The sequence below is a fragment of the Streptomyces sp. NBRC 110611 genome, assembly GCF_001590865.1.
GTDB lineage: Bacteria > Actinomycetota > Actinomycetes > Streptomycetales > Streptomycetaceae > Streptomyces.
This window is the reverse complement of the sequence record NZ_BBUY01000013.1, coordinates 77,256-134,926: the sequence shown is the minus strand read 5'-3', so window position 1 is coordinate 134,926 and position 57,671 is coordinate 77,256. Positions and strand designations below refer to the sequence as shown.

The window sequence follows — 57,671 nt, the reverse complement described above, 5'->3', positions numbered from 1 at the left end:
CGTCTGGCTACTGCTTCGCCGCCCACTTCTTGCTCATGGCGTCGAACATGGTCTTGGCCTCGGCACCCAGGTGCGGGCCGGCCGACCAGCGGGCCGGACGCGGACCCATCGACATGTTGGAGACCAGTACCGGCTTGCCGTCGGAGCCCTTGATGAACCAGGGGCCACCGGAGGAGCCACCGGTCATGGTGCAGCCGATCCGGTACATGGTCGGCTGGTTGGCCTCCCGCGTCAGCCGGGTCGGCTTGTCGGTGCACTGCTGCTGGGTCGCACCGTCGAACGGCGGCTCGGCCGGGTAGCCCTGCGCGGTCAGGCTCGGGATCTTGGCCATCGCCGGGGCGTTGAAGTCGACCTCGTACGCGCCGCCGGCCATCTCCTCCAGCGACTTGCCGCTGGTGCCCTCCTCCGGCTTCACATGCATCAGCGCGTAGTCGTACGCGGCCATCGGCACGCCCGGCACGGCGCCGCCGTCCTTGATCCACTCCTTGGTGGTCGCCATGTCGTCCGCCCACCACTTGCCCGCCGGGACGCGGTCCTCGAAGGGCGTGGTCTTCATCTGGGAGGCGGGCGCGCCGTTCTTGTTGAAGTTCGGCACGAACATCATGTTGCGGTACCAGCCGCCGTCCTTGCCCGCGTGCACACAGTGCGCGGCGGTCCACACGAGGTTGGACTTACCGGGGTGCGCCGGGTCCTTGATGACGGTGGCGGAGCAGCGGGAGTCGCCCTTCGGGGTGCTGAACAGCAGCAGACCGACACCGGGGGCGGTGGAGGTGTAGGGGGTCTTGACGGCCTGGGCCGGAACGGCGGCCGGCTCAGGATCGGTCTTGCCCTGGTCCTGCGAGATGTCCTCTTGCTTACTCGGGTCCTTGGGCGGCTTGACCTTGTCGATCTTGTCCGGGTTCCAGAAGTCCTTGATGATCGGGTTGATGAACTCTCCGGCTTCCCGGAGCCACCGGTCCTTGTCCCAGTTCTTCCAGTCCCCGTTCTTCCACTTGTCCAGGTCGATGTTGTGCTCCTTGAGCTTGTCCTGGATCTCCTTGGGGATCTTGATTTCACCCCCACCCGAGGTGTCGGCCGCGGACTGACTGGGCTTGGCGTCCGCGCCGCCCTCCGGGCCGCAGGCGGTGGCGGTGAGCGCCACGACGGCGGAGAGCGCGGCGGCGGTCAGAACTGACCGTCGTATCGATCGCATCGGGTGGGTCCCCCTGTGAATCGGACTGAGCCGGTACGGCTTGAGCAGATCGCACCGCTGCGGAACTTGTCATGAACGGCAAGATCCCGGTGCGACCCCCCACTATGCCGGTGACGATGGGGACGGCGGTACTCGGGTCCCCGGTTCCCGGCCGTCAAGGATCTTGCGCGCAGCCGTGATCCCGCGTCGGCATCGTCGTTGGTACATACGGGGGACGGCCGGGCCGCCCCGCGTGGTATTCCGCAGCTCACCAAGCAGGAGGTCACAACTGCCGTGGCGTTGACCGACACCGTGCCGGCGGCCGCCCCGCCGGCCCACGAGGGGATTCTGCGCCGCCAGTCCCTCCGTGAGTCCGCTGCCCGTACGTACGCGCGCTCGCTGCCCATCGTCCCGGTGCGCGCCCGCGGGCTGACCATCGAGGGAGCCGACGGCCGGCGCTACCTCGACTGCCTCTCCGGGGCCGGGACGCTGGCGCTCGGCCACAACCACCCGGTGGTGCTGGAAGCGATCCGCGCGGTGCTCGACTCCGGCGCACCGCTGCACATCCTCGACCTGGCCACACCCGTCAAGGACGCCTTCACCACCGAGCTCTTCACCACCCTGCCACCGGAATTGGCAGAAAACGCGCGCATCCAGTTCTGCGGCCCGGCCGGTACGGACGCCGTCGAGGCCGCCTTCACCCTCGTCCGCACCGCGACCGGCAGGGACGGGCTGATGGCCTTCTCCGGCGCCTACCACGGCATGACCGCGGAGGCGCTCGCCGCGTCCGGGGGAGCGCGGCACACCAGCGTGGCCCGGCTGCCCTATCCGTACGACTACCGCTGCCCCTTCGGCACCGGCGGGGAGCGCGGCGCCGAACTCGCCGCGCGCTGGACGCGGAACGTGCTCGACGACGAGAAGAGCGGGGTGCCCCGGCCGGCCGGGATGATCCTGGAACCCGTCCAGGGGGAGGGCGGGGTGATCCCCGCACCGGACAGCTGGCTGCGGCGGATGCGGGAGCTCACCGCCGAGCGGCAGATCCCGCTGATCGCCGACGAGGTACAGACCGGGGTCGGCCGCACCGGCGCCTTCTGGGCGATCGAACACAGCGGGATCGTGCCCGATGTGCTCGTCCTGTCGAAGGCGATCGGCGGCAGCCTGCCGCTCGCGGTCATCGTCTACCGCGCGGAACTCGACGCCTGGCAGCCCGGCGCGCACGCCGGCACCTTCCGCGGCAACCAGCTCGCCATGGCCGCCGGAGCCGCCACCCTCGCCTACGTCCGCGCCAACGGCCTCGACCGGCGCGCCGGTGAGCTGGGCGCCCGGATGCTCGCCCGGCTCCGCACCCTCGCCGCCGCCCACGACTGCATCGGCGACGTCCGCGGCCGGGGCCTGATGCTCGGCGTGGAGATCGTCGACCGGGAGGCCGAAGCCGACGCCACCGGCGCCCGCCCCGCCGACCCGCAGCTCGCCGCCGCGGTCCAGCAGGCCTGCCTGGACCGCGGCCTGATCGTCGAACTGGGCGGCCGGCACTCCGCCGTCGTCCGGCTGCTGCCACCCCTGACCATCACCGACGAACAGGCGGACGCGGTCCTCGACCGCCTCGCCGACGCCCTCTCGGCGGCGGTCCGCACCACCCCCGGATCGACGGGACCGTCCCCCACCACACTGCGAGGCACCTCCGCATGAACGAACGTCCCCGCCCCGACGAGGCCCGGTCCGGCGAGGCCGCCGACCGGCACCAGAGCGCCGGCACCCTGGAGTCCGTACCGCGCCAGCAGCGGCGCACCCCCGACGACGGCGGCCACCGGCAGACCCGGGAGGCTCCCGCGCGGACCGCCCTGTACGGCACCGCCGCCCAGGACCGCGCCCGGCCCGGCGCCGACGACCCGCTCGACCACCCCGACCCGGCCGTCGCCGCCGACGCCGCCGGTATCGAGCATCTGCTGCGCTGCTGGCTGCGGGAGAACGGCACACCGCGCCCGCCCGGCAACCGGCTGCGCATTCCGCTGAGGGCCACCGCGAGCGCCCTGCACATCCCCGTGCGCTACTGGTCGCCCACCGGCTGGCACCGCCTGGACGCCCCCACCCTCGAAGGCGCCCCGGCCGGCGCCGCGCCGCTCGACGCCGTCACCCTCGCCGCGCTGCTGCACCGGGAGGCCGGGCACGGCGGGCCCCGGCGGGCCCCGGACGGCGGTGAACACCGGGGGGCGGAGGCCGGTGAACGGCCGGACCCGGACGGCGGGCCGCCGCGGACGCCGGACGGCGACGGCGCCGAACTCGTCGGCCGGGTCGCCGACTCCGTACGGAAGGTGGCCACCTTCCTCGCCGACCGGCGCACCCGGCCCGCCGACGACCGCGGCGCCCGCTTCCTCGAGGCCGAACAGTCCCTGCTCTTCGGCCATCCGCTGCACCCCACACCCAAGAGCCGCGAAGGCCTCTCCGACGCCGAGACCCGCGCCTACTCGCCCGAACTGCGCGGCGCCTTCCCGCTGCACTGGATGGCCGTGGACCGCTCCGCGCTCGTCACCGACTCGGCCTGGACCGAACGCGGCAAGGCCGTACCGGCGGAGCGGCTCGTCGCCCGCCTCGCCGGGGACGGCCTCGAACACCCCGACGGAACCGTGCCGTTGCCCCTGCACCCCTGGCAGGCCCGGGAGCTCGCCCACCGCCCGGACATCGCCGCCCTCCGCGACGCCGGTCTGCTGCACGACCTGGGGGTACACGGCCCCGACTGGCACCCCACGTCCTCCGTCCGCACCGTCTACCGGCCCGGCGCGGACGTCATGCTCAAGCTCTCCCTCGGGCTGCGGATCACCAACTCCCGCCGGGAGAACCTCCGCAAGGAGCTGGTGCGCGGTGTCGAGGTGCACCGGCTGCTGCGCACCGGCCTCCACGAGGAGTGGCAGGCCGCCCACCCGGGCTTCGACATCGTCCGCGACCCGGCCTACCTGGCCGTCGACGGCCCCGGCGGCGAACCCGTCACGGGCCTGGACACCGTGCTCCGCCACAACCCCTTCACCACCGCCGACGACGCGGTCTGCATCGCCGGCCTCACCTCTCCCCGTCCCTGGCCGGGCCGGGCGGGCGTACGCTCCCGCCTCGAAGACCTCGTCGCCGCGCTCGGCACCCGCACCGGCCGTCCCCCGGGCGCGGTGGCCACCGAGTGGTTCCTGCGCTACCTCGAAGCCGTCGTACGGCCCCTGCTCTGGCTCGACGGCACCGTCGGCGTCGCCCTCGAAGCCCACCAGCAGAACACCCTGGTGCTGCTCGACCCCGACGGCTGGCCGGCCGGCGGCCGCTACCGGGACAACCAGGGCTACTACTTCCGCACCTCCCGGCGCGGCGAGCTGGCGCAGCGCCTGCCCGGCATCGGCACCGTCAGCGACACCTTCGTCGCCGACGACGTCGTCGACGAGCGCTTCGCGTACTACCTCGGCATCAACAACGTCCTGGGCCTCATCGGGGCCTTCGGCGCCCAGCGCCTGGTCCGCGAGGAGATCCTGCTCGCCGCCTTCCGGCGGTTCCTCACCGATGCCGCCGAGGCGCCCGCAGCGCACCGCTCGCCGCTCCCCGAACAGCTGCTCTCCGCCCGCACCCTGCGCTGCAAGGCCAACCTCGCGACCCGGCTGCACGGCCTGGACGAACTCGTCGGCCCGGTCGACACCCAGTCCGTCTACGTCACCCTCCCCAACCCACTCGCCCTCTGACCCCCCGTTCCTCCCGTATGCGCTGCGTTCCCCGACAGCAGATACCCCGCAACCCCTCCCCGGCTGCTGCCGGGAGGCACCCCCATCGGCGCCGACGCCCCGCGACCCACCAGGCCCCGCGGCACCCGGCCATGAGAGGAGAGCGTCGCCGTGCCCCACACCGACCCCGGCCTCAGCTCCGGCTCCCACGACACGCGCGAGACCCGCGACGTTCCGCTCCCGCCGGAACTCCGCGCGCTGCTCACCGACTGCCACCGGCAGCCGGTGCTCCCCGAGGCGCCGGGCACCGGCCCGCTGCTGGACAACCTGGCGGGCTGGGGGCCGGCCGGCACTCCGGCCGGGCCGTTCGCACTCGTCCCCGTCCGGCCGGACCGTGACCTCGACCGGATCACGGCCTGGATGAACGATCCGGCCGTCGCCGCCTTCTGGGAGCTGGCCGGGCCGCCGGAGACCACCGCCGAGCATCTGCGGGGCCAGCTCGACGGCGACGGCCGCAGCGTGCCCTGCCTCGGCGTGCTGGCCGGAGTCCCGATGAGCTACTGGGAGATCTACCGCGCCGACCTGGACCCCCTCGCCCGGCACTATCCGGCGCGGCCGCACGACACCGGGATCCATCTGCTCATCGGCGCCGGCGGCGACCGCAGCCGCGGTCTGGGCAGCGCGCTGCTGCGCGCCACCGCCGATCTCGTCCTCGACCACCGCCCGCACTGCACACGCGTCGTGGCCGAACCCGACCTGCGCAACACCGCCTCCGTCGCGGCATTCCTGACCGGGGGCTTCCGCTACTGCGACGAGATCGAACTCCCCGGAAAACGCGCGGCGTTGATGGTCCGCGACCGCGCCCATCGCCATCTGTTCTGACCTCGGGGCCGTCCGTCGACGGCCCCGGTCCGGTCCGCCGTCCACCCCGCCGCCCCGGTTGTCCCCCACCCGTGCCGGGGCGGTCACGTTTCGAGGAGTCCCACCTTGTCTCCTGAACCTCAGCCTTCGCACAGCGCCTGGCAGCACGCGGCGCGCCGGCTCTTCGCCAAGATCCTGGCCGAGTTCGCGTACGAGGAAATCCTCACCCCCGAGCCCGACGGCACTGCCCCCGACGGCACGTCGCGCTACCGCCTGCCGGTGACCGACGCACTGGTCTACCGCTTCCGCGCCCGCCGCGGCGCCTACGGACACTGGCGCGTCGACCCCGACTCGATCACCCCCGACTCCGATCCCTTCCACTTCCTCACCCACGCCCACGACACCCTCCTGGACCTGTCCGGCGACACCACCGGCCACCTCATCCGCGAGCTGACCGCCACCCTCGCCGCCGACACCCGCCTGGCCGCCACCGCCCTCAGCGCCGCCGACCTCGCGGACCTGGACTACGCCGCCCTCGAAGGCCACCAGTCCGGCCACCCCTGGCTCGTCGCGAACAAGGGCCGGCTCGGCTTCTCCGCCGCCGACGCGGCGACCTGGGCCCCCGAGGCCCGCACCCCGCGCCGCCTGCCCTGGCTCGCCGCGCACCACAGCATCGCCCGTTACCGCGGTATCCCCACGCTCGCCACCCCCGATCGTCTCTACGGCGAGGAGCTCGCCCCCGCCACCCGGCACGCCTTCGCCCGCGTCATCGCCGACGCGGGCCGGGACCCCGCCGACTACCTCTATCTCCCCGTCCACCCCTGGCAATGGGACGAGACCATCGCCCCGCTCTTCGCCCCGCAACTCGCGGACGGAACCATCATCGCGCTGCCCACTGACAACGACCTCCGCCTGCCGCAGCAGTCGATCCGTACCTTCCTCAACATCAGCCGGCCCGAGGCCCGTACCGTCAAACTGCCGCTGTCCATCCTCAACACCCTGGTCTGGCGCGGTCTTCCCACCGAGCGCACCCTCGCCGCGCCCGCCGTCACCCGCTGGGTCCACGGGCTGCGCGACACCGACCCGTATCTCCGCGACGAGACCCGGGTGATCCTGCTCGGCGAGACCGCCTCCGTCACCGTCGAGCACCCGCTCTACGACCGGCTGCCCGGCGTCCCCTACCAGTTCAAGGAGCTGCTCGGCTGCATCTGGCGCGAGCCGGTCGGCGGCCACCTCGGCCCCGGCGAACGCGCCCGCACACTGGCCGCGTTGCTGCAGACCGACCCTGAGGGCCGCGCCCTGACAGCCGAGCTGGTGCACCGCTCGGGGCTGGCCCCGCGCGACTGGCTGAGCCGGCTCTTCGCTGCCCTGCTGCCGCCTCTGCTGCACTTCCTCTACCAGTACGGCACGGTGTTCTCCCCGCACGGGGAGAACGCCATCGTGGTCTTCGACGAGCACGACGTCCCCACCCGCCTCGCGATGAAGGACTTCGTCGACGACGTCAACACCTCCGCCCAGCCGCTTCCCGAGCACGACTCCATGCCGGACGACGTCCGCGCGGTGCTGCTGACCGAACCGCCCGCCTTCCTCACCCAGTTCATCCACTCCGGGCTGTTCGTCGGCGTCTTCCGGTACCTCGCACCGCTGTGCGCGGACCAACTGGACGTCTCCGAGGCCGAGTTCTGGTCACTCGTACGGGCGGAGATCCTGCGCCACCACGAACGGTTCCCCGGCCTCAAGGAGCGGCACGAGACCTTCGACCTGCTCACCCCGCGGATCGAGCGCCTGTGCCTGAACCGCAACCGTCTGCATGTGGACGGCTACCGCGACCGCCGGGAGCGCCCACACGCCGCCGTGCACGGCACCGTCCCCAACCCGCTGTGCGCCGCGTGACCGGGCCCGGACGGCGGACGGTCCGGCACCAGCCCTCGCTGTCAGTGGTCCCGCGTAGGCTTGCAGCGTTATGACGAAGCCCTCCCTTCCCGATCTGCTGCACGCCGCCGTCGCGGCCGTCGGCGGCACCGAGCGCCCCGGCCAGGTGGCGATGGCCGAGGCCGTCGCCGAGGCCGTGGACGAGAACGCCCATCTGCTCGTCCAGGCCGGCACCGGCACCGGAAAGTCCCTCGGCTATCTGGTGCCGGCGCTCGCCCATGGCGAGAGGGTCGTGATCGCCACAGCCACCCTCGCCCTGCAGCGCCAGCTGGTGGAGCGCGATCTTCCGCGGACGGTCGAGGCGCTGCGCCCGCTGCTGCGCCGCCGCCCGGAGTTCGCCATGCTCAAGGGCCGGTCGAACTACCTGTGCCTGCACCGCCTGCACGAGGGCGCCCCGCAGGAAGAGGAGGACGGCCTCTTCGACGTGTTCGAGCAGGCCGCACCGACCAGCAGGCTCGGCAAGGACCTGCTGCGGCTGCGCGACTGGGCGGACGAGACCGAGACCGGCGACCGCGATGATCTGACGCCTGGTGTCTCGGACCGGGCCTGGGGGCAGGTCTCGGTCTCCTCCCGGGAGTGTCTGGGCGCCTCGAAGTGCGCATACGGGGCGGAGTGCTTCGCCGAGGCCGCCCGGGAGCGCGCCAAACTCGCCGACGTCGTGATCACCAACCACGCGCTGCTCGCCATCGACGCGATCGAGGGTGCACCGGTCCTCCCGCAGCACGAGGTCCTGATCATCGACGAGGCCCATGAGCTGGTCTCCCGGGTCACCGGCGTGGCCACCGGCGAGCTCACCCCCGGCCAGGTCAACCGTGCCGTGCGCCGGGCCGCCAAGCTCGTCGACGAGAAGGCCGCGGACCAGCTTCAGACCGCCGCCGAGACCTTCGAGCGCCTGATGGAGCTGGCCCTGCCCGGACGCCTCGAAGAGATCCCGGAGGACCTCCGGTACTGCCTGATGGCGCTGCGGGACGCCGCCCGTACGGTGATCACGGCGCTGGGCTCGACCCGCGACAAGTCGGTGCAGGACGAGGACGCCGTCCGCAAGCAGGCGCTGGCGTCGGTGGAGAACGTCCACGCGGTGGCCGAGCGCATCGCCAACGGCTCCGAGTACGACGTGGTCTGGTACGAGCGCCACGATGCCCGCGGCGGAGCCGCATACCGACCCGGCGGGGCCTCCCTCCGGGTGGCGCCGCTGTCGGTCTCCGGCCTCCTGAGGGAGAAGCTCTTCGAGGACCGCTCCGTCACCCTCACCTCCGCCACCCTCAAGCTCGGCGGCGACTTCAACGGCGTCGCGGCCTCCCTGGGCCTGGCCCCCGAGGGCACCGAAGGCGAGGACTGCCCGCCCTGGAAGGGCCTGGACGTCGGCTCCCCCTTCGACTACGCGAAGCAGGGCATCCTCTACGTCGCCAAGCACCTCGCCCAGCCGGGCCGCGAGGGCAGCCGCACCGACATGCTCGACGAACTCGCCGAGCTGATCGAGGCCGCGGGCGGCCGCACTCTCGGCCTGTTCTCCTCCATGCGGGCCGCCCAGGCCGCCGCCGAAGAGCTGCGCGGCCGCCTGGACACGCCGATCCTGCTCCAGGGCGAGGAGACCCTCGGCGAGCTGATCCGGAACTTCGCCGCCGACGCCCGGACCTGCCTGTTCGGGACGCTCTCCCTCTGGCAGGGCGTCGACGTACCGGGCCCGAACTGCCAGCTGGTGGTGATGGACCGGGTGCCGTTCCCGCGCCCCGACGACCCGCTGATGAGCGCCCGCCAGAAGGCCGTGGAGGAGGCGGGCGGCAACGGCTTCATGGCCGTCGCGGCCACCCACGCCGCCCTGCTGATGGCCCAGGGCGCGGGCCGCCTCGTACGTGCCACGGGCGACCGCGGTGTGGTCGCCGTCCTGGACCCCCGCGTCGAACGCGCCCGCTACGGATCCTTCCTCCGCCGCTCCATGCCGGACTTCTGGTACACCACGGACCGCAACCAGGTCCGCCGCTCCCTGGCCGCCATCGACGAGGCGGCGAAGAAGGCCGCCACCGACTCCTGACCCCGGGCACCGCGCACGGCGCGCGAGGCCGGGCGCGCAGAACCAAACCCCGGAACCGGCGCAGTGGTTCCGGGGCTCGGTCGTGAGGGGTGGGTCAGACGCGGCGCAGCACCGCGACCACCTTGCCGAGGATGGTCGCCTCGTCACCGGGGATCGGCTGGTACGAGGAGTTGTGGGGCAGCAGCCATACATGGCCGTCCTCGCGCTTGAAGCGCTTGACGGTGGCCTCTCCGTCGAGCATCGCGGCGACGATGTCGCCGTTCTCGGCGACCGGCTGGCGGCGGACCGTGACCCAGTCGCCGTCGCAGATCGCGGCCTCGATCATGGAGTCGCCGACGACCTTCAGTACGAACAGTTCGCCGTCGCCGACGAGCTGGCGGGGGAGCGGGAAGACGTCCTCGACCGACTCCTCCGCGAGGATCGGGCCACCGGCGGCGATCCGGCCGACGAGCGGAACGTAGGAAGCGGCGGGTTTGCCGGCGGTCTCGGTCGCGGCGCTGGTCGGCTGGTCGGAGCCGCGGACCTCGTACGCGCGGGGGCGGTGCGGGTCGCGCCGCAGGAAGCCCTTGCGCTCCAGAGCCATGAGCTGGTGGGCGACGGACGACGTGCTGGACAGCCCGACGGCCTGGCCGATCTCCCGCATGGACGGCGGGTACCCACGCCGCTGCACGGAGTCCCGGATCACCTCGATCACCCTGCGCTGGCGGTCCGTGAGCCCCGAACTGTCAGCGCGGATTCCGGGCGGCCGGCCGGGCAGCGAACGGGCGGGCTTCTGCTCTTCGGAGTCCAGCGTGGCGTCGTCCATCGGCGGCCGCTGTGCCGTCTGCGGATGATCGAATCGGCTCGGGGAGTGGCTTGGTGTGGTGATGGTCGCGCTGTCTGCGGTGGTGGTCACGGCGGCCCCTCTCGAAATGTTCTCCCTAGTTAGCCAACGGTAGTTGCTTTCGAAAGGTTGCGCCAAACACACGTTCGAGTGAAATATTCGCTGATTGGCTGACCCGATCAAGTGGCTGGGTGTATGGCGCGTGGCGCGTCGGGAGGGGCTCCCGGGAGGGTTCCTCGTCCGCCTCCGCCGGCCGCTCGCGGCCCGGCCGATTCTGTCACCCCCGGCCCTCCGCGCGGCCGCCCGGGTGGCTTCCCGTACCCTCGTGGGCGACCGCCCGGCCCGCCTCCACCGCGACACGCGGTAGGCGGATGTAAGCGGGCCGACACCACATCTAGTGGTTGCACGCGTCAGGTCGCCCATAAGTTGTGGTGCCTGGTCCTTCGGGGTCCGGGAATCGCCTATGCTTGTGGCTGCTCCGAGGGGCCCGCACGGACCCGAGGGTTTATTCGTCGTACGCCGGGATCGATGGCGTATGCACGTCCGCAAATCGAGGGTGAGGAGGGTGGAGCCATGCACTGCCCCTTCTGCAGGCACCCCGACAGCCGGGTCGTCGACAGCCGGACCACCGACGACGGTACGGCGATCCGCCGGCGCCGCCAGTGCCCCGACTGTTCCCGCCGTTTCACGACCATCGAAACGGCGTCACTGATGGTGATCAAGCGGAGCGGGGTCACCGAGCCCTTCAGCCGCAACAAGGTCATCGCGGGGGTGCGCAAGGCCTGCCAGGGCCGTCCGGTCACCGAGGACGCCCTCGCGAAGCTCGGCCAGCGGGTCGAGGAGGCGGTGCGCGCCACCGGCAGTGCCGAGCTGACCACCCACGACGTCGGGCTCGCCATACTGGGCCCGCTGCAGGAACTCGACCTCGTCGCGTACCTGCGCTTCGCGTCCGTCTACCGGGCATTCGATTCGCTCGAGGACTTCGAGGCGGCCATCGCCGAGCTGCGGGAGCAGCGCGAGCAGGGGCCGCCCGGGCAGGAAGACGGGGCCGGCGGCGCGACCGGCGGTCCGGTCGTTCCCGTGCCCGCCACCGCCGCCGACTGAGTTCGGCGCGCATTCAGGACATGCATCGGGGCGAGAGCAGGGCGCCCCGGTATCAGAAAGACAAACACCGTGCCACGGAATGTGTGCGCACATATGGGCGTTTGCCCGTATACAGGGAGGCGGAATGACAGAGACGACGAGCGGCCCGGCACGAGGCTCCCGCGCCAAGGGCAGCAAGGCGAGCAAGGGGCTGCGCATCGAGCGCATCCACACCACCCCCGGCGTGCATCCGTACGACGAGGTGGAGTGGGCGCGCCGTGACGTCGTCATGACCAACTGGCGCGACGGCTCGGTCAACTTCGAGCAGCGCGGCGTGGAGTTCCCCGACTTCTGGTCGGTGAACGCGGTCAACATCGTCACGAGCAAGTACTTCCGTGGTGCGGTGGGCTCGGAGTCCCGCGAGTCGAGCCTGAAGCAGCTGATCGACCGTGTGGTCAAGACGTACCGCCTGAGCGGCGAGAAGAACGGCTACTTCGCCTCCCCGGCGGACGCCGAGATCTTCGAGCACGAGCTGGCGTACGCCCTGCTGCACCAGATCTTCAGCTTCAACTCGCCTGTCTGGTTCAACGTCGGCACCCAGCAGCCGCAGCAGGTCAGCGCCTGCTTCATCCTCTCCGTGGACGACTCCATGGAGTCGATCCTGGACTGGTACAAGGAAGAGGGGATGATCTTCAAGGGCGGCTCCGGTGCCGGCCTGAACCTCTCCCGTATCCGCTCCTCCAAGGAGCTGCTCTCCTCCGGTGGCAACGCCTCCGGCCCGGTCTCCTTCATGCGCGGTGCCGACGCCTCCGCGGGCACCATCAAGTCGGGCGGTGCCACCCGCCGTGCGGCCAAGATGGTCGTCCTGGACGTCGACCACCCGGACGTCGAGGCCTTCATCGAGACCAAGGTGAAGGAGGAGGAGAAGATCCGCGCGCTGCGCGACGCGGGCTTCGACATGGACCTGGGCGGCGACGACATCACGTCCGTCCAGTACCAGAACGCCAACAACTCGGTCCGCGTGAACGACGAGTTCATGAAGGCCGTCGAGACCGGCTCGAACTTCGGCCTGCGCGGCCGCCTGACCGGTGAGGTCATCGAAGAGGTCGACGCCAAGGGCCTCTTCCGCAAGATGGCCGAGGCGGCCTGGGCGTGCGCCGACCCCGGCATCCAGTACGACGACACCATCAACCACTGGCACACCTCGCCGGAGACCGGCCGCATCACCGCGTCCAACCCCTGCAGCGAGTACATGCACCTGGACAACTCCTCGTGCAACCTCGCCTCGCTCAACCTCCTGAAGTTCCTGCGCGACGACGACCAGGGCAACCAGGCCTTCGACGCCGAGCGCTTCGCCAAGGTCGTCGAGCTGGTCATCACCGCGATGGACATCTCCATCTGCTTCGCCGACTTCCCCACCCAGAAGATCGGCGAGACCACCCGCGCCTACCGCCAGCTGGGCATCGGCTACGCCAACCTCGGCGCGCTGCTGATGGCCACCGGCCACGCCTACGACTCCGACGGCGGCCGCGCGCTGGCCGGTGCCATCACCTCCCTGATGACCGGCACCTCCTACCGGCGCTCCGCCGAGCTCGCCGCGGTGGTCGGCGCGTACGACGGCTACGCCCGTAACGCCGACGCCCACAAGCGCGTCATGAAGCAGCACGCCGACGCCAACGGCGCCGCCAAGCGCATGGACGACCTGGACACCCCGGTCTGGGCCGCGGCGACCGAGGCCTGGCAGGACGTCCTCCGCCTCGGCGAGAAGAACGGGTTCCGCAACGCCCAGGCCTCGGTGCTCGCCCCGACGGGCACCATCGGCCTGATGATGGACTGCGACACCACGGGCGTCGAGCCCGACCTCGCCCTGGTCAAGTTCAAGAAGCTGGTCGGCGGCGGCTCCATGCAGATCGTCAACCAGACGGTCCCGAAGGCGCTCAAGCGTCTCGGCTACCAGGCGGAGCAGGTCGAGGCGATCGTCGCCCACATCGCCGACCACGGCAATGTCATCGACGCCCCCGGCCTCAAGCCGGAGCACTACGAGGTCTTCGACTGCGCCATGGGCGACCGCTCCATCTCCCCGATGGGCCACGTCCGCATGATGGCCGCGGCGCAGCCGTTCCTCTCCGGTGCGATCTCCAAGACGGTCAATGTCCCGGAGTCGGCCACCGTCGAGGACATCGAGGACGTCTACTTCCAGGGCTGGAAGCTCGGCCTGAAGGCGCTGGCGATCTACCGCGACAACTGCAAGGTCGGCCAGCCGCTCTCCGCCAAGAAGAAGGAGGAGGAGAAGAAGGCCGAGGCCGAGCCGGCCGCCGAGAAGAAGGTCGTCGAGTACCGCCCGGTCCGCAAGCGCCTCCCCAAGGGCCGCCCCGGGATCACCACCTCCTTCACGGTCGGCGGCGCCGAGGGCTATATGACCGCCAACTCCTACCCGGACGACGGTCTCGGTGAGGTCTTCCTGAAGATGTCCAAGCAGGGCTCGACCCTCGCGGGCATGATGGACGCCTTCTCCATCGCGGTGTCGGTGGGCCTGCAGTACGGCGTCCCGCTGGAGACCTACGTCTCGAAGTTCACCAACATGCGCTTCGAGCCGGCCGGTATGACCGACGACCCGGACGTGCGGATGGCCCAGTCGATCGTCGACTACATCTTCCGCCGCCTGGCGCTGGACTTCCTGCCCTTCGAGACCCGCTCGGCGCTCGGCATCCACTCCGTCGAGGAGCGCCAGCGTCACCTGGAGACCGGTTCGTACGAGCCGGTCGAGGAGGACGTCGACGTCGAGGGCCTGGCCCAGTCGGCGCCGCGCCAGACGGACACGGTCAAGGACTCCGCTCCGGCGAAGAAGACCGCCGCCGAGACCGCCGCACCGGCGGCCAAGCAGGCGCACACCAACGCCGAGCTGGTCGAGATGCAGCTGGGCATCAACGCCGACGCGCCGCTGTGCTTCTCCTGCGGGACGAAGATGCAGCGGGCCGGCAGCTGCTACCTGTGCGAGGGCTGCGGATCCACCAGCGGCTGCAGCTGACAGCCGGACGGGGCCGCGGCGGGGAGACGTCCCGCCGCGGCCCCGCTGTGCCCGGGTCCGAGCCCGGCCCACGGGCACGCGGGGCCGCCGCCTTGTCCGGGGCCGCCGCCTTGTCCGGTTCGCCGTCGTGGGCGCCGCCTCGCGGGCGGCTGCATACGTAGAGCAGCGCGGCGCCCGGCTGGACGGTGGCGATCCCGAGCAGTAACAGGGGCGGCGGCACGGCGGCGGCCGCGCCGATGAGAGCGCCTCCGCAGGCCGCCGCGGTGATCTTCAGCCCGGCGCCGAGGGTGAACACCTGCGCCCGGGTACCCGGCGGAGCGTACGCGGCCCGGATCCGCAGAGTGGCGGTCAGCAGCGGGTCGTCGCACACGCCCGCCAGGACGAACAGAGCCGCGCCGGCCGCCGGTGACGGTACGAGCGCGGCGGCGCCCAGCGCGAGGCCGGTGCCGCACAGGGCCGTCACGATCAGCCGCTGATCCGGGCAGGGCGGCTGCCAACGGGCCACCGCCAGCGAACTGATGAGCGCCCCGGCGGCGAAGGCTGTCATCAGGGCGCCGCCCGCTCCCGGGTGCCCCCGGTGGTCCGCGAGCAGCACCGCGGTGGCGGTCAGGCCGCCGATGCCGGCGAACGCCAGGCAGCTGCCCGCGGTGAGGGCGCGCAGTTCCCGGACGCGCCAGAGTGCCGTCAGCCCGGCCACCAGGCCGCCGCGCAGTGCCCCGCCGGACGGCACCGGATCCGCTGCCGTCCCGTAGGGCTGTCGTTCAGCCCCGCACGGGATCCCGCCGAGCAACGCCGCCCCGAGCGCGGCCGAGCCGCCGAGGAGCGCCATCGCCATGCCGGGAGAGGCCAGCGTCGCCACCACGCCGACCACCGAGGGTCCCGCCACCGACGCCGCGTTGTAGACCGCCGCGTCGAGCGCGTAGGCACGGTCCCGCCGCGCGTCCGGCGGCACCAGGACGGCGAGCAGACTGGAGAGGCCGCCGGACACTGCCGGACCGCAGGCGCCGCCGGACAGGGCGACGGCGAGGGTCACCGGGGCGGGGGCCCGTCCGACGAGTGTGGACAGCGCCACGATGGCGAGGGCGAAACCGCCCAGCGCTCCGAGGTAGCACAGCCGGGGACGGCGCATACGCGTGGCGAGAGCGCCCACCAGGGGTGCCGCGATCACATGCGGCGCCATCCAGGCGGCCAGGACGAACGCGCCCTGTGCCGCGCTCCCGGAGCGCTGCAATGCAGCAGCGCCACCGCCACGGCCATGCCTTCGTCGGCCAGACGGGCGCAGAAGGCGGCGGCCAGACAGAGCGGTAATCCCGATCGCGGTCCCGAGGGGGGCGGGCGCTGTGGCATGCGCGTCGTCTCCAGGGTGAGCTGGGCGGTAATGCCTTATGCATATAAGACGTTACCGGGCGAGGCGCGGACGAACCAGGGCGTGACGCGCAGGGCGAAACAGCGTGGGAGAGGGGGGCGCGGTCGGGCAGGGGGGAGGGGCCGGCGGTTCGTCGGCCCCTCCCCCCTGCGCCGAAGTCGCGTTGACTTATCGGCTCATGCCGGCTGCCGGCCCATGGACCGGGCGAACGCGACCGGGTCGGTGGTGAATCCCCGGACGTCGGCGCGGAACTGCCACTTGCCCGCCCCGTCCCGGGCGAATTCGGCGACCGTGGCGGCGGTGCAGCCGGCGACCACGGCGAAGTCGTGCTGGGCCAGCTCGGTGTACCCCTCGCGGATCCGTACGGCGGCGTTCGCTATGTCGCCGAAGACCAGGCGGCCCGCGCCCTGCTGGATGGCCACGCCGACGATGACCCGGGAGTAGACTTCGGCCAGCCGGTCCAGTTCCAGCACCATGATCTCGTCGAACCCGAACCCCTGGCCGGTCCGGCTGTCCCGGTTGAGGTTGATGGTCCCGTCGGGGGACCGGCTGTCGAAGTGCACCAAGTAGGCCGGGTCGCCGTGCGGCGCGTCGGACGTATAGGTCGCCGCGATGATGTCGAGGTCGTGGTCCGGTGTGCCGGTGGGGCTGGGGTCCCACTTGAGCGCTACCTCGGCCTTCGCGATGCCCTTGTTGAACGTGTTCACCGGCTTGCCCCTCCTTCCCCCGGGGCGCCGCGCGGACCCATGCGGCGACCCGCGTGGTCACGCCGACTCCCCAGGACTTCCATGGGGGGCCATCGTGTCATGTGTGCGTCCCCTCATGCGGGGCGAACTCCCGCTGCTGAGGGGTGGGTTGAAGGGGGTTCAAGGGATGGGAGTGGCTGGAAACCGCCCTTGCGGCGGGGGCGCGCAGGCGTCGGCGTGCCCGGGGTGGCGGTGTTGTGGCGGGGTGGTGGAGAGGTCCCTGTGCGGCGCACGGGCGAGCGGGTGCTCCTGCCGGGAGGTTCCGTGCCGAGAGGCTTCCGGGGTGGCGGAAGGGGGCGTCCGTGTGCCCATCGGCCCACGCCCGTAAGGAAGTTCGGTGTGGTGGGCCTGTGACGCGCAGTGACCAGGTTCGCCCTCGGGCCGTACGATGGCGCGGTGCTGGTCAAGTGGATTCGCCTCACCGTTGTGGACCGTCGAGGGTTCGAGCGGGGGCAGCGGAAATGGGCGGGGCTGCTGGGGGAGCCGGGGTTCCGGGGGCAGGGTGGAGGGTGGAGCCGGGTGCGGCCGGGTGTCGCGCACTTTGTCGCCTTCTGGGAGAGCCGGGCGTTCTATGACTCCTTCATGGCGCGTTCGCACGATCGGCTGGCGGCCGCCCAGGTGGGCACGTTCAAGGACGCCCGAGTGCGGCTGTTCGAGCACGAGTTTGACGTGAAGGTGGGCTTCCGCCCGGTGTTCGGCGATGTGGACGTGCTGCGGCTGGCGCATTGCCAGGTGCGCGGGGACCGGGTGGACCACTTCATGCTGATGCAGGAGAAGGTCTGGAACCCGGCGATGGCCGGCTCGCCGGGCATGCTGCGGGGCATGCTGGGGCGGGCTCCGGGGGAGGAGTTCCTGGTGCTGTCGATGTGGCAGTCGGCGGCCGAGCGCGGGAAGTACCGGCCCGAACGGGTCGAGCGGCTGGCGCTCCGGGCCCAGATAGCCGCGGACGTCCGGGCGATCACCGGGGACGTCGTGCAGCTCGAACCGTCGTGGACGGTGTGACCGGCGGAGGCGGGCCCCGGGCGGGGTGGGGCGGCGCCCGGAAACGCCTGTGCCGTCGGCGCTGATCCTCCGAGGGCTCTCCGGTCGCGGCCGTTTCGGTCGCGTGGCCGCCTCGGTCAGGAATCCGTGTCCCGGGCGGCGTCCGGAACGGCCTTCGCCGCGCCGTGGGTCGTGAACGCCCCCGCGCGGGCGGCGGCCAGTGTCGTCTTCACGGCCTGCTCGGCGACGGTGTTGTCGATCGGCTCCCGGGTGATGAAGAGGCGGAAGAAGAGCGGCGCGGAGACCGAGCGGACGAGTGCACCGGCATCGAGGGTGCCGGCCTGGGTGGTGGCTTCGGCGCCCTCGCCGGCATCCGGTGGCGTCGGCAGCTCCCCGCGCCGGACCGCGCGCTCGACGAGGGCCTCGCAGCGCTTGAAGCGCTCGGCGTAGTACGCGCGCAGCGCCCCGGCCGCCCGCTCCGACTGGAAGGCGGCGGCGATCATCGCGGAGCCGGACGCGGACACGGCCGGGTCGGTGAAGGAGGTGACGACCTCCTGGGCGAGGGCGCGCAGATCGCCCTCCAGGGAGCCGGTGTCGGGTGGGAGCCAGCTGTCCTCGCCGGCGAGTTCCAGAGCGTCCGCCACCAGCCCTTCGACGTCTTTCCAGCGGCGGTAGAGCGTGGTCTTGTGCACGCCCGAATGCTCGGCGACGTACTCGACGGTGAGGCCGGGGTAACCGTGCTCGGTCAGCCCGGCCAGCACGGCGTCACGAACGGCGGCACGGGTGCGGGCGGTGCGGCCGCCGGGGCGCCGGGTGCCGGGCTCGGGAGTGGCGGCGTCGGCTCCGTGTGCGCGCCCGCCCGTCGTCGGGCGGACCTCTTCGTCATTCAATTGCAACTCCTGTTGCGTTAGTGAGGGTGATGTGTCATCCTCATCGTAATGCAACATGGGTTGCGTTTGACGAGGGGGGAGGGGCGATGCCCACTCAGATCTCACTGCACGACATCACCAAGTCCCACGCCGACCGACTGCTCCTCGACGGTGTCTCGCTGTCGGTACGTCCGGGGGACACCGTCGGGATCGTCGGGGAGAACGGCGCGGGCAAGTCGACACTGCTGCGCATCATCGCGGGCGTCGAGCGGCCCGATGAAGGCCACGTGATACTGCGCGCCGACGGTGGCACCGGCTATCTCGGCCAGACCCCCGACCTCCCGGCGGACCGGACCGTCCAGGACGCGATCGACGCCGCGCTGGCGGATCTCAGAGCCATGGAGTGCCGGCTGCGGGCGCTGGAGAAGGAGCTCGGGGACGCCACGGACGAGCTGCTGGCGGAGTACGGCGATCTGCTCACCCTCTTCGAGCTGCGTGGCGGCTACGAAGCCGACGCCCGCGTCGACAGGGCACTGCACGCCCTGGGGCTGGCGCGGCTGGACCACGGCCGGCGGCTCGGCAGCCTCTCCGGGGGCCAGCAGGCCCGGCTGGGACTCGCCTGCCTGATCGCCGCAGCACCGGAGGTGATGCTGCTCGACGAGCCGACCAACCACCTTGACGCGGCCGCCCTCGACTGGCTGGAAGATGCCCTGCTCGCCCACCGCGGCACGGTTCTCGCCGTCTCGCACGACCGGCTCTTCCTGCAGCGGATCGCGACCACGATCGTCGAGGTCGACGCCGACCGGCGGGGCGTCGTCCGCTACGGCGGGGGCTATGGCGCCTTCGTCGAGGCCAAGGCCGCCGCTCGCCGGCGCTGGGAGCAGGAGTACGCCCAGTGGTGCGAACAGATCGGTCGGCTCGCCGACTTCGCCGCGGGTACGGCCCGTGCCGTCGCTCAGGGCCGGGCCATGAAGGACGGCAACAAGATGGCGTACGACCGGGACAAGGGCCGCGTCCAGGCGTCCGTGTCCAGCCGGGTGCGCAATGCGCAGGAGCGGCTGCGCAGGCTGCGGGAGAGGCCGGTTCCCCGGCCGCCCGAGCCGCTCCGCTTCCGGGCCGCGCCGGGTGCCGGCGACGCGACAGGGACCCTCGTCGAGCTCGACGGCGTGCGGGTCGGCGACCGGCTCGCGGTGGACTCCTTCCGCGTCACCGCCGGTGAACGCGTGCTGATCCACGGCGCCAACGGTGCAGGCAAGACCACCCTGCTGCGAGTCCTGGCCGGAGTCACCGTTCCCGACCACGGCACGGTGCTGCGTCAGGGGCGGATCGGCTTCCTCGCACAGGAGATACCGGTCTCCCGGCCGGCAGAGCCGCTGCTGGACGCCTTCCGCAGGGGCCTGACCGGTGACGCCGACCAGCTGACCGACCTGCTGCTCTCGTTCGGGCTGTTCCGCGAACGCGACCTCCGGGTGCCCGTCGGAGCGCTCTCGGCGGGCCAGCGGCGCCGGCTCGCGCTGGCCCGGCTGCTGGCCCGGCCGGCGGATCTGCTGCTGCTCGACGAGCCGACCAACCATCTGGCGCTCGGTCTCGTCGAAGAGCTCGAGGCGGCCCTGGAGTCATGGCCGGGTGCGCTGGTGGTGGTCTCCCACGACCGCCTGCTGCGTCGTCGTTTCAGCGGCCGGCCCTACGAGATACGCGAAGGCCGTCTCGACGGGCTGCGCGATGGCCGTCCTTGCGTGACACATGACGGCCGTCCGGCCCTCGTGGCCCACTGACCGTTCCACCGCCGCGACGGCGCGCGGCATGCACAGGAAGGAGACTCACGCGGGCAGCGGGCAGCGGGCAGCGGGCAGCGGGCGGTGCGGGCCCGGCGAGACGCGGAGTGGCGGACTCACCGGCCCGGCCCGGACGGCCGCGGTGCGCTCGACCGGCCCTTTGGCCGCCGGTGCGAACCCGAGTCCCGGGGCGCCAGCGGTTAAAGTGCACACCGATGACCCCCGACCACCGTGACGCAGACCGCTGTGCGCGGGCTCTGGCGAGCCTGCGCGGACTGTCCGTGGGCGACGCCCTCGGATCCCAGTTCTTCGTCCCCGCCCACCACCCCGCCCTCAAGCGCCGCGAGCCGCCGCCCGCCCCCTGGCGGTGGACCGACGACACCGAGATGGCCTGCTCCGTCCTGGCCGTGCTCACCGCCCACGGCCGGATCGACCAGGACGCGCTCGCCAGCTCCTTCGCCGAACACCACGGTGCCGACCGCGGCTACGGTCCCGTCGTCGACCGCCAGCTCCGGCTGATCCGCGAGGGCGGCGACTGGCGTGAGCTGGCCTCCGCGCTCTTCAACGGCCGGGGCTCCTGGGGGAACGGCGCCGCCACGCGTATCGGCCCCCTCGGTGCCTGGTACGCCGGGGACCCCGTGCAGGCCACACACCAGGCGGAGATCTCCGCGTACACCACCCACCAGCACCGCGAGGCCGTCGTCGGCACCATGGCGGTGGCCGCCGCGGCCGCGCTGGTGGCCGACCCGACCCGCCGGACCGGCCCCGAGGAGCTGCTCGACGGCGTACTGGAGCTGATCCCGCGCAGTGCCGTACAAGCCGGGCTGCGCCGCGCCCGCGACATGCTCGACTACGCCGACTCCGGCACCGTCGCGGCGGTCCTGGGCTGTGGGCGGCGTACCAGCGCCCATGACACCGTGCCGTTCACCCTCTGGGCCGCGGCCCGGCACCTCGGTGACTACGAGGGGGCGTTCTGGGCCACCGTCCAGGCCGGCGGCGATGTCGACACCACCTGTGCCATCGTCGGCGGCATCGTCGCCGCCGGGCCCGGCGGCGCCCCGCCCGGGGCGTGGCTGGACGGCACCGAGCCCCTCCCGTCCTGGGCTCCCGGCCTCGCCGGCTGACCGGTCCGTACCGCCGGGGGAGCGTGCCGCTGCCCTCGTCCGCGCGCTTCGCGCCGCCGTGAGCCGTTCCACCGCCACTGCTGCGTCGGCTGCCCGTGCCGCCAACAGGTGGCCCCGTACGGCGACTTGGTGCTTGTGCGCCGTTGTACGGGGTGGGGGAGGGGCCCGGCGCGGAGCGGGGGCCGACCCGGCCGGCGCCGACTGCCGCGTACCGGCCGGTAGGGTCATCGGCGGACCCCGTCCGCGCCGCTGTCCGGGCCGATGGCGGCGAGGTACGGATCCGGTGCGGACGGCTGGGCCGGATAGGCGTAACCTGGCTGGCGCCATGCCGTACGAGCCTCCTACCCATACCGTCGAGCGATCATTGCGCGCCACGACGGGCGCCAAGATCGTCGCAGGGATCGACGAGGTCGGACGCGGTGCCTGGGCCGGTCCGGTCAGCGTCTGCGCGGCCGTCACGGGTCTGCGCCGACCGCCCGACGGACTCACGGATTCCAAGCTGCTGACCCCCAAGCGCCGCAGTGAACTCTGCGAGGTGCTCGGTACCTGGGTCACGTCGTATGCCCTGGGCCACTCCTCTCCTGAGGAGATCGACGACCTGGGGATGACCGCGGCGCTGCGGCTCGCGGCCGTACGCGCCCTGGAGGCGCTGCCGGTCCGGCCGGACGCCGTCATCCTCGACGGCAAGCACGACTACCTGGGTGCGCCGTGGCGGGTCCGCACGGTCATCAAGGGTGACCAGTCCTGTATCGCGGTCGCCGCCGCGTCCGTGATCGCCAAGGTGCGGCGCGACGCGCTGATGGCCGAACTGGGCCTGGAGTACGCCGGTTTCGACTTCGCGTCCAACGCCGGCTACCCCTCGCCGACTCATCGCAACGCCCTGGAGGAGTACGGTCCCACGCCGCACCACCGACTGTCGTGGTCCTACCTCGACGCCCTGCCCCGGTGGCGGCATCTGAAGAAAGTGCGCGTCGCTCCCGAAGCAGCCGCTCTGGAGGCCGGTGGCCAACTCGGCTTCGACTTCTGAGCGGTGCGGCCGTTAATTCGGTACCCGATGACGCGACCCGCACCTACGTTTGATAGACATCCCTTTATGCCTCTCATCCCCGAGGAGCCTCAGATTCACGAGAGTGTCCCGGGTCCCCGCGCAACCCCGGCCGCCGGCCGCACCGCGCCGACCCCCCGTCCTGTCCCTGGTCCCGGTCCCCGCCCCGCGCCGCCGCGTGGTGCCCCCGCGTCCAGTGCCCGTCCGGGCAAGCCCGGACCCCCTGCCCCCTCGCGTGGCCCCGCCGCCGCGCCGCCGGGGCTGCGCGCCGGTTCGTCGCAGCCGTCGGCCGGCCGGAGCGGCACCGCGGGAGCGCAGCTCCAGCTGATCCCGGCGCCCGTCGCCGGCGCTGTCGACGCCGCCGACGAGGCCGTCGACCTGCTGCTGGACTCCGGCCGTGCGCCGGGCGACATCCTCGTGCTGACCACCGGGGAAGCCCACCCGTGGGCCGCGCACGAGCTGTCCTTCGGCGAGGCGTCCTACTGGGCCCAACACGACGCGGCGGACGACGTGTTCTACGCGGACGCCACCGCCGAGCGCGCCACCGGCCGCCCGGTCGTGATCGTCGCCGTCAACGGCGGCACGGACGAGACCACCGCGCGGGCGCTGCCCTCGGCGATGGCCCGTGCCGGAGTGCTGCTGATCGTCTGCGGCGAACCGCAGCGGATCAACAGCGTTCTCGGCGCGAGCGCCTGACCGCTCCGGTCCGGGGTGCCTCATGACATCCCGGGCCCGGTCAGCGCGCTGCCGTGTGCCGATGGGCTTCCGGAGCCCCGCCACCGGTGCTGCGGGGCGCTGTTCCGCCCCGAGTGACGGCAGCGGCCTGACGGGGCGGAGCCGGCCGGGCCGCCGTCGCGGGGCCCGGCCCCGTACGGCGGGGTTCTCGGCCCGGCCGGTCCGCAGGGGAAGCGCGGGGGCGACGGCCGCCGCGGCCCTCCCCGAGCACCTGCCAGCGGTCGGCGGTCAGCGTGATGTACGCGCCGCAGCGGAGCCCGTGGAGGGTGCACGCATCGCGCAGCCCCCACATCCACGCCCCGTCCGTCTCCGTCCAACGGGGTTCGCCCGCACGGCAGTAGAGCAGTACGGCCGTCCGGACCGGGGTACGAAGCCGCAGGTCGTGCGGGATGATCCGGCGCAGATGCGCCAGCAGGGCGTTGCGGAGCTCCCAGCCGTCGGGCGCGACGGCGGGTTCGGTGAACGACGCGCTGGCGGTCACCCGCTCCTGCGGGTCGAGTACCGCCACGATGGCCGTCGACAGCCCCGGACGATGACGATCGTGCAGGCCGGTGACGACCTCACGCGGGTTGCGCAGCAACGGGATTCCGGCCGAGGCCCATTCGGCGGGCTCCAGCATCCGGCCCAGACGGGCGGCGGGTTCGGCGGACGTGGGCGGGGACGTGTGCGGGGGCGGGGCGAAGCCGAAGGTCACGGTCCTCCCTTCGTCTACGCGGCAGCGCGTGGGACGTATCCGGATGCGCCGGTGCACCGGGACACGGCCCCGCCTGACCACGGACGGCTGGCACGGGGAAGCATCCCCAATTCTCGCGGTCGTACAGGCGCGCGGCAACGAGCAATTCACGCAGCCGGCCGGAACCGCCCCGTGCCGCGCGCACATCCCGGACGGGCGGGACGTCCCCCACAGCCTCTGGTGCCCCAGGACACGGGCTCCGGTGCCCCGACAGGCAACATTCGCCCCGTTCTCCCCACGCCTCAAGGGCGCGGGAGGTGCCCCCTCCGCACTCCGTCCAGCCGTTGTCAGACTCCCGCGTGGACGTAGGCCGCCCAGATGTGCGGACTGTGGGGCAGGTCGTGCCGTAACTCGCGGACGGTGTGGTGCAGGGCGTCCGCGGAGGGACCGCCACCGGCGCCCGCCGCGCGCCGGTAGAAGGCCCGGGTGACGTGGTCCGCGTGCGTGCTGTCGATCTCCCAGAGCGTGCCGACCGCGGCGGGGAAGCCGGCCAGCAGGAAGGCGCTGGTGATGTGGATGGCCTCGTCGCTGAGCCGCTCGGAGGTGCGCGCGGTGCCGCAGGCCGCGAGGAAGGCGAGGCGTGCCGAACGCGGCCGGGCCCGGCAGACCTCGCGGACGGAGAGCGGTTCGCCGCTGGGGAGGTGGAGCAGGGCACCGGACGGTTCCGCCGGGTCGGTGGCCGCGTGGCAGCCGAAGTGGGCCCAGGGGGTGCTGCCGAGCGCGGCGAGCACCGCCTCGCGGGTCGCCGCCGCGCCGACCAGCGGCTCGTGTGCCCCGAGCAGCCCGGCGGCATAGCGGGTCGCCGCCGCGACACCGGGCAGGTCGTCCTCGGGCGACGCGACGAGGAGGGCGCCGTCCCCGCCGGTGGTGTCGCGGTGTCCGGCGCGGGAGCGCGCGTACGCGAGGGTCTGGAATCCCGGCACGTACGACGACACCACGGCGTCCAGCGCGGCACCGCAGTCGTCGCGGGAGCAGTCGGGCAGTGTGCACTGGGCCGCGTGCAGCGGCAGGGCGTTGAAGGCCCCCGTGGGCACCCACCAGATCCGCGGCCAGGGCCCCGAAGCAGGTACCGGCCCGCCGGCCCCCACGAGTTCGAGGACGGGACGCACGATCCTGTGCCAGGTCCACGACAGGGTCCGGCGGACCGTGGCTCCGGCGGCGACGAGACCGGCCGGGGACGGCCGCGACGGGCCGTGCGCGTTGATCGCGGAGATCGCCTCGCGCAGCTGCCGGGCGGCGTCGGTGACGTCGTCCGACTCGGCTTCGAGACACAGCGCGGTGATCGACCGGTCGGTGACGACCAGGGCATGGCACAGACACCGCGCGTGGTTGAGCAGGACGACGGGGCCGTCGGCGGCCAGGGAGCGCAACCGCTCGGCGGAGAGCGGGCGGAGGAAGCCGGCGAACCCCGGCCGGCCGCGGATGTCCTCGATCAGCTCGTCCAGCGCACGGGAGGCGCGGAGCCCGGCGAGCCGGACCCGTTCGGGCTGCTGGTGCCCGTCCGGACCGGGGTCGGCGGAGAGCTGGTCGGTGAGCCGCTCGAATGCGCCCGCGAGGGCAGGGTGCGCGGAGCGCAGCTCGCTGAGGTCGGCGCGGGCCTCCAGCCGCCGGGACAGCAGGAGCCCGCGGCCGCGCTCCAGCAACGCGGTGGCCCGGTCGACGTCCGGGCCCTCGACGCTGCGACTGGAGGCCGCGGAGAGCCCGGGCGGCGCATCTGGCAGCCGGGGGGCGTCCGGGGCCGCCGCGAGGGCTTCCTCCAGTGCCGCCACGTGTGCTTCCACGGCCTTCACGTGGTCCTGCACGCGGCTGGTGCCGTCGCGGACGAGGACCGCCACGAGGAGCAGCTCGACGACGGCCCGGATGTCCCCCTCGAACGACGTCAGGGCGTGCTCGGCGGACTGGGGATCGCTGCCCCGGTCGGTGATGCCGGGCATCGCCTCGACGGCCGCTTCGAGGTGCGAGAGGGCGAGGTCGATACGCGGCTGCGGCCTGCCCAACGCGCCCGCCGCGGCCCCGATTTCGCCGTGCGCCCGGAACCAGACCGGGATCCGGGGGTCGCGCAGGGTGGTGGGATCGGCGACACCGGCAAGGCGGTTCAGCAGCGGTGTCAGCACGGCTTCGACGGCGTTGGCCGGTTCCCGGCCCCGGCCGTCGGCGGCCCGCTCCGACACGACCGGGGGCAGGCGCCGGCCGAGGACCATGGCGGCGATCATGCTCACAAGGGGGCGCATCGTGTCCGCCCAGTTCTCGGGTGCCTCCGGCGCTACGGCGTCGACCAGGTGGCCCGCCTCGCCCACGAGGCGCAGGGCGAGCTCCTTGTCCTCCGCCCGGATGTCGAGGGCGCGGAGGATGAGTGTCCGCATGAGCGTCATCGCGCTGGAGAACCGCCTCGGGTGGCCGGGTGGGCAGGCGGCGAACGTCTCGCGGCACCGGTCGATGTGGCTGTCGGTGAGGCCGGGCTTCGGGCCGCCGCCCGGCCCCACGCTCTCGAGCAGGTTGAGCAGGTCGTCGCCCAGTACGTCGAGCCCCGGCAGCCGCGCTCGCTCCTCGTCGGTGGCGCGGGCGCCGAGTTCCTGCAGCCGCACAGCGCTCCGCCGGGCCCGGTCGAGCTGCGGCGTCTCGTGTCCCAGCACGTAGTTCTGCAGGGCGTTGAAGAACTCCGACTGGGCCGCCATGACCCTCTGGGCGGCATCGTCGGGCGCATCGCCGGCCGCGAGGTCGGCGAGCAGTACCGCCGCCTCGCGCGCGTCCTCCGCGTCGAGGCGGCCGGCCGATACGGCCGTGAGCGCCCAGGCCAGGATCCCGTCGATGCCGGCCGGGAGTTCGGTGAGGTGGGAGCGGGCGTGGCGGAGAAGCGGAACGGCCTCTTCGAGGAGGGAGGTATCGCCGAGGGCCGAGGCGCGGGCGACCAGCGCGCTGCCGAGGGTCGCGGACACCTGGGCCCGTTCGACGGTCTCGTCCTCGGCGAAGTCCGCGAGGAGTTCCCGGAGGGCCGGGATGTCGGCGTCGAGGCGGTCGGCGTCGTCGAGACGGATATCGGCCAGGCGGGACAGCCGGGAGACCGCCTTGGCGGCCTCCGGGTCCGCCCGGCCGTCCGGTTCGCCGGTGAGGACCGTCATCGTGGCGACGGACAGCGCGGCGTCGTAAGCGCCCTTGCGGAGCAGGCCGACCAGCTGCAGGCCGGCCGGGGCCATGGCCGCCGCCTGTCCGGTCAGCGAGCGGGCCTCCGCGTCGAGCCGGGCCGCCCTGGCGGGTTCGGTCTCCGCCACCTCGCGGGCCCGCAGTCCGGTGAGGGCGGCGAGCACCGCGACGTGGGCGTAACGCAGCGGCTGCCCGGCGGGGGCCGCGGCCAGGGCGGTGCGGTACCGGTCGATCCGCTCGTCGGAGACCGGATCACCGGTGGCGAAGGCGGCCGTGACGGCCAGGCCCTCCAGGTCGAGGTCCGGCGGAGCGCCGTGCTGTGCGGCGCGCGCCCGGAACCGGTCGACAACGCCGCCGAGGAGAGGCCCCGTCCGCTGCGCGCGCTTCGGGTCGTCGCTCTCCGCTGTCTCCTGTAACTCCCGGAGAGCTGCCAGGAGTTCCCGGTCCTCATCGCTCACGGCGCCGGCGTCGGCGGCCTGTGTGAGCAGTTCGGCCGCCTCACGGGCCGCCTCGTCGTCACCGGTCTCCCGGGCCAGGGCGTCCAGCGCCTCGCTCAGAGTGGCGGTGGCGAAGAGGTGGGCCGGGTGCGCGGGCGGGGTGTGGGCGCGGGCCGAACGCAACCGGCGTACGGCACAGGCGATACGCGCCGCGTCGCGCTCCCGTGCACCCGCCTCTGCGATGGCCGCCCCGACGCGCAGCTCCAACTGGCCCGGCCAGGCAGCGGGTTCGGCGTGCAGCTCGCGCAGGAGGCGCAACCCCTCGCCGGCCTCCGGGGCGAGCGCCCCCGCCGGGGCCGCCGCGACCAGCCGTTCGACCTCGGCGAGCGAGGGCTCACCGAGCAGCCGGGCCGCGTCGAGGACGGTGCCGAGGGCAAGGGGTCCCGCGTCGGCCGCGGCCGGGCCGAGGACGGCCGGGTCGACACCGGGCAGCCGCTCGCACACCACTCGCCCGTGCCGGGCCGCGGCGGCCAGGGCCTCCGGCTCGGCCGCCAGCTGGAATCGCGCCAGCTGGACCCGGAGGGCGTGCAGCGTCAACTCCACGATGCCGTCGTGGTCCTGGGGCAGCAGCCGCAGGGCCGTGTCGGACCAGTCGAGCGCGCGGCCGAGGGCCGAGAGCCGGTCGGGGCCGGCCGTTTCGGGCGCATCGAGCACGTCGCCGTAGGCCGAACTCACCAGATACGCGAAGCGCGCGTCGTGGGCCGGGTCGGCGGGGTCGAAGGACTCCCGCAGGGGCCCGGGCAGCTGGACGTGCTCGGGCACGCGCGGCTGCAGAAACCCGAAGACGACGGCCGCGACGGCCACGCTCCGCTCCGCATCCGGGGCGTCGGGGCCGGTGCGGAACCAGAAGGTCCAGAAGACCGCGGCGAGTGCGTCGAGGTCGATGGAGCCCTCGGGCGAGGGAGCGGCCTCGCGCAGCAGCGCGAGCGCGTCGTCGGCCGCGTCGGGTGCGTGCAGGGGCGCGGCGTCTTCGGCGTCCCGAGCCGCCGACAGGCGCGCCACAACGCGCTTTTGAAGCTCGGTCATCGTTCGTTACATTAGTGGGATTTAACGACAAAGGACAGTGATTCCGGGGGAGTCGAGGGGGCGCGGTGGGAGATGGGGAGAAGGCGCAGAGGGTGTACGAGGACGCCGTCGAGTACCTGTGCCGCAACGTCGACGCGCTGCGCGAACTGATCGGCCCCGCTCTGTGGGACACGCCGTTCGCCGTCGTACGGGACGGCGACTCGTCCGCCGACGAGTGGCGCCACGCAGTGCGCGCGCTGCACGACGCGGCCGAGGCGGGCGGGGTGCCGGGCGGGCTCGGCCTGCGCGCCACGATGGGCGTGGGCGACTGGCCGGCCGGTCCCACACCGCGGTCGGCCGGCTGGGTCTGCCCCACGGGCCGCTGCTCCCGCGTCGACCTGCGCGAGGACGCGGCAGCGGACACGCCGGCCTGCGCGCTGACCGGCCGGCGGATGCGCCTGGTGGACTGACGGGTGGTGGGGCTCCTCCTCGAACTCCAGAAGCGCATCCCCGACCGGTGGTTCCTGCGCCGGCTGCTGCCCGCCACGCTGTTCGTCGCGGTCGCCGTCGTGGGAGGCGGCCAGCTCGGCCAGCGGCACTGGGGCGACCTCGGGCTCGCCCGCGACCGGATCGCCGGTGCTCTGCGGTGGAGCGGCGCCGCCGCCGGGGACGGCGTGGCGACACTCGTCCTCGTCGCCGTGGCGGTGGCGGGGGCCGCGTTCGCCGTGCCCTTCGCGGCGGCCGCGGTCGGTGCGCTGGTCTCCGGGGCCTGGCCCTGGTGGCTCGCGCCGCTGGGACGGCGGCTGACCCGGTGGCGGGTCCGGCGCTGGGTGCCTCCCAGGGAGGCCGGGGTGGAAGCCGTACGGGCCCGCGCGGCGGGACGGGAGTGGCGCGCCGCCCGGCTCGACGCACGCAGGGCCCGCACGGCGTCGGTCAGCCCCGGCTGCCCCACCTGGTCGGGCGATCGGCTCCGTGCGGCGGAGGAACGCGTCGGCCGGGCGACGGGGGCGGACGTCTCCGAGGCGTGGACCAGGCTGCTCCTCGCGGTGCCGGACGCGTCCCGCGTCGCGCTGAGCGATGCCCGTGACGCGTACGCGGGGGCCTGCGAGGCCCTGGTGTGGAGCGCCGCGTTCACGCTCGTCGGCATCTGGTGGTGGCCCGCGGCGCTCGTCGGAGTCCTCCTGTGGACGGCGTCCTGGCACTCGCTGCGCCGTGCGGTGGAGGAACTGTGCCGCACCACCGAAGCGGTGTTCGCCCTCCAGTACGCCGACACCGACCCCCGTCGTCCCGGCGGGCCTTGAGAGTGCACCCCGCGGTGTCCTGCGGAGGGCTGCTGACCGCGTGGACCCTTCGCGAGCTTCCTGTCACGTTGGGTGAGGTGGCTGATTGTCCTCGCCATCGGGTTGCATGGGGGCATGGACGATCTGGAGCTCCGCACCGAAGCCGACGCCATCCTCTCCGAGCTCGTCGGTGACCCGGGAGGGTCGGCACGGCTGCGGGAGGACCAGTGGCACGCGGTGGCGGCCCTGGTGGAGGAGCGCCGCCGGGCCCTGGTGGTGCAGCGCACGGGCTGGGGCAAATCGGCGGTGTACTTCGTCGCCACCGCTCTGCTGCGCCGGCGCGGCTCCGGCCCGACGGTGATCGTCTCGCCGTTGCTGGCGCTGATGCGCAACCAGGTAGAGGCGGCGGAGCGGGCCGGTATCCGGGCGCGCACCATCAATTCGGCCAATCCGGAGGAGTGGGACGCCATCTACGGGGAGGTCGAGCGCGGTGAGACCGACGTCCTCCTGGTAAGTCCGGAACGTCTGAATTCCGTGGATTTCCGTGATCAGGTGCTGCCCAGGCTCGCGGCCACGACCGGTCTGCTGGTGGTCGACGAGGCGCACTGCATCTCCGACTGGGGACACGACTTCCGGCCGGACTACCGGCGGCTGCGGACGCTGCTCGCCGAGCTCGCCCCCGGCGTGCCGGTGCTGGCCACCACCGCGACCGCCAACGCGCGGGTCACCGCGGACGTGGCCGAGCAGTTGGGCACCGGCGCCGGTGAGGCCCTCGTGCTGCGCGGCCCGCTGGAGCGGGAGAGCCTGCGGCTGGGTGTGGTCCGGCTGCCGGACGCCGCACACCGCCTGGCCTGGCTCGCCGAGCACTTGGACGAGCTGCCGGGCTCCGGGATCATCTACACGCTGACGGTGGCGGCGGCCGAGGAGGCCACCGCCTTCCTGCGGCAGCGAGGCTTCCGGGTGGGCTCCTATACAGGGCGCACGGAGAACGCCGACCGGCTGCAGGCCGAGGCCGACCTGCTGGGCAACAGGGTCAAAGCACTGGTCGCGACGTCGGCGCTCGGTATGGGCTTCGACAAGCCGGACCTGGGATTCGTGCTCCATCTCGGCTCGCCGTCCTCCCCGATCGCGTACTACCAGCAGGTCGGCCGCGCCGGTCGCGGGGTCGCCCACGCCGATGTGCTGCTGCTGCCCGGCAAGGAGGACGAGGCCATCTGGCGCTACTTCGCCGATACCGCCTTCCCGCCCGAGGCGCAGGTGCGGCAGACCCTCTCGGCCCTCGCCGATGCGGGACGGCCGCTGTCCGTGCCGGCCCTGGAGGCAACGGTGGACCTCCGGCGCAGCCGGCTGGAGACCATGCTGAAGGTCCTGGATGTCGATGGCGCGGTCAAGCGGGTGAAGGGCGGCTGGACGGCGACCGGGGCCGCCTGGGAGTACGACGCCGAGCGCTATGCCTGGGTGGCGCGGCAGCGGGCTGCCGAGCAGCAGGCCATGCGCGATTACACGAGCACGGACCGGTGCCGGATGGAGTTCCTCCGCCGGCAACTGGACGACGAGGGCGCGGCCCCGTGCGGCCGGTGCGACAACTGTGCCGGAGCCTGGGCCGATTCCGCTGTTTCGGCGGAGACACTGACGGGAGCGGCGAAGGAACTGGACCGCCCGGGAGTGGAGGTCGAGCCGCGCCGGATGTGGCCGACGGGGATGCCCGCGCTGGGCATCGACCTCAAGGGGCGTATCCCGGCCGGCGAGCAGTGCTCCACGGGGCGTGCGCTGGGGCGGCTCTCGGACATCGGCTGGGGCAACCGTCTGCGCCCGCTGCTGGCGGAGAACGCGCCCGACGGGCCGGTCCCCGACGACGTCCTGCGGGCCGCGGTGGCGGTCCTCGCCGACTGGGCGCGCTCTCCGGGCGGCTGGGCACCGAACCTCCCGGACGCCGCTGCCCGGCCGGTGGGAGTCGTCGCCGTGCCGTCCCTGGCCCGCCCGCAGCTGGTCGGTTCCCTCGCCCGGGGAATCGCCGCCATCGGCCGGCTCCCCTTTCTGGGCACCCTGACGTACACCGGGCCGGGCGGCGCGCACGCGGCGCGGCGCAGCAACTCCGCCCAACGCCTCAGGACGCTGTCCGGGGCCTTCACCCTCTCGGAGGAGCTGGCCGCCGCCCTGAAGGGCTCCCCGGGCCCCGTCCTGCTCGTGGACGACTACACCGACTCCGGCTGGTCCCTCGCGGTCGCTGCCCGGCTGCTCCGCCAGGCGGGCAGCGGGCAGGTTCTTCCGCTGGTCCTCGCCGCGGCAGGCTGACGGCGACGAGCGCCCCTGTCGCTCAAGCCCCCACGCAACCCGAAGCCACTGACAACGCGCCAGCCACCGCCGGGAGTTGTGGATAACTTCGTCACCCGCGAGTTATCCACAGGGGTCGCGGTGCAACGGCCGGCTGCGGGATCTTCGAGCCATGAATCCGCACAGCGAACCGCGTAAGAGCGAACCGCGTAAGCACGGCACCGACGCCGACCCCGTGGCGACGCCGCCCCCGGCGCCGCCGACCGCCCCGGACCCGACCGCCCTGGACCCGCGCGTCCCTGACCCCTCGTCCTCCTGTACGTCCCCGGCCTCTCCGGTCTCCCCGACTTCCCCGACTGCCTCGACTTCCCCGACCGCCCCGGACTCCACGAACGCCGCTGACGCCACTTCTGACCCCACTTCTGACTTCACGGGCCCGGCACGTACCGTCCGTCCCGGCGGACCGGCCGACCGGACCGCCCCGCCCGCCGAGGCCCAGGTCACCCTGCGCGGCCCGGCCGAGCTCGCCGACGCCCTCCCCTACCTGATGGGCTTCTACCCGGACGACTCGATCGTGATGGTCGCCCTGCACGGCGAGCGCGGACGCTTCGGCGGCCGGGTCCGGCTCGGCATCCCGACCGACACCGGGCAGTGGCCGGACATCGCGGACGAACTCGCCGAGTGCCTGATCCCGGCCGGTCAGGAGGGCGCCGCCCGGCCCTCGGCGATCGTCGTCTACCTGTGCCAGGAGCCCGCGGCGGGCGAGAGCGGCAAGGATGTCAAGGACCGGCTGCGCCCCCTGGCCCAGAGGCTGCGCATCGCGTGCGGCGCGCTCGACGTCCCCGTCCTGGAGGCCCTGTGCCTCTCCAACGGCCGCTTCTGGTCCTACTGTTGCCCTGACTTCCGCTGCTGCCCGGCGGAGGGTACGCCGATGGTCGCACCGGGCACCTCGGTGATGGCCGCGGCCGCCGCGTACGCGGGAATGCAGGTCCGCGGTTCGCTCAAGGAGATGGAGGCCAGGCTGAAGCCCCGTACCGGACCGCGCGCTGCCGACCAGGAGAAGGCGCTGGACGCGGCGGCCGCCCGGCTCCTCCCGCGGATGCTCCGCGGGGCGAGCGCGGTGGTGGTCCGAGAGGAGACTCTCGAGCTGGCCTCCGCCATGATCCACCGGTTCCGGCAGGACACCCCCGCGGGCAGCAACCGGGCCCGGGACGCCTGTGACGACGCGCTGATCACCGACGCCGAGGCCGCCGGCCTGATCCTCGGCCTCCAGGACCGGCTCACCCGTGACCGCGCCGCGGGGTGGATGGACGGCCCCGCCGCCGCACCGGCCCTCCGGCTCTGGCGGGCCCTCGCCCGTCGGTGCGCCGGCAGCTACGCCGACCACGCGGTGGCACCGCTCACCCTGGCCGGGTGGGTCTGCTGGTCCACCGAGGACGGCCCCTCCGCCCGTGTCGCTCTCGGCTGCGCGCTGGCCATCGATCCCGACTACACCTTCGCCCGGCTGATGCACCGCGCCATCAACGAGGGCCTCGATCCGGAGCCGTTGCGCCGCTGCCTGCGCGAGCAGCACCGGGGAGCGGCCGGCACCACCGGCGGCTCGGCGGCGTCCGCCGGATCCGCGCCCGCCGACCAGGGCGCCTCGCGGTCCACGAGGCGGCCGGGGCCGGTGCGTCCCGGAGCCGCCGCCCGTCCGCGCGGGCCACGGGGCGGCACCGGACCAGGCGCGCGGACCACCGACGGGCGCGGCCGGCGTCGGGCCGGCCGGGGCGACGACCGGAGCCGGCGGTGATCGCGCCGGCCCGGCGCGGTCGGCGTGACCTGGGCGGCGGCCCGCGCGTTCACCTGAGTGGCGTAGTCCGTACGGACCCCCGACCTCACCAGGGAGCGCAGAGCGTGCCAGGCATCGTCCCCACCGTCCAACCGGTCGGCCGGCCACCCGCGGAGCGGCGTGCGGCGCCGGCCCGGGCCGCACAGCCGCAGCCCGTCCACGATTCACTGGTCTGTGTCGCCCTCCCGGCCCTCGCCGTGTCACCCGCCTCGGGGCAGCTGACCGGTCACGGCCTGGACGGCTTCTACCGCGACGGCCGAAGAGTCCTGTCCCACTGCGAACTGCGGGCAGCGGGAGGTGAACCGCTCGTCGTCCAAGGGCGGTTGACCGGAGCGGACCGTGCCCGCTTCGTCGGAACGGTCCGCAGAACCGGCGAGCGCGGGCCGGACCCCGAGATCTCTCTGGAACGCCTGCGCTGCGCCGACGGCACGGAACGGATCACCTTCCACAGCAGCGCCGCCCGGCCCGTCCGGCTGCCGGTCGAGATCCGGCTGGGGACGGACCTCGCGGAGCTGGGCGCCGTCGCGGTCGGCCTCCCGGGGCCCGAACTGCGGGCCGTGGTGCACGGCTCCGGGCTCCGCTGGTCCGGGCCGGGGGTGCACGCGACGGTGGCCGCGAGCCCCGCACCCGAGGACGCCCTGGCCTCGGCGGGGCTGCTCCGCTGGGAACTGGACCTGCCGCCCGGTGGCCGGCGCACCATCGAACTGCACGCCGGGCTGGAACACACTCCCGGCGGGCCGGCCGGCTGCCCCTCGGGCGGCCACCACCACTCCGGGGGTACCCACATCCCCGGCCAGCGCGGCGGAGTGTTCGCACCCCGGGCCCGCGCCGACCGGCCACCCCGGCCCTGGACGTCCGCCCGCCTGGAGTGTGACGACCACCGGGCCGACGCCCTCATGGCGGGCAGCCTCGACGATCTGTACGGCCTGGTGCTGCGGGACCCGGCCGCTCCCGCGGACGCGTACGTCGCGGGCGGCTTCCCCTGGCGCTGCGGTCCGGCGCCGGCCGAGGCCCTGTGGACCGCCCGTATGCTGCTGCCGCTCGGCACCCGGCTCGCCGCGGGCACGCTCCGCGCGCTCGCCCGCAGCCAATGCGCCGCACCAGGGGTGGATTTCGGCCGAATCCCCGGGGCGCTCCGGGACGCGGGACCGCACGCCCCGCCCAGCTGTACCGGTGTCGAAGCGACCCTGCTCTTCCCCGCCGTGCTCGCAGAGGCGCGCCGCTGGGGTCTGCCCGAGCAGGAGACCGAGCGGCTGATGCCGGCGGCGGAGCGCTGCCTGAGGTGGCTGCGGACCGCCGCCGACGCCTCGGGCGGCGGCCGCGGCGGCTATGTCCCGGACCCCGCACCCGACGGGCCGTACCGCTGCGAAACCCAGGCCCATGCCCACCGGGCCGCCCTGCTGGGCGCCGACCTCCTCGATACCTACGGGCTGTCCGACGGGGCGGAGCTCCGGGAGTGGGCGGCTGAGCTGCGGAGCCGGTTCCGTTCGGACTTCTGGGCCGAGGACCGCGCGGGCGGCCGGCCCGCCGCCCTGCTCACGGCCGACGGGCGGCCGGTACCGCACCTGGGCTCCACCGCCGCCCATCTCCTGGACACCGGACTGCTCGGCGGTGGTGCCCTCGGTCCCGGGCTGCTGGACGCGGCCCAGACGGATCAGCTGGCCAGGCTGCTCGGCGGCCCGGCGATGGACTCCGGGTGGGGCCTGCGGGGGCTCGGTGCCAGGGAGACCGGCTACAACCCCTTCGGTCATCGCAGCGGCGCGGTCCGTGTCCACGAGACGGCGGTCGCCGCCGCCGGCCTGGCCGCCGCCGGCCACGAGCGGGCGGCCGGTGCCCTGACGAGGGGCGTCCTCGACGCTGCGGAGAGCTTCGGGTACCGGCTCCCGGAGATGTACGCGGGGGCGCAGCGCACCGCCGACGGCGCCCCGGTCCCGCATCCGGCCGCCTGCCGTCCGGCCGCGGTGGCGGCGGCCGGTGCGGTGCACCTACTGGTCGCGCTCGCCGGTGTGCGCCCCGACGTGCCGGCCGGGACGGTCTCCGTGCGGCCGCTCGGCACCGCCCCGCTCGGCGCGATACAGCTCACCGGCCTGAGCGTCGCGGAGCAGCCGTTCGCCGTACGGGTCAGCAGGCTCGGCCTGGGCATGGTGGAGGCCGCGGCGGAAGGTCTGCAGCTGGGTTCGTGAGGTGTCGAGTGGCCTGTTTATCGTCAGGCGGACGACTATGATCACGGCATGCCTCCCTACGACCCGTCGGCCTTCCCGCCCTTCGCTGTCACCGTCGACCTGGTCGTGCTCACCGTGCGCCGCCACGCCCTGTGCGCGCTGGCCGTGCGCCGTGGTGAGCCGCCGTTCCAGGGCCGCTGGGCGCTGCCCGGCGGATTCGTCCGGGCCGACGAGGATCTGGAGGCCGCCGCGGCCCGGGAGCTCGCCGAGGAGACCGGCCTGCACGCCCAGTCCCCGACGGGCCCGGCGCCCGCGTACGGTGCCCACCTCGAACAGCTCGCGACGTACGGTGATCCCCAGCGTGACCCCCGGATGCGCGTCGTCAGCGTCGCACACCTGGTCCTCGCCCCCGACCTGCCCGCTCCCACACCGGGCGGGGACGCGCACAGCGCACGCTGGGCGCCGGTGGAGACCCTGCTGGAGCAGGGCGACGCCCGGGTCCGCGAGGGCGAGCTGGGGGCGCCGCTCGCCTTCGACCACGCGCGGATCCTCGGTGACGGTGTGGAGCGCGCCCGCTCGAAGATCGAGTACTCCTCGCTCGCCACGGCCTTCTGCCCGCCGGAGTTCACCGTCGGCGAGCTGCGGCGGGTCTACGAGGCGGTCTGGGGCGTCGCGCTGGACCCCCGCAACTTCCACCGCAAGGTGACCGGCACCCCCGGATTCCTGGTGCCCACGGGCGGCACCACGACCCGCCAGGGCGGCCGGCCCGCCCAGCTGTTCAGAGCCGGCGGGGCGACGCTGCTCAATCCGCCGATGCTGCGCCCGGAGGTCTGAGCGCCGCCGGCGCTGACGCGCTCGTCCCCCTCCCCCCTCACCCACCTCCGCTTCCCCTTCCCGTGACTCCCCTCCTGTAACTCCCCTTCCGGGAAATGGCGTTCCATGGCCGGGGAGGCGCGTGGGTGGCGTCATGCGCCGTACCCGGTTCTGGAACAACAGGGGTTGGCGCCGGTGTTCCGCGAGCCTTCCGGGCCATGTGCGGCCGCCCTCCGCGTGATCATCCGCTTCTCGTTCCGCGGCTGTTCCATGGCCGTTCCGCGGCCGTCAAGTGCCCCTCTGGATTCGACCGTGACAGTTCGGTCGTGCGGCGGCCCGTAGACCAATTCGCCCGCTCTGTCCGGAGTTTGGGACCCACCGGCCCTGGTCTGCGGAAATGCATCCGCTGTGCTATGCGGCTGCGGGTTCTGACCGAGTAAGAAGCCTGTTTTGTCGCTGTGTTGTACCGGCCGCTGTCCGCAACTCGCCGTGGAGAGCGCATTTCTTTCCGATAAAGCGTCAATTCGGGGATGGGGGGCGATCACCCTTTCGTGTGCTTTTCACCAAAGACCTCAAGGGCGTTCGGAGTGCCGCCGACAAAGGATGCGTGAGTACCCTTGCGCACACCATGATGACCGCGGCTCGCCCCGGCGACACCGGCCTCGCAGGCCCGGGCGAGCTTGACCGCTACCCCTACGCCAACGCTGCCAACGCTGCGAACGCGAACAGCACGGCCAGTCCGGACCGGGCCGAGCGCGTTCCACAGGTCTGGGAAGGCTCCGAGACGGACATCGGCCGGGTCGGCCGCCGCGCGGCCGGCAGCCGCGGCCGCGGCCTGCACGGCCAACTCGTCCAGCAGCTCGGCCAGATGATCGTCTCCGGCGATCTCGGCGCCGACCGTCCGCTCGTCCCCGAGGAGATCGGCCAGCGCTTCGAGGTCTCCCGCACCGTCGTCCGTGAGTCGCTGCGCGTTCTCGAGGCCAAGGGTCTCGTCAGCGCGCGCCCCAACGTGGGCACCCGGGTACGCCCGGTCAGCGACTGGAACCTCCTCGACCCCGACATCATCGAATGGCGGGCCTACGGTCCGCAGCGCGACGACCAGCGCCGCGAGCTGTGCGAGCTGCGCTGGACGATCGAGCCGCTGGCCGCCCGGCTCGCCGCCGGCCACGGCCGCGAGGACATCCAGCAGCGGCTCGCCGACATGGTCGAGATCATGGGCCACTCCGCGGCCCAGGGCGACACCATGACCTTCACCCGGGCCGACGCCGAGTTCCACTCGCTGCTGCTGCAGCTCGCCGGCAACCGCATGCTCGAGCACCTCTCGGGCATCGTCTCCGCCGCCCTGCATGTCTCCGGAGGGTCCGGGGGCTGCGAACGGCCGGTCGAGACGTCCGTGGGCCAGCACATGAGGGTCGTCGACGCCATCGGCGGCGGGGACGCCGCGGCGGCCGAATCCGCGATGCGCCAGCTCCTCGCGGCCCACCTCGAGACCGCCGGCCAGGGCTCCGGGACGCCCGTGGACCACGTCGTCCCCGCGCCCCGCGAGCACTGAAGGCCCGTACTCGACCGCGTACGGACCGTAGGCGCCGCGCGGCCCCCGTGCCCCGCGTCCCCCTCGGGCGGGGCACGCCGTACGCGGCGGAGGCGCGCATGATCGCCGGATCCGGGGTGTCGACCGGATCCGGCGGCAGGCCCCGGGAGGATTGCATGTCATATGACAGGGAATGGGTGGTTATGGGGTGTGACTCGGGCCACGCAGATTGGGCGTAACGCTGTTCCGGGAAGCGCGATGACTTAAGAGGTGATAGCCGAGGAGGGAATACGAGCGGCGTGTGAGGCGCTGTTCAACTCCCCGGTTGCCCCCGCGCCGTCGGTCCATCCCCACCGGCGGTCGTCGGCTCCGATCCATACAGGACGGGGTCGGAAGCCGTTTCCATCGTTCCGAGAGGTTGTTCGTGTCGGCCAGCACATCCCGTACGCTCCCGCCGGAGATCGCCGAGTCCGAGTCTGTGATGGCGCTCATCGAGCGGGGAAAGGCAGATGGGCAGATCGCCGGCGATGACGTGCGTCGGGCCTTCGAGGCTGACCAGATTCCGCCAACCCAGTGGAAGAACGTTCTGCGCAGCCTCAACCAGATCCTCGACGAGGAGGGTGTGACGCTGATGGTCAGTGCCGCAGAGGCGCCCAAGCGCACCCGCAAGAGCGTCGCAGCGAAGAGTCCGGCGAAGCGCACCGCCACCAAGACCGTCGCGGCCAAGACCGCCACGGTCAAGAAGACCACCGCCGCCGCGGCCACCGCCTCCGTGGCGGACCCGTCGGCCGGTGAGTCCGAGTCCGCGCCTGCGAAGAAGGCGGCGGCGAAGAAGACCACGACCGCCAAGAAGGCGGCCGCGAAGAAGACCACGGCCAAGAAGGCCACCGCCAAGAAGGCCACGTCCAAGAAGGACGTCGACGAGCTGCTCGACGACGACGTGACCGAGGAGACCCCGGTGCCCGGCAAGGGCGACCCGGAGGCTCCCGAGGGTGCGGAGAACGCCGGTTTCGTCCTGTCCGACGAGGACGAGGACGACGCCCCCGCGCAGCAGGTCGCCGCGGCCGGCGCCACGGCCGACCCGGTCAAGGACTACCTCAAGCAGATCGGCAAGGTCCCGCTCCTCAACGCCGAGCAGGAGGTGGAGCTCGCCAAGCGCATCGAGGCCGGCCTGTTCGCCGAGGACAAGCTGGCGAACTCCGACAAGCTCGCGCCGAAGCTCAAGCGCGAGCTGGAGATCATCGCCGAGGACGGCCGCCGGGCGAAGAACCACCTGCTGGAGGCCAACCTCCGACTGGTCGTCTCCCTCGCCAAGCGGTACACCGGCCGCGGCATGCTCTTCCTGGACCTGATCCAGGAGGGCAACCTCGGCCTGATCCGTGCGGTCGAGAAGTTCGACTACACCAAGGGCTACAAGTTCTCGACCTACGCGACGTGGTGGATCCGTCAGGCCATCACCCGCGCCATGGCCGACCAGGCCCGTACGATCCGTATCCCCGTCCACATGGTCGAGGTCATCAACAAGCTGGCGCGCGTCCAGCGTCAGATGCTCCAGGACCTGGGCCGCGAGCCCACCCCGGAGGAGCTGGCCAAGGAACTCGACATGACCCCCGAGAAGGTCATCGAGGTCCAGAAGTACGGCCGTGAGCCGATCTCGCTGCACACCCCGCTGGGCGAGGACGGCGACAGCGAGTTCGGTGACCTCATCGAGGACTCCGAGGCGGTCGTCCCGGCCGACGCGGTCAGCTTCACGCTCCTGCAGGAGCAGCTGCACTCCGTGCTCGACACCCTCTCCGAGCGTGAGGCGGGCGTGGTCTCCATGCGCTTCGGCCTCACCGACGGCCAGCCCAAGACGCTGGACGAGATCGGCAAGGTCTACGGCGTCACGCGTGAGCGGATCCGTCAGATCGAGTCGAAGACGATGTCGAAGCTGCGTCACCCGTCCCGTTCGCAGGTGCTCCGCGACTACCTCGACTAGTCCAAACCCGGCCGCCAGGCCGGACCGCGCCACGAGCCCGGTTCCTCCCCTGTGGAGGGACCGGGCTCGCGGCGTGTGAAGGGACCGGGGCGCCTCGTCCGGGTGCGCGGCAAGGCCGTTTGGCTCACGCTGGGTTGGCGAACGTTCTCTCAGAGTCAGGAGTCCGTATGCGCCCGACCGTACGTGCCGCCTTCGGAGCTCTCACGCTGGCCCTCGTTCTGCCGGCACCGGCGGCCGCGGACGAGTCGGTGATCGGGGGACGGCCCACCACGCTGTCACAGAGCCCCTGGGCGGTCGCGCTGGCCTCCCATGAGCGCTTCGGGTCGCAGCGCTCCGGACAGTTCTGTGGTGGTGTGCTGGTCGGGCACGCGACGGTGGTGACGGCCGCGCACTGCCTGAGCAAGGAGGTGCTGGGCGTCCCCTGGCAGCGGGTGCGGGATCTGCGCGTGGTGATAGGACGCGACAACCTGACCGGCGCCGGCGGCCAGGAGCTCAAGCCCGCGAAGGTATGGGTGAACCCGCGCTATGACAGCTGGACGAACGAGGGCGACATGGCGGTCCTCACGCTGCCCAAGCCCGTCCCGAACCGGCCCATCACCATAGCGGGGCGGCAGGACCCCGCCTATCGCCCGGGGAACCGGGCCACGGTCTACGGCTGGGGGGACACCACCGGGGAGGGCAGCTATGCGACGCGGCTGCGGGCGGCGCACATCGTCGTGCTGCGCGACGCCGTGTGCGCCCGGGCCTATCCGGGCAGTGCGGACGGCGCGTACCGCTCCAGGTCGATGCTGTGCGCCGGGGAGCCGGAGGGCGGCCGGGACGCCTGCCAGGGGGACAGCGGGGGGCCGCTGGTCGTACGAGGGCGTCTGGTGGGGCTGGTGTCCTGGGGGACCGGCTGTGGCCAGGCGGGCAGCCCGGGGGTCTACACGCGGGCCTCGGCGCTGCTGCCGGCGGTCTCCGCACACGGGGCCGGCTGATCCGGGCACGGACACAGGGGAGGCTGGGGGAGCGCGGGGCGCCGAGCGGGCGCGGGGTGCCGGACGGCGCACTTCGATCGATCAATGGCGGATCGGTCAATCAATGGCGGACCGGACCGAGGACGGCGCGCATCGGCGTATGAGTGCGGGCGGTCTCCCCGGTGGTGCCGGGTGACCGCCCGCCGCACGGCGCTGGGCCGCTGTTCGCTCGTCGTGGATGCGGAGTGTCAGCGTTCCTCATCGGGTGTGGACGAGGGGGAGGCGGTCAGCCGCTCCGTCTCGTCCTGTATTTCCGCGGCGATCTTCTTGAGTTCTGGCTCGAACTTGCGGCCATGGTGGGCGCAGAAGAGCAGTTCTCCGCCGGACATCAGGACGACGCGCAGGTACGCCTGGGCGCCGCAGCGGTCGCAGCGGTCAGCGGCCGTCAGCGGGCTCGCGGGTGTCAGAACAGTAGTCACGTCGCCTCTTCTCTAGCTCGACGAGCTGTCGTACCAGGGTCAACATCCAACCAGGCCGAAAACGTTCCCGCTCGTGCCATTTCCTCGAAAAAAATTCTCCGAGGGGCCGGGTGCTGCCGGGTGGCGGCGAATGAGCCGTATTGCGTGGTGGTCTGATTCACGTTGGTGGGTGGTCCGTCCCCCCGGCTGGCTTGCCGGTTGTTGATGAGGACGTGCCCGGAGCCTAAATGGTTCATGCCTCGAAGGGAACGTGATGTGTGCGTCACGAGGGCGTCACTCCAACGAGGTATCGAACGTGCGAGCGAAATGCTACTACCATGAGCATGCGTACGGGTGGCGTCACATCGGCTCTACTGGGCCTCGGTACCCTCTCACCGGCGACACCGCCACAACCGAGTCCGCGGAATGCGGACTGCCAGAAATTCAGCGAGGAGCGAACCGCGTGACCGCCGAGATGTCCGTGCCGTCCACCGCCGTGCTGACCGGGGCAGACCGGGACGGTTCCAACTACACCGCGCGGCATCTGCTCGTCCTCGAGGGCCTGGAGGCCGTTCGCAAGCGTCCCGGTATGTACATCGGCTCGACGGACAGCCGTGGCCTGATGCACTGCCTGTGGGAGATCATCGACAACTCCGTCGACGAGGCGCTGGGCGGCTACTGCGACCACATCGAGGTGATCCTCCACGACGACGGCTCGGTGGAGGTGCAGGACAACGGCCGCGGCATCCCGGTGGACGTCGAGCCCAAGACCGGCCTCAGCGGCGTCGAGGTCGTGATGACCAAGCTGCACGCGGGCGGAAAGTTCGGCGGCGGCTCGTACGCCGCCTCCGGCGGCCTGCACGGCGTCGGCGCCTCCGTCGTCAACGCGCTCTCCGCGCGGCTCGACGTCGAGGTGGACCGCAGCAGCAAGACGCACTCGATCAGTTTCCGCCGCGGTGTGCCGGGCGCCTTCACGAAGGCGGGCCCCGACGCCCCGTTCAAGCCGGGCGGCGGCCTGACCAAGGGCAAGCGGATCCCCAAGACGAAGACCGGCACCCGGGTGCGGTTCTGGGCCGACCGGCAGATCTTCCTCAAGGACGCCAGGCTCTCCCTGGACACGCTGTACGCCCGCGCCCGCCAGACGGCCTTCCTCGTGCCGGGCCTGACCCTGGTGGTCCGTGACGAGCGGGGGATCGACGGCGCCGGCAAGACGGAAGAGGTCTTCCACTACGACGGCGGGATCAGCGAGTTCTGCGAGTACCTGGCGCAGGACAAGGGCGTGTGCGATGTGCTGCGGCTGACCGGCCAGGGCGCGTTCAAGGAGACCGTGCCGGTTCTCGACGACCGCGGCCACATGACCCCGACCGAGGTCACCCGGGAGCTGGGCGTGGACGTCGCGCTGCGCTGGGGCACCGGCTACGACGCCACGGTCAAGTCGTTCGTCAACATCATCGCCACCCCCAAGGGCGGCACCCATGTCTCCGGTTTCGAGCGCGCGGTCACCAAGACCGTCAACGAGGTGCTGCGGTCGAGCAAGCTGCTGCGGGTCGCCGAGGACGACATCGTCAAGGACGACGCCATGGAGGGCCTCACCGCCGTGGTGACCGTGCGGCTCGCCGAGCCACAGTTCGAGGGGCAGACCAAGGAGGTGCTCGGCACCTCCGCCGCCTCCCGGATCGTCGCCCAGGTGGTCAGCCGGGAGCTGAAGGCCTTCCTGACCTCCACGAAGCGGGACGCCAAGCAGCAGGCGCGGGCCGTCCTGGAGAAGGTCGTCGCCGCGGCCCGTACCCGTATCGCGGCCCGTCAGCACAAGGAGGCGCAGCGGCGGAAGACGGCACTGGAGTCGTCCTCGCTGCCGGCCAAGCTGGCGGACTGCCGCAGCGACGACGTCGACCGCAGCGAGCTCTTCATCGTCGAGGGCGACTCGGCGCTGGGCACCGCCAAACTGGCGCGGAATTCGGAGTTCCAGGCGCTGCTGCCGATCCGCGGCAAGATCCTGAACGTCCAGAAGGCGTCGGTCTCGGACATGCTCAAGAACGCCGAGTGCGGGGCCATCATCCAGGTCATAGGGGCCGGTTCGGGCCGTACCTTCGACATCGACGCGGCCCGCTACGGCAAGGTCATCTTCCTGGCCGACGCGGATGTCGACGGCGCCCATATCCGCATCCTGCTGCTGACCCTCTTCCAGCGCTACATGCGGCCGATGGTCGAACAGGGCCGGGTCTTCTCGGCGGTCCCGCCGCTGCACCGCGTCGAACTCATCAACCCCAAGCGGGGCCAGGAGAAGTACCTCTACACCTACTCGGACAACGAACTGCGCCAGACGCTGCTCGAGCTCGAGGCCAAGAACATCCGCTACAAGGACAGCATCCAGCGCTACAAGGGCCTGGGCGAGATGGACGCCGACCAGCTCGCCGAGACGACGATGGACCCGCGGCACCGCACGCTGCGCCGCATCAACATCAGCGATCTCGAAGCGGCGGAGAAGGCCTTCGATCTCCTCATGGGCAACGAGGTCGCCCCCCGCAGGGAGTTCATCACCAACTCCGCGTCCACCCTGGACCGCTCGCGCATCGACACCTGAGATCGCGCGTTGCGCGGCTCGTGGGCCCGCGGGCGTCTCTCCCCCTGGGGCAGAGGCGCGCGCGGGCCCGTGAAGGGCCTGACGGCGGCTCTGAGGGGCTGTCGGCGCCGGGCCGGAAGATCTTCCCATCGAGGACGTCCCGCGCCGCCTGAACGCCGCTGAGGGCGCTCGGCCGGGGGACGCAGGCGTGGCCGGGCGCTTCCGGGATCAGCTGGGGGCGGCGGTGGACCGCATCCGGGGCAGGTCCCCGGTGGCCGTGGTGGAAGTGGCCGTGACGGAGGTGACCGCGATACGGGCCGGCGGCCCGAGCGGTGCACCGCAGCTCGCGGGTGCCGGAGCGCCGTCGGCCCGCTGCTCGACGGTCACCCGCCAGGTACGGCCGTCGGCGTGCGCGACGGTCACGGCCCAGGCGGGCGAGGGGTGTTCGGGATGCGCCGGGGCCGCGGCGGTCACCGCGTCCGTTGCGGTCACCGGGTCCGTCCGTACGGCCCGTACGACGTCGAGGGCGTCCGCGCGGTCCTCCCGGATGAGCTCGCGGACGGCGAGGTCGGCGGCCTGGGCCGGACGGTCCCATGCCGAGCGGCCACGGCACTGGTCGAGAGCGATCCGTCCGTGGTGCGCCGCCTCCAGAGCCTCCTTGACCAGGGGCGCCGAGGCGCGGCCGTAGGCGTAGCCGTAGGGGAGGACGAGGAGCGTGGGGGAGAAGCGGTGGCCCCCGATGTGGGTGATCTCCCAGGCCTCCGCCCCGGCGGTGGCGAGCTCGGCGGCCAACGGGCGGCCCTGGAGGGCACAGCAGCGGTCCCGCTTGCCATTGGTGCACACAAAGGCCATCGGCGCACCGGAGTACGGCTCCCAGAGGCCGTGGTGCTCGCCCGCGCCCAGGGCGGCGAAGTCCAGGCCGAGGGCTGTCCGCGGATCGGCGACGGTGGTGCGGATCCAGGAGCGCCCCGGGGCGGTGTGGGCGACGAGGAGCCGGCTCCCGGAGACGTCGTGGCAGTCGGCATGACGGCCGGGCCGGCGGATGAGCGCGACGCGTACGCCCGTGCCCTCGGCCGCGGCCTCCAGCGCCCGGCCGGCACCGGGGTCGAGGTGGCTCTGGGTCAGCGCCTGGGCTCCCCAGGGCCCGGTCTGTTCGATGAGCAGCCAGGTGCGGGCGGTGGCCGCGGTTCCGGCGAGCGGTTCGGCCGCCTGGAGGGAAGCGGTGGCGCAGGTACTCACGAAGGCAAGCCTAACCTTGTCGTTCCGGTGCTGAGCAGCCGCCCCGGGGCGGGCCTGCGGGAGGACCGCCGGCCGCCTCCTCGCCGTCTTCTGCGCCCCGCCCCCTCCCGCCCTCTCCTCCCCCCTGGCCCCGCTTCCCTCACTTCCCTCACGGCAGCGGTTGTGGCGGCCTGGGGCCGGTGTACTGGCCGGTGGGGCGCACACGGACGGGGGGTTCGGCGTACTCCTCCAGCGCGTGCGCGATCCAGCCGACGGTACGGGCGAGCGCGAAGACCGTCTCGCCCGCCTCGGCCGGCATCCCCGTGGCGACCGTCAGCACCGCCAGCGCCAGATCGACATTCGCGGGCAGTTCGGTGTGCCGGGCGGCCGTGGTGATCACCTCGCGGGCGGCCGTGAGGGCGGGACGGGCCCGCGGTACGTCCTCCAGGAGCGCGAAGAGAGCGCGGGCGCGCGGGTCCTCCCCCGGATAGACACGATGCCCCAGACCGGGCACCGTGCGGCCGGCCCGCAGATGGTCGGCCACCACGGCCGCCGCGCTGCCGCGGTCCAGCACGTCCAGCAGCATCCGGTGGGCGAGCCCGCTCGCCGCGCCGTGCAGTGTCCCGTCCAGCGCGCCGAAGCCGGCCGAGACGATCGCGTACGGATGGGCCCGTGCGGAGGCGGCGACCCGGACGGCGAGGGTCGAGACGGCGAGGTCGTGGTCGATGAGCAGCACCAGCGCGGCGTCGAGCACACGGAGCGTCGCCTCGTCGGGGGGCTGTGCCGTCAGCCTCGGCCAGAGGCGCCAGGCGAGGCGGCCCGCGCCGCGGTGCGGGGTGCCGACCGCGGGCAGCGCGTCGACGAGCGTGGGGATCAGGCAGCGGGCGGTGCCCAGTACGGCTTCCTCGGAGAGGTCGAAGCGGAGCGGGTCGGCGGCCGCCGCGGCGATCAGCGCGGCCCGCAGCTGGTCCATCTGCCCGCTGTGGTCCGGCAGCGCCCGCACGGCGCGGCGGGCCGCGGACAGCGCGTCCGGGGGCGCGGTGAAGTGGATGCCGCGGCGCAGTTCGCCGGTCCACAGCCACTCGGCGACTTCCTCGAAGCGGTAGTGGGCGGCGAGCTCCGTGGCGTCGACGCCACGGAAGTAGCAGTGGCCGCGGTCGATCAGGGTGATGCCCGTACGGAACGCCAACTCGCCACCGGGGCCGGACGGTTCACGCCGGCCGCCGCGCCGGGCCAGCGCCTCGATCTCCCCCGGGTCGAAGGTGCTGCCGCGGCCGCCCGGTTCGCGGCGGCTGGTCAGCTGGCCCCGGCTGACGTACGCGTACACCGTCTCGGGCTTCACGCCGAGCCGGTCGGCCGCCTCCCGGGTGCTCAGCCGGCGCTCGCCCGGGCCGTCGTCCTGCGTCGTGCGTTGATCCGCCATGCACTCACCGTATCCAGAACCCTTCATGTTGATTCAATCAATATTGACGATGATTGAGTCAAGCATGGATAGTCGAATCAATTCGGGGGGCGCGTCCAGGCCCACCCCGAGTCGGGGCACTGACGAACCAAGGAGATCCGCCATGCCGGTTGCCGAGGCGAACGCACCGATCGACGCTCCCCGCGGTCTCGCGGGTGTCGTCGTCACCGAGACCCGGCTCGGTGACGTCCGGGGCGGTGAGGGCTTCTACCACTACCGCCAGTACTCCGCCGTCGAGCTGGCCATGCACCGCGGTTTCGAGGACGTCTGGTACCTGATGTTCCACGGCGCGCTCCCGGACGCGGACCAGCTGGCGGCCTTCACGGCCGAGACCGCCGCACTGCGCCGGCTGCCCGACGCGGTCCGCGCGGCGCTGCCCGCGCTCGCCCGGGCAGGTGCCCTCGCCGGCCCGCTCGCCGGGCTGCGTACCGCGCTCTCCCTGCTCGGCGCGACGGCCGGCTTCCGGCCGCTGTACGACATCGACGCCGGCCGGCGGCGGGCCGATGCCCTGGCCGCCTGCGCCGCGGTACCCACCCTGCTCACCGCGCTGCACCGGCTCGGCCAGGGGCTGCCGCCCATCGAGCCGCGCGCGGACCTCGGCCACGCGGCCAACTACCTCTACATGCTCACCGGCCAGGAGCCCGAGCCGGACCGGGTACGGGCGATCGAGGCCTATCTCATCTCCACCATCGACCACGGCTTCAACGCCTCGACCTTCACCGCCCGCGTCATTTCCTCCACCGGCGCCGACCTCGCGGCCGGGCTCGTCGGCGCCATCGGCGCATTGTCCGGGCCGCTGCACGGCGGTGCGCCCAGCCGCGCCCTGGACATGCTCGACGCCATCGGCACACCGGACCGTATCGACGCATGGGTGCGTGAGCAGGTGCTCCGCGGCGACCGGATCATGGGTTTCGGGCACGCCGTCTACCGCACCGAGGACCCGCGCTCCCGGATGCTGCGCGGTATCGCCGAGGGGTTCGGCGGCCCGCTGGTGGAGTTCGCCGTCCAGGTGGAGGCGCGGGTCGAGGAGCTGCTGGCGGAGCTCAAACCCGGCCGTGAACTGCACGCGAACGTGGAGCTCTACGCGGGCGTCGTCATGGAGCTGTGCGGGCTGCCGCGGGAGATGTTCACCCCCACGTTCTGCGCGGCCCGGGTGGTCGGCTGGAGCGCCAACATCCTGGAACAGGCCGAGGATTCGAAGATCATCCGGCCGGCGGCCCGTTACGTGGGCCCGCCCCCTCCGCAGCCGCTGCCCGCCGTCGCGGACCGCTAGGGCCTGCCGGTCCCGGGGCGCCCGGCCGGGCCGGGCCTGTTCCGGCGGGTCGGTTACGATCGACAGCTCGTCCGCCGCCGCGGCGATCAGCGCGGCCCGCCACCCGCACCATGGAGGCGCCCCCTTGGCCACGCAGCAGATCCCGGTCGTCGTGCTCGCGGGGTTCCTCGGATCGGGCAAGACGACCCTGCTCAACCACCTCCTCGGCGCCGGTGACGGCACCCGTATCGGGGCGGTCGTCAATGACTTCGGCAGCATCGAGATCGACGCGATGACCGTCGCCGGGCAGGTCGACTCGATGGTCTCGCTCGGCAACGGCTGTCTGTGCTGTGCGGTCGACACCAGCGAACTGGACACCTACCTGGAGCGGCTGGCCCGCCCCGCGGCCCGGATCGACGTGATCGTCATCGAGGCCAGCGGGCTGGCCGAGCCGCAGGAACTCATCCGCATGATCCTCGCCAGCGACAACGACCGGATCGTCTACGGCGGGCTGATCGAGGTCGTGGACGCCGCCGAGTTCGACGCCACCCGGGCCCGGCACCCCGAACTGGACCGGCATGTGGGCGTCGCGGACATCGTGGTGCTCAACAAGGCCGACCGCATCGGTGCCGCGCCGCTCCGGGCGCTGCGGGCCACCCTCGCGGAGCTGGCGCCCGGCCGGCCGGTGATCTGCACCGCCTACGGGCGGGTCGATCCGGAGCTGTTCTTCGACCGCGGCGCGGGGGAGGACCTCGACGCGGCCGTACGCCAGCTGTCGTTCGAGGACCTGCTGCGCGAGGCCGCCGCGCACGGCGAGCCGGCCGGCCGGGCCGATGGCCGCCATGACCACGGCCACCATGATGACGACGGCGGCCGGCACGACGACGGTCGATACGGCGACAGCCGGCGTGACCACCACGACGAGGCGCACTGCGACCACCACGACGGGCGGTGCGGCCATGCCGACCACCTCCACGCCGCCTATCAGAGCGTGGAGTTCACCTCGGCCGAGCCGATGCACCCGCGCCGCCTGATGGACTTCCTCGACAGCCGCCCCCACGGCCTCTACCGCATCAAGGGCTTCGTCCACTTCGACGTCCCGGAGAACCGCCAGAAGTTCACGCTGCATGCCGTCGGCGACTTCCTGCGCTTCTACCCCGGGCCCTGGCCCAAGGGGGAGGAGCGCGGCACCCAGCTCGTCCTGATCGGCAGCGGTATCGACGCACCGGCGCTGCGCAAGGAACTGGAGAACTGCCGGGAGACCGGACCGTCGGCCGCCGACGAGAACAGCATGTGGGGCGTACTGCGGTATGTGGACGGAGCCGACGAGGAGCACTGACGGAAGACGAGGAGCACTGACGGAAAAGGCGGCGCCGCCGGCCCATCGGCCCGGCGGCGCCGCCCGTCACCTCCGCGACGGCTGTCTACACCGCCGGCCCCGCCAGTGCCGTGACCTTCTTCGCCAGCGGCACTCCCGAGCCGTCCCGGCGCGGATCGGTCTCCGGCAGCGGGACGGGAGCGCCCTTGGCGTCCGCGGCCCGCACCGGCGCCGGCCCGGCCCAGGCCAGGGTCAGGCAGTCCTCGCCCTTCAGGAACCGCTGGCAGCGCACCCCGCCGGTGCCCCGGCCCTTGCGCGGGTACTGGTCGAACGGGGTGAGCTTGGCCGTCGCCACCGAGTCGTCGAGCGTGCCATGTGAGCCGGCGACGGTGAACACCATGGCATCGGCGGCCGGTTCGACCGCCGAGAAGGAGATCACCTTCGCCCCCGAGCCCAGCTTGACGCCTGCCATACCGCCGGCCGGCCGGCCCTGCGGCCGCACCTGGGACGCCGGGAAGCGCAGCAGCTGCGCCTCGGAGGTGATGAAGACCAGGTCCTCCTCACCGGTGCTCAGCTCGGCCGCGCCCACGATGCGGTCGCCCTCCTTGAGAGTGATGACCTCCAACTCCTCCTTGTGGGCGGGGTAGTCGGGCACCACCCGCTTGACCACGCCCTGTTCCGTACCGAGCGCCAGGCCCGGGGAGGACTCGTCCAGCGAGGTCAGGCAGATCAGCTGCTCACCGTCCTGCAGGGTGAGGAACTCCGCGAGCGGTGCGCCACCGGAGAGGTTCGGAGCCGCCGCGGTCGCCGGGAGCTGCGGCAGATCGATCACCGCGACCCGCAGCAGCCGGCCCAGGGACGTCACCGCGCCCACCTCGCCGCGGGTCGTGGCCGGCACCGCGGAGACGATCACATCGTGCTTGACGCGCTTGCCGTCGGCCGGGGCCGGCGACTCGCCGGTGACCGTCCGCGCGAGCAGGCCGGTGGAGGACAGCAGCACCTGGCACGGGTCGTCGGCGACCTCCAGCGGCACCGCGCCGACCGTGGCCTCCGGCGCCTCCAGCAGGACCGTCCGCCGGTCCGTGCCGTACTTCTTGGCGACCGCGGCCAGCTCGCCGGAGACCAGCTTGCGCAGCTCGGCGTCCGACTCCAGGATGCGGGTCAGCTGCTCGATCTCCTCCTGCAGCCGGTCGCGCTCCGACTCCAGCTCGATCCGGTCGAACTTGGTCAGCCGGCGCAGCGGGGTGTCGAGGATGTACTGGGTCTGCACGTCGCTCAGGGAGAAGCGGGCGATCAGCCGCTCTTTGGCCTGTGCGCTGTTCTCGCTGGAGCGGATCAGGCGGATCACCTCGTCGATGTCCACCAGGGCCGTCAGCAGGCCCTCCACCAGATGCAGCCGGTCGCGCCGCTTGCCGCGCCGGAACTCGCTGCGCCGGCGCACCACCTCGAAGCGGTGGTCGACATAGACCTCCAGCAGCTCCTTGAGGCCCAGCGTCAGCGGCTGGCCGTCCACCAGGGCGACGTTGTTGATGCCGAAGGACTCCTCCATCGGCGTGAGCTTGTAGAGCTGCTCCAGGACGGCCTCGGGGTTGAAGCCGTTCTTGACCTCGATCACCAGCCGCAGGCCGTGCTCACGTCCGGTGAGGTCCTTGACGTCCGCGATGCCCTGCAGCTTCTTCGAGCCGACCAGGTCCTTGATCTTGGAGATGACCTTCTCGGGGCCGACCGCGAAGGGGAGTTCGGTGACGACCAGGCCCTTGCGGCGGGCGGTGACGTTCTCGACCGCGACGGTGGCACGGATCTTGAACGTGCCGCGGCCCTTCTCGTACGCGTCCCGGACGCCGGCCAGCCCCACGATCCGGCCGCCGGTCGGCAGGTCGGGGCCCGGCACGAAGCGCATCAGGGTGTCGAGGTCCGCGTTGGGGTGCTTGATCAGATGGCGCGCGGCCGCGATGACCTCGCCCAGATTGTGCGGCGGCATGTTCGTCGCCATACCGACGGCGATTCCGGACGAGCCGTTGACGAGGAGGTTCGGATACGCGGCCGGGAGGGCCACCGGCTCCTGCTCCTGGCCGTCGTAGTTCGGGGTGAAGTCGACGGTGTCCTCGTCGATGGACTCCGTCATCAGGGACGTCGCCGACGCCATCCGGCACTCCGTGTACCGCATGGCCGCGGGCGGGTCGTCGTTGCCCAGCGAGCCGAAGTTGCCGTGGCCGTCCACCAGCGGCAGCCGCATGGAGAACGGCTGCGCCATGCGCACCAGCGCGTCGTAGATGGACGCGTCGCCGTGCGGATGGAGCTTACCCATGACCTCGCCGACCACCCGGGCGCACTTCACATAGCCGCGGTCGGGGCGCAGGCTCATCTCGTTCATCTGGTACAGGATGCGGCGGTGCACGGGCTTGAGGCCGTCGCGGGCGTCCGGCAGGGCGCGCGAGTAGATGACCGAGTACGCGTACTCGAGGAAGGAACCCTGCATCTCGTCGACGACGTCGATGTCGAGGATCCTCTCCTCGAAGTCGTCCGGCGGCGGGGTCTTCGTGCTGCGGCGGGCCATCGCGGCTGCGGCTCCTTCTGCTGCGTCGTGCGTCTACTGCCGAGTCGGAAAGACCGATGTCGGGCGACGTCGGTCAATCTGCCGGGTCAATCGGCTGGGCGATCGACCGGAGGCATCCCCAGGTGTCCCTGAAGGTATCTCCGAGTCTGACGCGGACCATTGTGGACCGCCGCACTGACAACGCCCACCGCGACTCCCCCCTCGCCGGGCACGGCGCACGATCGGGCCGGGCGCCCGGGAACTTCGCCAGATGCCGACGCGGTTGCATACAGTGACAGAACTTCCTCGCAAGCGGATCGAAGGGACGTACATGCCCATGGGTCACACGGCCACAGAACAAGCCGGCTCCGGCGGCCTGACAGCGACCGAGCACCGGCTGGCCAACGGCCTGCGCGTGGTGCTCTCCGAAGACCACCTGACCCCGGTCGCAGCGGTCTGCCTGTGGTACGACGTCGGCTCCCGCCACGAGGTCAAGGGCCGTACCGGCCTGGCGCACCTCTTCGAGCACCTGATGTTCCAGGGCTCCGCGCAGGTGACGGGCAACGGCCACTTCGAGCTGGTGCAGGGCGCCGGCGGTTCGCTCAACGGCACCACGAGCTTCGAGCGCACCAACTATTTCGAGACCATGCCCGCCCATGAGCTGGAGCTCGCGCTCTGGCTGGAGGCGGACCGGATGGGCTCGCTGCTGACCGCGCTGGACGAGGAGTCGCTGGAAAACCAGCGCGACGTCGTCAAGAACGAGCGCCGCCAGCGCTACGACAACGTCCCCTACGGCACGGCCTTCGAGCGGCTGACCGCGATGGCCTACCCCGAGGGCCACCCGTACCACCACACGCCCATCGGGTCGATGGCCGATCTGGACGCGGCCTCGCTGGAGGACGCGCGGGCCTTCTTCCGTACGTACTACGCGCCCAACAACGCCGTCCTGGCGGTCGTCGGCGACATCGACCCCGAGCAGACGCTCGCCTGGATCGAGAAGTACTTCGGCTCGATCCCCGGCCACGACGGCAAGCAGCCGCCCCGGGACGGTTCGCTGCCCGAGACCATCGGCGAAGAGCTGCGCGAGGTCGTCACGGAGGACGTGCCCTCCCGCGCCCTGATGGCGGCCTACCGCCTGCCGCACGACGGCACCCGTGAGGCGGACGCCGCGGATCTGGCGCTGACCGTCCTGGGCGGCGGCGAGTCCTCCCGCCTGTACAACCGCCTGGTGCGCCGCGACCGCACCGCCGTGGCGGCCGGCTTCGGTCTGCTGCGGCTGGCCGGCGCGCCCTCGCTGGGCTGGCTGGACGTGAAGACGTCCGGCGGGGTGGAGGTCGCCGACATCGAGCGCGCCGTCGACGAGGAGCTGGCCCGCTTCGCCGCCGACGGGCCGACCCCGGAGGAGATGGAGCGCGCCCAGGCGCAGCTGGAGCGCGAATGGCTGGACCGGCTGGCCACGGTCAGCGGCCGGGCCGACGAACTGTGCCGCTTCGCCGTCCTGTTCGGCGACCCGCAGCTCGCGCTGACCGCCGTGCGGCGCGTTCTGGAGATCACACCGCAGGAGGTGCAGGCGGTCGCCCAGGCCCGGCTGCGCCCCGACAACCGCGCGGTGCTGGTCTACGAGCCCGCAGAAGGCACGGCGTCCGCCGAATCCGCCGGCGCCGCTGACGCCGCCGACACCGAGGAAGGGGAGGCGGACCAGTGAGCGACGCCACCACCCGCGCAGATTCTCCCGAGAGCACCATGGACTTCCACCCCCGGCCCCGTGGCGGTGCGCCCAAGCCGTGGGCCTTCCCGGCCCCCGACCGCGGCGAACTGCCCAACGGCCTCACCCTCCTGACCAGCCACCGGCCCGGCCAGCAGGTCGTCGCCGTCGAGATCAACCTGGTCGCCCCGCTGGACGCCGAGCCCGAGGGCCTGGACGGTGTCGCCACGATCATGGCGCGTGCCCTGTCCGAGGGCACCGACAAGCACTCCGCCGAGGAGTTCGCCGCCGAGCTGGAGCGCTGCGGCGCCACGCTCGACGCGCACGCCGACCACCCCGGCCTGCGGGTCTCCCTGGAGGTCCCGGCCTCCCGGCTGCCGCGCGCGCTCGGGCTACTCGCCGACGCGCTGCGGGCCCCGGCGTTCCCGGAGAGCGAGATCGAGCGGCTGGTACGCAACCGCCTCGACGAGATCCCGCACGAGCTCGCCAACCCGGCCCGGCGGGCCGCGATGGCACTGTCCAAGGAGCTGTTCCCGGCCACCGCCCGGATGTCCCGGCCCCGCCAGGGCACCGAGGAGACCGTCGCCCGGATCGACGCCGCCGCCGTCCGCGCGTTCTACGACGCCCATGTGCGGCCCGCCACGGCCACCGCGGTCGTCGTCGGCGACTTCACCGGCGTCGACCTGGACGCGGCGCTCGCCGAGAGCCTGGGCGCCTGGAGCGGCCCGGCGGCCGAGCCGATGAAGGCCGCGCCGGTCGTCGCCGACGACACCGGCCGGGTCGTGATCGTGGACCGCCCCGGGGCCGTCCAGACCCAGCTGCTCATCGGCCGTGTCGGCGCCGACCGGCACGACCGGGTGTGGCCCGCGCAGGTCCTCGGCACGTACTGCCTGGGCGGCACCCTCACCTCCCGTCTGGACCGCGTGCTGCGGGAGGAGAAGGGCTACACCTACGGCGTGCGCTCCTTCAGCCAGGTGCTGCGCTCCACCGCCCCCACGTCCTCCGAGGGGGCCACCGGCGCCGCACTGCTCGCCATCAGCGGCTCGGTGGACACCGAATCCACCGTCCCCGCGCTGGAGGACCTGTTCCAGGTGCTGCGGACCCTCGCCGCGGAGGGGCTGACGGACGACGAGCGCGATGTCGCCGTGCGGAACCTCGTCGGCGTCGCCCCGCTGAAGTACGAGACCGCGGCGGCCGTCGCGGGCACCCTCGCCGACCAGGTCGAACAGCAGCTCCCGGACGACTTCCAGGCGCAGTTGTACGTCCGGCTCGCGGAGGCCGGCACGGTCGAGGCGACCGCGGCGGTGGTGAACGCCTTCCCGGTGGACCGCCTGGTGACGGTCCTGGTGGGGGACGCGGCGCAGATCGCCGAACCGGTGAAGGCGCTGGGCCTCGGTGAGGTGACGGTCGTCGGCGGCTGACTCCCCGTCGGCTGATGGCCGGTCAGTCACCCACACGGCTCCCGTGGTGCCACGCGCCACGGGAGCCGTCGTATGTCCGGTTTGGTAGGGCTGGTTGTACTGGTTCTTGTGGCATCCCGCACAAAAGACGGGTTCCGCTTGGCGGCGGAAAGTTGCCGCGATTACCGTCTGTCCGGCTGTTCGTCACACCTTCGCCACACCAGTGGCAGCGGACAGCCATCGCCGAGTCCCCGTACGGCGCGAGCCAGGGGAGCCGGGGACCCACACGTCCCTTGGGGTGAATCGGATTCCTCCCCGGAGGAGTCCGTAGGAGACCTTCCTGCTCCGAACCCGTCAGCTAACCCGGTAGGCGAGAGGGAAGGAAAGGACAAGCCAGCACATGGCGTTCACCCGTGCCACCGGGAAGCACCGCGGTCCGAGCCGTACCGCTCGTAAGACCCGTAACCTCGCCGGTATAGCCACCCTCGCGGCCTCCGGCGTCGTTGCCTCCGTGGCCTCGCCGGCGCTGGCCGCCACGGACGAGGCGCACGGCCAGGACACCGGTCTCCAGCAGGCCGTCGTGCTGGGGGACGAGCTCGCCAGCCGCGTCGAGGCGCAGGCCGACGCCCAGCAGGCCGCCGCCGAACTGGCAGCCCTCGAGGCGAAGGCCGAGGCCGTGGCCAAGCAGCAGGCCGAGGAGGCCAAGCGGCACGCCGAGGAGGCCCGGAAGAAGGCCGAGGAGGAGCGCGAGGCCAAGGAACGCGCCGCCCGCGAGGCCGAGCGCAAGCGCCTCAACACCTTCGTCGCCCCGATAGCCGGCTCGTACGTCTCGACCGGCTACAAGGCCTCCAGCGGCCTGTGGTCCTCCGGCAGCCACACCGGCGTCGACTTCCACGCCGCCTCCGGGACCTCGGTCCAGGCCGTCGGCACGGGCACCGTCGTCGAGGCCGGCTGGGGCGGTGCGTACGGCAACAACGTCGTGATCAAGATGAACGACGGCACGTACACCCAGTACGGCCACCTCTCGTCGATCGGCGTCTCGGTCGGCCAGCAGGTGACCCCCGGCCAGCAGATCGGCCTCTCCGGCGCCACCGGCAACGTCACCGGCCCGCATCTGCACTTCGAGGCCCGCACCACCGCCGAATACGGCTCGGACCTCGACCCGGTCTCGTATCTGCGGTCGCACGGCGTGGACATCTGAGCCGACTCCGTCGCCGGCCTCGCCTTCGCCCTGGCCGGGCCCGGGCCCTGTCCCTGGCGCTGGCCCTGGCCAAAAAATATCCCTGAATAGCGAAAGCCCGTCGGAAAAGCCGCCCCCGTCGAATAGAGTCACGGAAAAGTCGCCGACCGGCGGCGTTTCCAGGGGATTACGGCGGAGGCACGGACGATGCGAGGCCATATTTCCGCGCATGCGGTGTGCACGGCGATTCGCGAGGACATCGTCTCCGGCGCGCTGGCGCCGGGGAGCCGGCTGATCGAGGAAATCCTGGCGGCGCGCTACGGCGTCTCCAGGGTGCCGGTCCGCGAAGCGCTGCGCACCCTGCAGTCGGAGGGCTTCGTCACCACCCGCCACCACGCGGGCGCCTGCGTCGCCGCGCCCACCGAGCAGGAGGCCGCGGACCTCCTCGCTATCCGCGCGCTGCTGGAGCCGCTGGGCGCCGCCCGCGCCGCCGTCCGCCGTACCCCGGCCCACCTCAAGGTGCTGCGCGGCCTGGTCCGGCTCGGCCGTGCGCGGGCCCGCCACGGCAGCCCCGCCGACCTGCGCCAACTGGACGGCTGGTTCCACGAGACGCTCGCCCAGGCGGCCGGCAGTCCCAGCCTGACGTCGCTGCTCACCCAGCTGCGGCGCAAGATCGAGTGGATGTACGCGGTGGATCTGCCGGCACGGTCCGGTGAGTCCTGGGACGAGCACGGCGCGGTCCTGGAAGCGGTGGCCCGGGGCGATGCGGAACGGGCCCGCGCCCTGATGGCCGCCCATATCGAGCGTTCCCTCCCCGTGTACCGGCTGCGGCGCCCCGCCACGGCCGAGGTGAGGGATCCGAAACAGCCCGTCAACACGGCGCGTGCCCGTTCTTAACAAGCACGCCGTATACAAAGAGGTGCCGGAATCCGGAATGGGGCGCGGCGTGCCATTTCTCCGGGGAATTGGTTCTTTCTCCGCGAATCGCTTCGCCGGGAGCACCGAACAATTCGCGTGCTGTGCACTGCCGAGGAATGCCGGCCGGCGAATGATGTCCTGATGAGGAATTCCCGGTCGGGGGATTTGCGCTGACGAGAAATGCAGAACGGCCCCGCCGC

39 protein-coding genes and 1 riboswitch are annotated in these 57,671 nt (G+C 72.6%); of the genes, 28 read left to right on the top strand and 11 right to left on the bottom strand.

What is annotated here, in order from left to right:
• Positions 1-7 precede the first annotated feature (7 nt).
• Positions 8-1,192 carry a trypsin-like serine peptidase gene (locus tag AZE13_RS24015; RefSeq protein WP_066935783.1) on the bottom strand — a complete coding sequence of 395 codons (1,185 nt, stop codon included), beginning with the start codon at positions 1,190-1,192 and terminating at the stop codon, positions 8-10.
• A gap of 273 nt (positions 1,193-1,465) precedes the next feature.
• Between AZE13_RS24015 and AZE13_RS24010 the strand changes: the two genes are divergently transcribed.
• The 5 genes from AZE13_RS24010 to AZE13_RS23990 all read left to right on the top strand — a co-directional run bounded on the left by AZE13_RS24010 (position 1,466) and on the right by AZE13_RS23990 (position 9,685).
• Positions 1,466-2,860, top strand: a complete 1,395-nt coding sequence (locus tag AZE13_RS24010) for a diaminobutyrate--2-oxoglutarate transaminase family protein (RefSeq protein ID WP_066935782.1) — start codon at positions 1,466-1,468, stop codon at positions 2,858-2,860.
• Positions 2,857-4,881 (top strand): IucA/IucC family protein, encoded by a 2,025-nt coding sequence (locus AZE13_RS24005; RefSeq protein WP_066935780.1) that lies wholly within the window; start codon positions 2,857-2,859, stop codon positions 4,879-4,881. Before AZE13_RS24010 ends, AZE13_RS24005 begins: the two co-directional genes overlap by 4 nt.
• 150 nt (positions 4,882-5,031) lie before the next feature.
• A complete protein-coding gene (locus tag AZE13_RS24000; RefSeq protein ID WP_066935777.1) occupies positions 5,032-5,742 on the top strand; it encodes a GNAT family N-acetyltransferase in 711 nt (236 codons plus the stop codon).
• A gap of 105 nt (positions 5,743-5,847) precedes the next feature.
• Positions 5,848-7,614, top strand: a complete 1,767-nt coding sequence (locus AZE13_RS23995; RefSeq protein ID WP_066935776.1) for an IucA/IucC family protein — start codon at positions 5,848-5,850, stop codon at positions 7,612-7,614.
• 70 nt (positions 7,615-7,684) lie between these two features.
• Complete coding sequence (locus AZE13_RS23990) at positions 7,685-9,685, top strand: ATP-dependent DNA helicase (RefSeq protein ID WP_066935773.1); 2,001 nt, start codon at positions 7,685-7,687, stop codon at positions 9,683-9,685.
• A gap of 94 nt (positions 9,686-9,779) precedes the next feature.
• On the opposite strand, the gene lexA is transcribed toward AZE13_RS23990, so the two are convergent.
• Positions 9,780-10,580 (bottom strand): transcriptional repressor LexA, encoded by an 801-nt coding sequence (gene lexA, locus AZE13_RS23985; protein ID WP_066935769.1) that lies wholly within the window; start codon positions 10,578-10,580, stop codon positions 9,780-9,782.
• A 501-nt stretch (positions 10,581-11,081) separates the two neighbouring features.
• On the opposite strand from lexA, the gene nrdR reads away from it, so the two are divergent.
• The gene (gene nrdR, locus AZE13_RS23980) at positions 11,082-11,612 is read left to right on the top strand and encodes a transcriptional regulator NrdR (protein WP_066935767.1); all 531 of its coding nucleotides are present in this window, start codon (positions 11,082-11,084) and stop codon (positions 11,610-11,612) included.
• A gap of 124 nt (positions 11,613-11,736) precedes the next feature.
• Positions 11,737-14,619 (top strand): vitamin B12-dependent ribonucleotide reductase, encoded by a 2,883-nt coding sequence (locus tag AZE13_RS23975; RefSeq protein WP_066935765.1) that lies wholly within the window; start codon positions 11,737-11,739, stop codon positions 14,617-14,619.
• Here the strand turns inward: AZE13_RS23975 and AZE13_RS23970 are convergent.
• A complete protein-coding gene (locus AZE13_RS23970) occupies positions 14,516-15,850 on the bottom strand; it encodes an MFS transporter (RefSeq protein ID WP_066935762.1) in 1,335 nt (444 codons plus the stop codon). The genes AZE13_RS23975 and AZE13_RS23970 overlap by 104 nt on opposite strands.
• A gap of 311 nt (positions 15,851-16,161) precedes the next feature.
• Positions 16,162-16,692 (bottom strand): TerD family protein, encoded by a 531-nt coding sequence (locus tag AZE13_RS23965; RefSeq protein ID WP_066935758.1) that lies wholly within the window; start codon positions 16,690-16,692, stop codon positions 16,162-16,164.
• 435 nt (positions 16,693-17,127) lie between these two features.
• Between AZE13_RS23965 and AZE13_RS23960 the strand changes: the two genes are divergently transcribed.
• Entirely contained in the window at positions 17,128-17,733 is a 606-nt protein-coding gene (locus tag AZE13_RS23960; protein WP_066935930.1) for a YdbC family protein, read from the top strand.
• Positions 17,734-17,849: 116 nt separating this feature from the next.
• On the opposite strand, the gene AZE13_RS23955 is transcribed toward AZE13_RS23960, so the two are convergent.
• Positions 17,850-18,602 carry a TetR/AcrR family transcriptional regulator gene (locus tag AZE13_RS23955; RefSeq protein ID WP_066935755.1) on the bottom strand — a complete coding sequence of 251 codons (753 nt, stop codon included), beginning with the start codon at positions 18,600-18,602 and terminating at the stop codon, positions 17,850-17,852.
• Between the two features lie 86 nt (positions 18,603-18,688).
• Here AZE13_RS23955 and abc-f point away from each other — a divergent pair, with 86 nt between their 5' ends.
• From abc-f to AZE13_RS23935, 4 genes are all read left to right on the top strand, one after another.
• Complete coding sequence (gene abc-f / locus AZE13_RS23950) at positions 18,689-20,356, top strand: ribosomal protection-like ABC-F family protein (RefSeq protein WP_066935751.1); 1,668 nt, start codon at positions 18,689-18,691, stop codon at positions 20,354-20,356.
• Between the two features lie 215 nt (positions 20,357-20,571).
• On the top strand, positions 20,572-21,480 hold the full coding sequence (locus AZE13_RS23945; RefSeq protein WP_066935748.1) for an ADP-ribosylglycohydrolase family protein: 909 nt from the start codon (positions 20,572-20,574) through the stop codon (positions 21,478-21,480).
• Positions 21,481-21,805: 325 nt separating this feature from the next.
• The gene (locus AZE13_RS23940; RefSeq protein WP_066935744.1) at positions 21,806-22,507 is read left to right on the top strand and encodes a ribonuclease HII; all 702 of its coding nucleotides are present in this window, start codon (positions 21,806-21,808) and stop codon (positions 22,505-22,507) included.
• Positions 22,508-22,573: 66 nt separating this feature from the next.
• Entirely contained in the window at positions 22,574-23,221 is a 648-nt protein-coding gene (locus AZE13_RS23935) for a hypothetical protein (RefSeq protein ID WP_066935738.1), read from the top strand.
• A gap of 40 nt (positions 23,222-23,261) precedes the next feature.
• Here AZE13_RS23935 and AZE13_RS23930 read toward each other — a convergent pair whose 3' ends face one another.
• Positions 23,262-23,954 carry a hypothetical protein gene (locus AZE13_RS23930; protein ID WP_066935736.1) on the bottom strand — a complete coding sequence of 231 codons (693 nt, stop codon included), beginning with the start codon at positions 23,952-23,954 and terminating at the stop codon, positions 23,262-23,264.
• 326 nt (positions 23,955-24,280) lie between these two features.
• Positions 24,281-28,657: a CHAT domain-containing protein gene (locus tag AZE13_RS23925; RefSeq protein WP_147264708.1), complete on the bottom strand. Its 4,377-nt coding sequence runs from the start codon at positions 28,655-28,657 to the stop codon at positions 24,281-24,283.
• Between the two features lie 65 nt (positions 28,658-28,722).
• Here AZE13_RS23925 and AZE13_RS23920 point away from each other — a divergent pair, with 65 nt between their 5' ends.
• The 9 genes from AZE13_RS23920 (at position 28,723) to AZE13_RS23880 (ending at position 41,482) form a co-directional block, all read left to right on the top strand.
• Entirely contained in the window at positions 28,723-29,106 is a 384-nt protein-coding gene (locus tag AZE13_RS23920; protein ID WP_147264707.1) for a hypothetical protein, read from the top strand.
• Positions 29,107-29,109: 3 nt separating this feature from the next.
• Positions 29,110-29,937, top strand: coding sequence for a hypothetical protein (locus AZE13_RS23915; RefSeq protein WP_066935732.1), 828 nt, complete (start codon positions 29,110-29,112; stop codon positions 29,935-29,937).
• 114 nt (positions 29,938-30,051) lie between these two features.
• The gene (locus AZE13_RS23910; protein ID WP_066935730.1) at positions 30,052-32,211 is read left to right on the top strand and encodes a RecQ family ATP-dependent DNA helicase; all 2,160 of its coding nucleotides are present in this window, start codon (positions 30,052-30,054) and stop codon (positions 32,209-32,211) included.
• 151 nt (positions 32,212-32,362) lie between these two features.
• A complete protein-coding gene (locus AZE13_RS23905) occupies positions 32,363-33,982 on the top strand; it encodes a DUF4192 domain-containing protein (protein WP_079124314.1) in 1,620 nt (539 codons plus the stop codon).
• Positions 33,983-34,086: 104 nt separating this feature from the next.
• A complete protein-coding gene (locus AZE13_RS23900; RefSeq protein ID WP_398780208.1) occupies positions 34,087-36,204 on the top strand; it encodes a glycogen debranching N-terminal domain-containing protein in 2,118 nt (705 codons plus the stop codon).
• Positions 36,205-36,252: 48 nt separating this feature from the next.
• A complete protein-coding gene (locus AZE13_RS23895) occupies positions 36,253-37,017 on the top strand; it encodes an NUDIX hydrolase (protein WP_066935729.1) in 765 nt (254 codons plus the stop codon).
• Positions 37,018-37,549: 532 nt separating this feature from the next.
• Positions 37,550-38,548: a FadR/GntR family transcriptional regulator gene (locus AZE13_RS23890; protein ID WP_066935723.1), complete on the top strand. Its 999-nt coding sequence runs from the start codon at positions 37,550-37,552 to the stop codon at positions 38,546-38,548.
• A 397-nt stretch (positions 38,549-38,945) separates the two neighbouring features.
• Positions 38,946-40,505, top strand: a complete 1,560-nt coding sequence (locus AZE13_RS23885; protein ID WP_079124313.1) for an RNA polymerase sigma factor — start codon at positions 38,946-38,948, stop codon at positions 40,503-40,505.
• Between the two features lie 167 nt (positions 40,506-40,672).
• Positions 40,673-41,482, top strand: coding sequence for a serine protease (locus AZE13_RS23880; RefSeq protein WP_066935719.1), 810 nt, complete (start codon positions 40,673-40,675; stop codon positions 41,480-41,482).
• A 227-nt stretch (positions 41,483-41,709) separates the two neighbouring features.
• Here the strand turns inward: AZE13_RS23880 and AZE13_RS23875 are convergent, their stop codons facing one another.
• Positions 41,710-41,940: a hypothetical protein gene (locus AZE13_RS23875; protein ID WP_066935715.1), complete on the bottom strand. Its 231-nt coding sequence runs from the start codon at positions 41,938-41,940 to the stop codon at positions 41,710-41,712.
• A 442-nt stretch (positions 41,941-42,382) separates the two neighbouring features.
• Here AZE13_RS23875 and AZE13_RS23870 point away from each other — a divergent pair, with 442 nt between their 5' ends.
• Positions 42,383-44,503 carry a type IIA DNA topoisomerase subunit B gene (locus AZE13_RS23870; RefSeq protein WP_066935713.1) on the top strand — a complete coding sequence of 707 codons (2,121 nt, stop codon included), beginning with the start codon at positions 42,383-42,385 and terminating at the stop codon, positions 44,501-44,503.
• Positions 44,504-44,710: 207 nt separating this feature from the next.
• Here AZE13_RS23870 and AZE13_RS23865 read toward each other — a convergent pair whose 3' ends face one another.
• Positions 44,711-45,721, bottom strand: a complete 1,011-nt coding sequence (locus AZE13_RS23865; protein WP_066935710.1) for a sucrase ferredoxin — start codon at positions 45,719-45,721, stop codon at positions 44,711-44,713.
• A 148-nt stretch (positions 45,722-45,869) separates the two neighbouring features.
• Positions 45,870-47,123, bottom strand: a complete 1,254-nt coding sequence (locus AZE13_RS23860) for a citrate synthase (RefSeq protein WP_066935706.1) — start codon at positions 47,121-47,123, stop codon at positions 45,870-45,872.
• A 142-nt stretch (positions 47,124-47,265) separates the two neighbouring features.
• Here AZE13_RS23860 and AZE13_RS23855 point away from each other — a divergent pair, with 142 nt between their 5' ends.
• Together AZE13_RS23855 and AZE13_RS23850 are read left to right on the top strand one after the other, a co-directional pair.
• The gene (locus AZE13_RS23855) at positions 47,266-48,435 is read left to right on the top strand and encodes a citrate synthase/methylcitrate synthase (protein WP_066935703.1); all 1,170 of its coding nucleotides are present in this window, start codon (positions 47,266-47,268) and stop codon (positions 48,433-48,435) included.
• A gap of 124 nt (positions 48,436-48,559) precedes the next feature.
• On the top strand, positions 48,560-49,753 hold the full coding sequence (locus tag AZE13_RS23850; RefSeq protein WP_066935699.1) for a CobW family GTP-binding protein: 1,194 nt from the start codon (positions 48,560-48,562) through the stop codon (positions 49,751-49,753).
• A gap of 85 nt (positions 49,754-49,838) precedes the next feature.
• Here the strand turns inward: AZE13_RS23850 and AZE13_RS23845 are convergent, their stop codons facing one another.
• Positions 49,839-52,289, bottom strand: a complete 2,451-nt coding sequence (locus tag AZE13_RS23845; RefSeq protein ID WP_066935695.1) for a DNA topoisomerase (ATP-hydrolyzing) subunit A — start codon at positions 52,287-52,289, stop codon at positions 49,839-49,841.
• Positions 52,290-52,605: 316 nt separating this feature from the next.
• On the opposite strand from AZE13_RS23845, the gene AZE13_RS23840 reads away from it, so the two are divergent.
• From AZE13_RS23840 to AZE13_RS23825, 4 genes are all read left to right on the top strand, one after another.
• Positions 52,606-53,973: a M16 family metallopeptidase gene (locus AZE13_RS23840; RefSeq protein WP_066935693.1), complete on the top strand. Its 1,368-nt coding sequence runs from the start codon at positions 52,606-52,608 to the stop codon at positions 53,971-53,973.
• A 38-nt stretch (positions 53,974-54,011) separates the two neighbouring features.
• Positions 54,012-55,394: a M16 family metallopeptidase gene (locus AZE13_RS23835; protein WP_066935917.1), complete on the top strand. Its 1,383-nt coding sequence runs from the start codon at positions 54,012-54,014 to the stop codon at positions 55,392-55,394.
• Between the two features lie 210 nt (positions 55,395-55,604).
• Positions 55,605-55,761: riboswitch (cyclic di-AMP (ydaO/yuaA leader) on the top strand.
• Between the two features lie 12 nt (positions 55,762-55,773).
• Positions 55,774-56,574, top strand: coding sequence for a M23 family metallopeptidase (locus AZE13_RS23830; RefSeq protein WP_066935691.1), 801 nt, complete (start codon positions 55,774-55,776; stop codon positions 56,572-56,574).
• 186 nt (positions 56,575-56,760) lie between these two features.
• Positions 56,761-57,450 (top strand): GntR family transcriptional regulator, encoded by a 690-nt coding sequence (locus AZE13_RS23825; RefSeq protein WP_066935689.1) that lies wholly within the window; start codon positions 56,761-56,763, stop codon positions 57,448-57,450.
• The last annotated feature ends 221 nt before the right edge of the window (positions 57,451-57,671 follow it).

Bases quoted from the DNA above. Each gene is read 5' to 3' on its own strand.
- AZE13_RS23910 (WP_066935730.1), top strand. From the start codon at position 30,052: ATGGACGATCTGGAGCTCCGCACCGAAGCCGACGCCATCCTCTCCGAG.
- AZE13_RS23880 (WP_066935719.1), top strand. From the start codon at position 40,673: ATGCGCCCGACCGTACGTGCCGCCTTCGGAGCTCTCACGCTGGCCCTC.
- AZE13_RS23855 (WP_066935703.1), top strand. From the start codon at position 47,266: ATGCCGGTTGCCGAGGCGAACGCACCGATCGACGCTCCCCGCGGTCTC.
- AZE13_RS23840 (WP_066935693.1), top strand. From the start codon at position 52,606: ATGGGTCACACGGCCACAGAACAAGCCGGCTCCGGCGGCCTGACAGCG.
- AZE13_RS23845 (WP_066935695.1), bottom strand. From the start codon at position 52,289: ATGGCCCGCCGCAGCACGAAGACCCCGCCGCCGGACGACTTCGAGGAG.
- abc-f (WP_066935751.1), top strand. From the start codon at position 18,689: ATGCCCACTCAGATCTCACTGCACGACATCACCAAGTCCCACGCCGAC.
- AZE13_RS23940 (WP_066935744.1), top strand. From the start codon at position 21,806: ATGCCGTACGAGCCTCCTACCCATACCGTCGAGCGATCATTGCGCGCC.
- nrdR (WP_066935767.1), top strand. From the start codon at position 11,082: ATGCACTGCCCCTTCTGCAGGCACCCCGACAGCCGGGTCGTCGACAGC.
- AZE13_RS23975 (WP_066935765.1), top strand. From the start codon at position 11,737: ATGACAGAGACGACGAGCGGCCCGGCACGAGGCTCCCGCGCCAAGGGC.
- AZE13_RS23945 (WP_066935748.1), top strand. From the start codon at position 20,572: ATGACCCCCGACCACCGTGACGCAGACCGCTGTGCGCGGGCTCTGGCG.
- AZE13_RS23895 (WP_066935729.1), top strand. From the start codon at position 36,253: ATGCCTCCCTACGACCCGTCGGCCTTCCCGCCCTTCGCTGTCACCGTC.
- AZE13_RS24005 (WP_066935780.1), top strand. From the start codon at position 2,857: ATGAACGAACGTCCCCGCCCCGACGAGGCCCGGTCCGGCGAGGCCGCC.
- AZE13_RS23860 (WP_066935706.1), bottom strand. From the start codon at position 47,123: ATGGCGGATCAACGCACGACGCAGGACGACGGCCCGGGCGAGCGCCGG.
- AZE13_RS23925 (WP_147264708.1), bottom strand. From the start codon at position 28,657: ATGACCGAGCTTCAAAAGCGCGTTGTGGCGCGCCTGTCGGCGGCTCGG.
- AZE13_RS23935 (WP_066935738.1), top strand. From the start codon at position 22,574: ATGCCTCTCATCCCCGAGGAGCCTCAGATTCACGAGAGTGTCCCGGGT.
- AZE13_RS24015 (WP_066935783.1), bottom strand. From the start codon at position 1,192: ATGCGATCGATACGACGGTCAGTTCTGACCGCCGCCGCGCTCTCCGCC.
- AZE13_RS23905 (WP_079124314.1), top strand. From the start codon at position 32,363: ATGAATCCGCACAGCGAACCGCGTAAGAGCGAACCGCGTAAGCACGGC.
- AZE13_RS23830 (WP_066935691.1), top strand. From the start codon at position 55,774: ATGGCGTTCACCCGTGCCACCGGGAAGCACCGCGGTCCGAGCCGTACC.
- AZE13_RS23825 (WP_066935689.1), top strand. From the start codon at position 56,761: ATGCGAGGCCATATTTCCGCGCATGCGGTGTGCACGGCGATTCGCGAG.
- AZE13_RS23835 (WP_066935917.1), top strand. From the start codon at position 54,012: ATGGACTTCCACCCCCGGCCCCGTGGCGGTGCGCCCAAGCCGTGGGCC.
- AZE13_RS23990 (WP_066935773.1), top strand. From the start codon at position 7,685: ATGACGAAGCCCTCCCTTCCCGATCTGCTGCACGCCGCCGTCGCGGCC.